This window comes from Pseudanabaena sp. CCNP1317 (assembly GCF_034931345.1).
GTDB classification, from domain to species: Bacteria; Cyanobacteriota; Cyanobacteriia; order Pseudanabaenales; family Pseudanabaenaceae; genus Pseudanabaena; species Pseudanabaena galeata.
In genome coordinates, this window is record NZ_JAYGIF010000105.1 from 1 (window position 1) to 51,649 (window position 51,649).

The window sequence follows — 51,649 nt, forward strand, 5'->3', positions numbered from 1 at the left end:
ATGTATGCCTAAATCGAGTTGATAACCTCACTCTTGATGTTAGGGCATGGACTTGTAAGCATTGTGGTACTCTCCATGACCGTGATGTAAATGCAGCGATAAACATTAGAAATGAAGCCTTGCGGATTATCTCGTTAGGAACTAGCGAGTCTGCCTGTGGAGGAGATGTAAGTCGATCTGGTAAAACTTCGGTTTTGTTGGACGCTATCCCCGTTGAATCAGGAAGCCAGCGCTGTACCGCCTAAGCGGTCAGCGTCTGGTAGTTCACGTCCTCTACCCCCCTTCCCAGTTAAAAACTTGGGTTTTATAGTTGTCGCCATTCTTGTTAGGACATAAAACCAAAATAGTGTGAGGCGGCGCGAAGCGCCGCCTCACACTATTTTGGTTTTAATTTGTACTGATACAGGTAACTATAGCTATGCGACAAAGGCTTGTTCAATATAAGACTGTAAGCAAAAATCCTCTGAGGCTGTACGGCGGACTAAAGCCACATCAAACCGACAGCAAAGGGTTGCTAACTGGGGATGTTCACCTAAAAATATAGATGCAGCTCTAATGAGTTTGGCTTGCTTTTTTGGGGTAATCGCCAGACTGCCATCACCATCCCAATTCCGATCGCTGCGGGTTTTGACTTCAATAAATAGCAACCATTGGCGATCGCAAGCTATTAAATCCAACTCTCCCCAACGACATCGCCACTGAGTTTCTAAAATTTCCCATCCATGCGATTGTAAGAGTTGGGCTACTAGTATCTCCCCGCGATCGCCTACTTTTTTTGCCATAAGGATTATGCGATTTAATAAACTAGTCGATTTTTTGTGGCGCGGCGAAGCCGCGTCACAAAAAATCAGTTCCTTATCTTAAGACTCAGTTATCATAAAGATTATGAAAATCACAGTTTTTACATTACGCAATTTTACTTTTAAATCCTTCTTTAAAGCCATAAATACACTGCTGCTGTGCTTGACTCTAATATTAGCTAGCACTCAGCCTGCTTTAGCAGACGTATATGTGAAAGCTTTTCTCGAAGGAGCCGACTTTTCGGGGCGATCGCTGCAAGGCTATCAGTTTAACGAGTCCGATCTGCGGAACACATCGTTTGTTAATGCTGACGCGCAAGGAGTCAGTTTTTTTGCCGCCAATATGAAAGAGTCAAATCTGACAGGAGCAAATCTCAGCTATAGCACGCTTGATAATGCACGTCTTGACAAGGCAAACTTAACTAATGCCGTAATTCAAGGTTCATTTGCTTACGGTACTTCTTTTAATAATGTAATCATTGATGGTGCAGACTTTACGGATGTAGATTTACGTCCACCAATTCGTAAAAAACTCTGCCTATCAGCGAAGGGACAAAACCCTGTAACTGGGAGAATGACTCGCGAAACTCTTGAGTGCGACTAAATCCAACTGTTATGAGCTTTATGTCTTAACTTTACAGGGAATTGCCATATTTGTATTAAGTTGCCCTATTTTAGGGAGTATGATTCTCTGTGTGCGTAGCACAGGATTTTTGGGAACTATTTTAAACAAATAGTTTGACTGATACAAATACTTGATATCTGTGCTAACAATACTTGTCCTGAGGATCGCTCTGCCTATTAGTGTATGCAGCTAAATGAAACTTCCAATGACCTATCAAGTGGCAGATTACTCCAAAGAAGCTTATTGCCACAAAGCTTGCCTGCTTACCCTGGGCTAGATATTGCTGCGGAAGTATGGACAGCCGTAGATCTTGGTGGCGATTATTATCAGTTTTTAGAGCAATCAGGCACATTAGCCGTAGCGATCGCCGACTCCTCAGGCAAATCGGTTGCTGGAGCGATCCATGCCGCTTTATTTAAAGGACAATTGGATGCCTATGGACAGCAGGGCAGGCTCCAAAATCCTTCTTCTATGTTGAATTCTTTAAACCAATTACTTTGCAAAAGCGGCACTGATGATGCGATCGCCTTTTGTTATGGTGCGCTCGATCTAGTTAACTATGAGCTGCATTTGGGTAATGCTGGCATTCCTGGTCCATTAATTTATCGGGCTGAGACTAATACCTGTGAAGAGGTTGTCAATCCTGCGATCGCTCTGGGGCGTTTTGATAGTGCCACCTACAGAGCTACTTCGCGATCGCTGCATGAAGGGGATATCGCCATCTTTTTTAGTGATGGACTATTTGAAGCAACTAGTCCATCGGGCGAAGAATTTGGCAGATCTAACGGCGATGATATTTCTCCGCTACGCAAAACTGTAATTGAACTAGCTCAATTTCAGCTTCAGAGATTTTACAAGGCTTAAAAATTGCCCTTGATCAATTTTCAGGACTAGACGTTCCCGATGACGATGTTTCGATCGTGGTGATTAAACTTAAAAACAAGGTTAAATTTTCTGAACTGCGTAACTGTCCGTATCTTGAAGCTTTACAAGCATGGCAACGCTCTGAAGAAACCGATGAATCTTGTTTATTGCGAGGAACACGTCTTGCTGAATCCCTAGCTTGGGCCGAAGGACAACCAGAGTTACCGAGAATTGATCTCAGCTTTTTGGAGGCTTCACAAAGAGTTAATGAGCGCGAACAAATGATGGCAGCGCGAGCTGCCGATGCTGATCGCCTCGAGAAACTGAGCGAAGAACTCGAAAAAAGCCTAGATTCCGAACGTCGTCAGCGTGTAATCGCTGAGATGGGCGAAATCAACGAAAAAATAGTTGCTTACACCATTTCTTCAGAAGCACTATTTCTTTCTAATAATCATATTGAAGCCATGATTGCGGGTGTAATTGGCGGAGTCCAGCTAAAACGCCTTACAACTCAAGTTGACGAAAGCACCCTTGAGAATCTACGCGCCAATACCCAAATCCGAGCGATTACGGCTCTAGAACAAGTCGTCTATGGTACGCATGAATACAATCGTCTTGAAGGACATGGATTTTGGGTTAATAAAGTTTGCTATTCTCGCGATGGACATTATATTGCCTCAGCAAGTAGCGATCGCACCATCAAAATTTGGGACGCATCAGGAGTTTTACTCCAAACCTTAACCAGCCATACAAATTGGGTAACTAGCGTCGCTTTTAGTCCCAATGGCAACCTATTGGTGTCAGGTAGCCGCGACAATATGGTCAAGATCTGGAAACGCGATGAATCTACAGGTAAATTTGCTGCTCAACCGATCGCTACCCTCAGAGGTCATGAAGGGCCTGTTTTGGATGTATGTTTCAGTCATGATGGTGAGATGATTGCCTCAGCAAGCGAAGATACCACCGTTAAACTTTGGAAAAATGATGGCACTGTAATTCGGACTTTGCGCGGCGGTCATGATCGTTGGGTAACCTGTGTAGCTTTTCATCCCAATAGTAAATCCCTAGTTTCAGGTAGTGCCGATCGCAATCTGATCATCTGGAATACTCTGGGTGTACCCATCAGACATTTACGAGGGCATGACAGTTTTGTAGAAAGTGTTGCCTATGCACCTAATGGTTTGGCAATTGTTTCGGGAAGCCGCGATCGCACCGTTAAAATGTGGGGCTCAGATGGAATATTACTGAAAACTTTTTATGGACATTCTGACAAAGTATGGAGCGTCGCCTTTAGTCACGACAATCACACGGTCGCCTCAAGTGGATTTGACCGCACAATTCGTGTTTGGGACATAGAACAGGGTTTGCAATATACCTTTCAAGGACATGGTGACGTTGTGCATAGTATTGCCTTTAGTCCCGATGGCAAAACTCTCGCCTCGGCAAGTCGAGATACCACCGTCAAACTATGGGCAATCCGTGGGACTCCTTTAAGAACTTTGATGGGACATACCGACGAAGTGTTCTCGGTTGCCGTCAGTCCTAACTCTAAATTTTTGGCATCTACTTGTAAGGATAAAACAGTCAATCTCTGGAATGCCAATGGTACTCTTGAGGCAGTCTTAGAAGGTCATAACGATAAGGTTAACTGCGTCACCTTCAGTCCCGATAGTTCTACCATATTGACCGCCGCCGCCGACGCTAGTATCAAAATCTGGAAAACTGATGGGACCTTAATTGATACCATTAGCGCCCATCGTGCGGAAATTTATAAGGTTGTTTATCGTTGTGATGGTCAGGTTTTTGCTTCTTGTAGTGCAGATGGTACGGTAAGAGTTTGGAGTGCGGATGGTAAATGGTTGCAAACGCTCACAGGACATACTGCGGAAGTTTACAGTATCGATTTTGCTCCTGATGGCAGTATGCTCGCCTCCGCAAGTAAAGACAAACTCATTAATCTCTGGAGTTGGGATGGCACTCTGCTAGGGACTTTAGATGGACATAGTGCTGAAGTTTATACAGTTTGTTTTAACCCCAACGGCAAGATGATTGCTAGTGGCAGTATGGATCAAAGTGTAAAACTTTGGAGTATTGAAGGGCAATTAATTAAAACCTTAAATGGACATAGTGCTGAAGTCACTAGTGTCTGTTTTAGTCCCGATGGCAAGTCGATTGTTTCAGCAAGTGAAGACTCCACCATTCAGTTTTGGAGTGGTGATGGTACGCTTTTACGCACCTTTAATGGACATCAAGGCCCCGTGCGAAGTGTCTGCTTTAGCCCCAATGGCAAAATTTTGGTGTCATCGGGGGAAGATCGCAAAATCATTATGTGGAATCTCGACCTCGAAAACCTCCTAATGCGTGGCTGCCAATGGTTACAGGAATATTTAAGGACAAATATTAATGTTTCCGAAGAAGATAAGCGTACCTGCTTAGGTGGTTGTGGCTGGCTCTACAAACATCTCAAATCTACCCCCCCCTCCTGATGTTTGCCATTCCCTTAGCTTGGTTACAACTTACTTATCAAAAAGGACGACTAGCGATCGCGATCGCAGGAATCATGTTTGCGGTAATTTTGATCGCCATGCAGTTAGGTTTTCAAGAAGCCCTATTTAAAAGTGCAGTTCTGTTACACCTTAACCTGCGTAGTGATTTAGTCCTGATTCATCCCAGCTCGAACAATCTACTGAATCTCAGGCAATTTTCACGTCGCCGCTTACATCAAGCGGCTGGATTTACAGGGGTCAAATCGGTTTACCCAGTATATATTGGTCTCGCTGAGTGGAATGCAACTGAGCTTGGCGTAAAGGAAGACATTTTAGCGATTGGCGTTTCCCCCCAAGCCAATCCATTCCTATTTCCCAATATCAAACCAGATTTAGATAAAACTTTATTACCTGATGTTGTGCTGTTTGATCGCGGCTCAAGGGAAGACTTTTATGGTTCAGTGGCTGCTGAATATGAAACTGCGATCGCCCAAGGCAAAATTCTCACCAAAGAGGTAGCTAACCGCACCATTAAGATCGGCGGAATATTTACGATGGGAGTATCTTTTGCAGCTAACGGCACAGTGATTACAAGCGAACAAAACTTTTTAAGAATTTTCCCCGATCGCCCCGTTGGAAATATTAGCTTAGGCTTAGTGCAGTTAGAAGAAAATGCAAATGCGATCGCCGTTCGTGAAGCCATGCAATCGCAATTAGATCAAGATGTAAAAATATTGACTAGACAAGAATTTATTGATTTAGAGTTAAATTACTGGTCTGAAGCAACCCCAATTGGCTTTATCTTTGGCTTAGGAGTGACCATGGGCTTTATTGTTGGTGTCGTTATTGTCTACCAAGTTTTATATAAAGATGTGTCAGATCATCTAGCTGAATATGCCACCCTTAAGGCGATGGGATACAGCAACTTTTATTTATTTAGTCTAATTTTGCAAGAATCCTTGCTCTTATCACTCTGTGGATTTGTGCCAGCCCTATTAATTTGTGCAATTCTTTACAACCTAACTCAAAGTGCTACAGGCTTGTTAATGGAGCTAAATAGCGATCGCATTTTGCAGCTACTGTTCCTAACAATTACGATGTGCGTGATTTCAGGGACATTATCGCTTCGCAAAGTCCAAACGGCTGATCCAGCGGAAATATTTGATTAACCAATAAAAAAGCCTCGCTTTGCGAGGCTTTTTTATTGGAAAACTAAGAACTATTTCAAGATCTTGGTTACAACACCTGATCCAACAGTACGTCCGCCTTCACGAATAGCGAAGCGCATTTCGTTTTCGATCGCAATGGGGTTGATCAACTCAACGGTCATCTTAATGCGATCGCCGGGCATAACCATTTCAGCATCGCTACCATCATCAGCAGTAAAGGTAACAATGGTTCCAGTTACGTCGGTTGTACGCACATAGAACTGGGGACGATAGCCAGGGAAGAAAGGAGTCTTACGACCACCTTCTTTCTCGGTCAAAATGTAAACCTGACCTTCAAATTGAGTGTGAGGATTGATCGACTTAGGCTTAGCCAAAACCATACCACGCTCAATATCAGCCTTCTGAATACCACGCAACAATAGACCTGCGTTGTCACCAGCTAGACCTTCATCTAGGCTCTTCTTGAACATTTCAATACCAGTAACGGTAGTGGTACGGGTATCGGTAATACCAACAAGTTCAACGATATCGCCAACCTTAACAGTACCACGCTCAATCCGACCAGTTGCCACCGTACCGCGACCAGTGATCGAGAATACATCTTCAACAGCCATCAAGAAAGGCTTATCAACTGCACGCTCAGGAGTAGGAATGTAGGAGTCAACAGAGTCCATCAAAGTCCAAATTTTATCAACCCAAGGATTGGTTCCACGAGCAGTTTTAGGATCTTTGGTCATTTGCTCAACAGCTTTCAGAGCGGAACCACGAGTGATGGGAATATTGTCGCCGTCAAAATCGTAGGAAGAAAGCAATTCACGAACTTCTAGTTCAACGAGTTCAACTAGCTCTTCTTCACCTTCCATTTGGTCTTCTTTGTTCAAGAAAACAACAAGGTTAGGTACACCAACCTGACGTGCAAGCAAAATGTGTTCGCGGGTCTGAGGCTCAGGACCATCAGCAGCAGATACAAGCAAAATTGCGCCGTCCATCTGAGCCGCACCCGTGATCATGTTCTTAACATAGTCAGCATGTCCTGGGCAGTCAACGTGAGCATAGTGACGCTCTACGGTTTGATATTCAACGTGAGCGGTGTTGATCGTAATGCCGCGAGCTTTTTCTTCAGGGGCAGCATCAATTTGATCATATGCTTTGGCTGTTGCTTGACCTGCGGCTGCCAAGGACATGGTGATTGCAGCAGTTAAAGTGGTTTTACCGTGATCAACGTGACCGATAGTACCGATGTTAACGTGGGGCTTAGTTCTCTCAAATTTAGCGCGTGCCATTTTTTCGTAATTATCCTTAACTTTAGTAATTGTTGCTCTAGTTTATAGAGCATTTTTGGTAATTGCTACTCTAGTTTATAGAGTATTTGTCGAGTATTTTGAAGGACTACTCTTTACCCTTGCTTTTAGCAATGATGGCTTCAGCCACATTTTTTGGTACTTCTTCATAATGGCTAAATTCCATTGAGAAGCTTGCCCTGCCTTGAGTTGAAGAGCGAAGGTCAGTAGAATAACCAAACATCTCAGACAAGGGAACCCTTGCCTCAACTCTCTTGCCAGATGGAGTATCGTCCATACCCGCAATATTGCCACGACGACGACTGAGGTCACCGATGACATCACCCATGTAGTCTTCAGGGGTTTCCACCTCAACCTTCATCATCGGTTCAAGCAAAACAGGCTGAGCCTTCATAACAGCTTCCTTGATTGCCATTGAACCAGCAATTTTAAAAGCCATTTCTGAAGAGTCCACATCATGGAACGAACCATGTACGAGGGTAGCTCTGAGGTCAATCACAGGGTAGCCTGCCAGAATTCCCGATTCACAGGCTTCTTTCATACCTTGCTCTGAAGGCTTGATGAATTCCTTAGGAATCACACCGCCAACAATTTTTGATACAAATTCAAATCCTGTGCCTGGTTCGGTAGGTTCCAAATTGATCACAACGTGACCATATTGTCCCTTACCACCACTCTGACGGGCAAATTTACCTTCAATATCGGTAACGGTTCTGCGAATAGTTTCGCGATAAGCGACTTGAGGAGCACCCACGTTCGCTTCAACATTAAACTCGCGCTTCATCCGATCAACGAGAATTTCAAGGTGAAGCTCACCCATACCAGAGATAATTGTTTGATTGGTCTCTGGATCGGTCATCACGCGGAAGGTCGGATCTTCTTCAGACAAAGATTGTAGAGCCTTGGATAGTTTTTCCATGTCCTGTTTCGTTTTTGGCTCAACAGCAACGGAAATAACAGGCTCAGGAATAAATAGTGTCTCTAGAACAATCGGTGAACTGTCATCGCAAAGAGTGTCGCCTGTAAAGGTGTCTTTAAGTCCTAGTACAGCTCCGAGGTCACCTGCTCTGAGTTCATCAACCTCTTGGCGATCGTCAGCTTTCAAGATAATCAGGCGCGAAATACGTTCCTTCTTGTTCTTGCTAGAGTTGAGCGCGTAGGAACCTTTTTTCAAGATGCCAGAATAAACTCGCACAAAGGTGAGACGACCATAGGGATCAGCCATGATCTTGAACGCCAATGCCGACATTGGTGCATCATCTTTTGCTTCACGAGTAGCCTCCTCACCATTAGGTAGCAAACCTTGAACTGGTTTAACATCACTAGGCGCAGGAAGGTAATCGATAACGGCATCTAGTAAAAGCTGTACGCCTTTATTCTTGAAAGCCGAACCACAAGTCATTGGGACAATCTTGCCGCTAAGAGTGCCTTTACGCAAGCCTGATCTAACTTCATCTTCAGTGAGTTCCTCACCTTCAAGATATTTCTCCATCAAATCATCGTCAGAATCGGCAACTGATTCAAGGAGCTTACCGTGCCAATCGTTAGCTAGATCAACTAAGTCAGCAGGAATATCTATTTCTTCGATATCTTTGCCGATTTCATCTTTATAAATGTAGGCTTTCATTTTGATGAGATCGATAATTCCTACTAGCTCTGCTTCACTACCAATAGGCAGTTGGATGGGAACAGCATTGGAACCAAAACGCGCACGAATTTGTTCTCGTACTCGCAAAAAATTCGCCCCCATGCGATCCATTTTGTTGACGAATACGAGGCGAGGTACTTTATAGCGGTCTGCTTGTCTCCATACAGTTTCGGATTGAGGCTGTACGCCACCGACGGCACAGAAAACTGCAACTACGCCATCAAGTACACGCATGGAGCGTTCTACTTCAATGGTGAAGTCCACGTGTCCAGGAGTGTCGATGATGTTAATGCGATGATCTTTCCAATTGGTGCTGATAGCGGCGGCAGTAATGGTGATGCCGCGTTCGCGTTCTTGAGCCATCCAATCAGTTACGGCGGTTCCATCATGGACTTCACCTATTTTGTGAACAACGCCAGAATAAAACAGAATTCGCTCTGTAGTTGTGGTTTTACCAGCGTCAATGTGCGCCGCAATACCTATATTGCGTACCTTATCTAAGGCAATAGAGCGTTCCACAATAGTTTCCTCGTGTTTATCAGGAATTGAGAATTTATATTAAGAATAGTATAGCGAGGCAAGCTAAGGTCTAACAACGTTAGTAACGGTAGTGAGCAAATGCTTTGTTTGCTTCTGCCATCTTGTGGGTTTCTTCACGCTTACGGATGGTTTGACCAGTTTCGTTGGCGGCATCCATCAATTCATTAGCTAGTTTCGTAATCATGCTACGTCCAGCGCGACCACGAGAATATTGAACTAACCAGCGTAGGGCAAGGGCAACACCACGATCAGTGCGGACTTCCATTGGTACTTGGTAAGTAGCACCACCAACACGACGAGCTTTAACTTCTACAAGTGGGGTGGCATTGCGAATTGCACGGTCAAACACTTCTAATGGTGGATTGCCTGTACGTTCGCCGATGGTGTCAAGAGCTTTGTAAACAATGTGAGAGGCTACAGAATGCTTACCGCGTGACATTACACGGCGGATAAGCATACTAATAAGACGGCTGTTGTAAACCGAATCAGGGGGAGTTATGCGCTTTGAAGCTTTCGTTCTACGGGACATTGCGGTACTAAATTCACCTTATAAAATGAATTGCTAATTTTACTAAATGGCTACTAAGTAACCTTTTTATAGATGATTCTTACTTTTTCTTCTTGCCTGTGCTTGCGGCTGGAGCTTGACCAGGCTTGGGTCGCTTAGCACCATATTTAGAGCGTCCTTGCTTACGATCCTTAACACCTGAAGTATCGAGAGTGCCACGGATAATGTGATAACGCACACCTGGTAAATCTTTTACACGACCGCCTCTAATCATCACAACGGAGTGTTCTTGGAGGTTATGCCCAATCCCAGGGATGTATGCGGTGACTTCAAATCCAGAAGTCAAGCGTACCCGTGCCACTTTTCTAAGTGCAGAGTTGGGCTTTTTGGGTGTTGTAGTGTAGACGCGCGTACATACTCCCCTGCGTTGAGGACAACTTTTTAGGGCAGGAGATTTTGTTTTGGTGTTTATGGTTTGGCGCTCACTGCGGATGAGCTGTTGGATCGTGGGCATAAGTGATGATTTGGTATATCTGCGGCTGTGTATTCTAATCAACAGCACATAATTATAACAAAGTAGATCTCACAAAGTCAATTGTCAAAACAATTGTCATAGCGTGATGAGCTTTGTTACGGTTATGTCGGCTGTGGCGATCGCTGTCTTTATCGAGAAATCATTAGGGACAGCATATAAACAAAAAGTGATGTAAGTCCTAGCGATAATTTACAATTCGGGCAAAGCCTGCTGGATCAAGACTTGCTCCACCAACTAGCACACCATCGATTTCAGGTTGCGCCATGATTTCGTCAATATTATCAGCTTTGACAGAACCACCATACTGAATTGTGACGTTAGGATTTGCTAGCTTACCACGAATTAGTCCAATCACACGATTTGCTTCGCTAGAGGCACAGGTGTCTCCAGTACCGATCGCCCAAATTGGCTCGTAAGCGATGATCAAATTATTTTGATCAACATCAACGAGATCGGCTGCTAGTTGTGAAAATATCCAAGACTCGGTTTCGTTTGCGTCGCGTTGTTGCTTGCTTTCGCCAACACAGAGAATGGGAGTTAATCCGTTAGCCTGTGCAGCTTTTAGTCGCTTGTTCACAGTTTCATCGGTTTCACCAAAAAATTGACGACGCTCACTATGTCCGATGATCACATACTTGATGCCAAGCTCGACTAGCATCGGTGCAGAAATTTCACCAGTAAATGCGCCATTTTCTGCCCAATGGACATTTTGAGCGCCAATACTCAGGTTTGCTTGACCGATCGCTGGCACGATGGTTTGTAGAATCGCCAGATTTGTATAGGGGACGCAAATAAGGATTTGCTGATCGGCGATCGCCGCTTGGGGGGCGGTGGCTTTGAGGTGGGCAGGAAATTCCGAGAAAAATGTTTTGGCTTCAGACTGGTTTTTATACATTTTCCAGTTGCCAGCGATAACGATTTTACGCAATGCTCGTTTACCCCTGAGTTAGGATTGTGAAAATAATGAATTGTTGTTTATTTTACCGAAAAAGGGATCATTAACAGCAAAGGATAAGTACGAAGCGATCACCCTTGTTTTTTATGTCCAAAAACTGAATGAGTCTAGCAGAAGGCTGCTAGACTCATGTCTTTAAGTAATTCAATTAAGGTTTCTACTAGTGGTTTACTGAAACGTGTGGGTATTGATTAACTATACGCCGTAGCCCTTATCTTTTCAACTACATAAGTTTGTCTCATTTCGTTTTCATGCTAGGTCAAAACCTAAATAAACATTGAATAGAAATTTAAGAGACCCCAATAACAATACAGGCTATCGAAGCTATCAAAACTACACCGATCTTTAGGATAAGCACTGCCCCGTAAAGATCGAAAGAATCGTGGGGAGCAACAAAGCGTCAATCCGATTTTGACTTTTAACTCTTTCTTTTAGCTCCTCCTTTACATTGAAAATTTGTTTTCAACATTTAAACTAGGTTTGCGTTTGGATTGAGTTGCTCTGCCTCTTGTGCCATGTATATACATTAACGCAGGTGGTGTTATAAAACACCATTTGTTTACATAAATTCACAAGTTTCTTGGCTCTTTAAAATCTCAAAGTCAGGAAAATTACTAAGAGCCATACAGTAAAATAAAAAGCCGATTTTTGTGGTGTGGCTTCGCCACACCACAAAAATCGGCTTTTTATTAAATCACAGAACCCTAGTCATAGTTCTGACTTTGAGGTTGGCATTTGTTAAGCTATGTATACTAAGCAACTTACTTAAATACAGCCAAGACTTTCACTATGCTGCAACAAGCTTCCCGTTATACAACGACTTGGGTGGATACGGTTAATAAGGTCAAGGCTGAGGCATGGAATATTCTCGCAAAACCTTTGGCAACTCCTTTCTTTGAATGGGAATGGCTCTCGAATTTAGAGTCTTCAGGTTGTGCGATCGCCCAGCAGGGTTGGCTGCCTAGTCATTTATTAGTCTGGCAGGGAGATGAATTAGTGGCGGCTGCGCCTTTGTATTTGAAGGGGCATAGTCAAGGTGAGTTTGTGTTTGACCATCAATGGGCGGATTTGTCCTATCGGCTAGGGATTGAGTATTATCCGAAATTATTAGGGATGGCTCCCTTTACGCCTGCGGTGGGTTATCGCTTTTTGGTACATCCTGATTTGAGCGATAATCCCAACGAATTATCAAAAATCTATGATTTGATGCTTGCGGAGATTGATCGCCTTTGTGACAAACATCAAATGTCGGGCTGTAATTTCTTATATGTCGATCCCAGTTGGAAGCATGAGCTAGAGTCACGAGGCTTTACAACTTGGATGCACCATAGTTACGTTTGGGAAAATCAAGAGTTTACGGATTTTGATGATTACCTCAAAAATTTCAATGCGAATCAGCGCCGCAATATTAAGCGGGAGCGCAAATCCGTCGAAAGCACAGGAATTACGATGCGGGTTTATACGGGTGAAGAGATTCCGCATTATTTTTATGGCTATATGTATGAGCTATATAACGATCATTGCAATAAGTTCTGGGGTGGCAGCAAGTATTTGAATCGCAAGTTTTTTGAAAATCTCGCCCATAGCTTTCGCGATCGCCTTGTGTTTGTGGCAGGTGAGATCGAAGATTATCCCAAACCTGTCGGGATGTCTTTCTGCATTCGTAAGGATGATCAATTATTTGGGCGTTATTGGGGATGCGTGCAGGAAATTGATTGTTTGCACTTTAATGCTTGTTATTACAAACCGATCGAATGGGCGATCGCTCAAGGAATTAAACGCTTTGACCCCGGGGCTGGTGGTCAGCATAAAAAGCGGCGCGGATTTCCTGCGACACCAAATTACAGTTTGCATCGCTTTTATCGCGATCGGCTCAAGCAAATTCTGGTTCCCTATATCAGTGAGGTGAATACTTACGAGGCTAGGCAAATTCAAGCGATTAATAACGAATTGCCCTTTGATTTTGCTCCCCCCGATTTGCATGTATAGCAATGTAGGTGTACACCACAACACAATTAGTGGAGTGAAGCGCCGCTAATTACAGCAATTACCGATCAACCGAACCTCAAGAAAAAATGAAAGCGTTGTTTAGCAACGCTTTCATTTTTTTCTTGGTTTGGGTTTGAGCGCAAAGCGCTGTAATTAGCTAGGCATAAGTAAACTTAAAACTTAGAAAGCTGTCCCGACAGCTACGCTGTCGGGACAGCTTTCTAGGTTTTAAGTATGGTGAGCTACTTATAAAGTTATGAACAGCATGATACGTTTTCGATGAATGCTTTTTCTGATTTGACTTTTGCTTAGCAGGAAGTGTTTTGATCTATTAGATCTATTAAAGTTTTCCCATATTTGCTTTCATAATAAATCTCTCAAGGGTAACAATCTCTACGCGATCGCCATAGGGAATATACTGCTGCAAGTCCCCTGAAATGTAGAATTCGCGCAAAGTCCAACCTTCACCACCCAGCACTAAATAAGCCTTTTGATAATTGGGATTTTGCTCCATTGCATCCATCAAGCAAATTACTTCAAAGGGAACTTTCTGTTCGGCAGTACCACCTACCTGTTGCCATTTGAGAGAAATCAAAACATTGCGATCGCCTCGATTGGCGACTACATCAATTTTATGTTTGCCTCCGCCTGGGCGGCTACCGATATATTGCTGAGACTGATAGAGATAGCCACCATAAATTAGAGAATGCAATACCATTTGTTCTAAAACCGCACCAGTTTCCGTATTCCGAAGACTCATGATAGTTCTATCCCTTTATAAGCAAGCATTTCCTTCGCAGGAAGGCGATCGCCGTTACAGCTAATTCTCCTTGGTGCATCAAGGATCTTATATTTAAATCCTAAATCTTTGTAGAGAGAGAGAATTCGATCAGTGGCTTGATTGGAAGCGATCGCAGGGCAGTTTTGATTTGCCAACCATTGGGCTAAACGTTCTTGTTCTGACCATTCAAAGCCATTTTTAGAATATTGGCGAAATTCAACATCGTAGGGAGGATCGGCATAGATGAGGTCTTTGGAAGCAATCTTGATCTTCTCAAAGTCTAGGTTTGTAAACTTCCACTGTGAAAGCGTTGGTTTATATGCAGAGAAATCTTTATTGTAATTAATATGTTTGTATTTTCCAAAAGGAACGTTAAACCCACCTTTTTGATTGAACCGACAAAGCCCGTTATAGCCCGTGCGATTGAGATAATAAAATAATTGTGCAGCTTTTGGTGTGTCCGCTTCACCAACTTGGATTAAGCGATTAAATTCTACTCTCTGAGCGTAGTAAAACTCGCGGATGTTTTCAGTCTCAATTTCCAGTTTTAAGCCTTTTTGCAAACATTTATAGAAATTGATGACATGAGGATTAATGTCATTTAACAAAGCTCTTTGAGGTTGTAATCCTAAAGCGATCGCCAATCCCCCACAAAATGGTTCTACCATACGGCGATCGCTGTGCTTTTGCCAAGTATGCTGCAAATGTTGCACTAGCCAACGCTTACCGCCAGCCCATTTCAAAGGTGGAGTAAGGCGTTCTGGCTTTGCCGTAGCTCCAGTAATATTAGCCACTTGTTTTGCCAAGGGAGTCATGAGCAGAGAGGAACAATGAGACGGTGGCATGGCGACAAGGGAAATTAATGCTTACTCAATCTAGTACTATAGCGGTTTTCAAATGAGTACATACTCATTTGAAAACAAAAAAATCAACTCCAATAAAGGTTTTGAGTTTTCATTTTGCCTGCGGCAAAATGAAAATCGCTATACTAAGCAGCAACTAGCAAGCCTGCACTAGATTGTTTGGGCAATACATCAACAACATCGAGCTTGGCACAGTAGGCAATATCCTCAGCGCAGTCAAGCTTGAGCAACCGTTTGCCATGACTAGCTTGATAAAATAATTCCTCAACCTCACCCTTCCAAGCTTTATAGAGAGTCGCTGCGGCTACCGCCTCATCATTACCAAAATCAGCCTCATCTTCGAGATTAGCCGCGATCGCACCCGCACAGGTCGTATCTTCAAGCGAATAACTACCTTCCCAACCAGAACCCACAATCCACACAGTTTCAGGTTTAGTTTCGCGTAAATACTTTAATACCGAGCCAAGGTTAATCATCGCGCAAGCCAGAACACTCTTCGCATTTTGGACTTTTTGCAGCGATCGCGTGCCATTAGTCGTACTCATAAAAATCCGTTTGCCCTTCACCACATCTGGCGTAAAGTCAAAGGGCGAATTCCCCAAATCACAACCCTCTACAGTCTTCCCACCACGCTCACCGACCCTGATCCTTAACTCTGGCGGATGCGCTTCACTGACACGCATCAACTCATCAAGATCGGAGAATACTTGCACTCCCTCGGCTCCTGCCGCTAGTGCTGTAGCGATCGTAGTAGTGGCTCGCAAAATGTCAACAGCGATCGCGCAATCTGGATTTCCTTCAGCAGGCACTAACTCAGGCGTGTGATAGACAAATATTTTCATTTACAAATCTGATGATTGAGGCTTCTTATATAAATTAAACTCTATGATTGCCTGTTTTGCAAGACTTATGAAATCAGGGGCTGAAGCTCCTTGTTTATCCTCGCAGTACAATAAAAGTGTGGTCTTGAAAGCTAGAGGACAGCCCCATGATTGCCACCACTGAACGCCGCTACAGTCTTGATGAATATCGCGCGATCGCTGAAGCATCCACCGAAAAATGTGAATACCACGATGGAGAAATTATTACGATGACTGGCGGAACACTTAACCACAGTTTGGTTATGGGAAATATTTTCTTCTTTCTCAAGTTATTGCTACGTGATACATCTTTTGTAACAGTTAACAGTGAAATGCGAATTTGGATTCCCAATTATCGTTGTGGAGTGTATGCAGATGCCATGATTTTTGATGGTAGACCTCAACTAAATGGCGATCGCAAAGATGAAGCTTTAAATCCACTTTTAATTGTGGAAGTGCTTTCTCCATCAACTGAGGAATACGATCGCACAGATAAGTTTCGGATGTATCGTTCTATTCCTAGCTTTTGTGAATATCTCTTAATTCGTCAAAACAAAGTATTTGTAGAACGCTATAGTAAACAATCACAGGGTTGGTCATACAGTGATTTTGATGGTTTAGACCAGTCGATTTTGTTAGAGTCGGTAAATATTGAATTAGCGATCGCCGAAATCTATCGTGATATTGATTTTTAAATTTTTTTAGCTGTCATGAGAAGTTTGTACTTTTTACTCCCTTCCCAATCAAGGATTAGTGGTGCGGCACTTCGTGCTGTACCACTAATCCTTGATTGGGAAGGGGGTAAGCCTCTGGCATATTTGTAAGTACCTGTGCAGAATAAATTACCCAAACCTATAAAGTTGCGCCCCTGCGGGGCGCAACTTTATAGGTTTGGGTTTGCAATTAATTATGCTCACCTACTTAGCTATAGCCAACTGTATCAGACCAAATCAAAACCCAAATAGTGTGAGGCGGCGCTTCGCGCCGCCTCACACTATTTGGGTTTTATGTCCTACCAAGAATGGCAACAGCTATATAATATTTTCAGCAAATCCATGAAAGATTAGAATATTTTATGAACTGTATTTTGAGATGTAATAAATCATAGAAAAAGTTAGGAAATAAAAGCTTTAAGGTGATATGTGACTAATTTGCTGACTTTAGCTGTATTTTCAAATTAGACGTAAAGACTTATCAAAATATTTAGAGTATTAACTTTTTCTGTAGAATTAACTAGAAAGGCTACAGCTTTAGAAGTTTTTTTAATGATCGCGATGGTTGCATTAGTAATCGTCATTACCAATTAAAAGTTTTTGAGCATATCTTGAATATAAAATTTTTGAGGAAAGCAAAGCATGAGTACAAGTAACGAAACGAAGGCTGAAACCACTAAGCCAGAAAGCCCCAAGCCTGAAGAAAAATCCTCTCGCCCTACCAAAGCTAAAACTGAAGCCGAAACAACTGCAAAAACAGGTACAGTGGATATCTCAGCTTTGGCGGTGAAAGAAGACTCTAAACCCGTCGCAGCATCAATCGCACAAAAAGGTTCATTAACTGTGACTGAAACCCTTAAGCATTATGGCGATCGCCCCATCATTGATGGTGGTTTTCGTGCAGTTGAATATTTCAACAGTTCGGGCGAACGTCCGATCGAAGCTAGCAAGTTAGCAATTAGCAGCACCTACACCACAATGGGCGGTGAACGTCCGATTGTGAGTGGTGGTGTCCATGTAACTGGCACATTTATGTCTTCGGGCGAACGTCCGATCGTTGAAGATGGATTTGTGATTGTCGATAAGTTTTATATCGCAGGTGAGCGTCCTGTTGGTTCTTCAGGACTGGTGATTGACGAAACTTACTCTCAAATGGGTGAGACCAGACCTGTTGCTTCTAATGAGATCGACAATGCAGGGTTAATGGGCTTCATTGACTAACTGGTCGAGACTTTACAGCGCTTTGCGCTCAAACCCAAATCAAGAATTCTTGTAAAAGTGCTTCTCCGCAGCACTTTTACAAGAATTCTTTTAGCTCGTTTGATCGGAAGTTGCTGTAAAAAGCAGCACCCCATGGGTGCTGCTTTTTACAGTCTTTTGGGTTGGTTAAGGGTGTAAATTCAAAGTGGTGCGATTTTTGCGATTTTTAAGATTCTGATGGATACAAAACTAACTACGTTAAAAGATAAGTTGTTTTCGGGTAAAGAGGCAAACCAATTACCTGCGATCGCCGAATTAGCTAGCCTTGGAGAAGAAGGTTTACAAATATTAGATGAATTTATTCAAGCCCGCAAAGCGGCGAATACGGAAGTGACATGGATCGATGGCAGAATCCATCAAACCCTATTACAAAGCGATTTACCTAAAGCCCTCGAACTAGCCCAAATTCATTATCCTCATGGTGTCGTCACCTTAAAGTCAGAAAAAGCGATCGACTATCAACCAATTCAAATATTGCTAGCAAAACAAGACTTTGAAGAAGCCGATCGCGTTACTAGCAAAAAATTATGTGAGGCGGCGGGTGCGGCGGCTCTGGCGAGAGGTTGGCTATATTTCACCGATGCTAAGTCGATTCCCATTAGTGATTTACAAACGATTAATCAACTTTGGCTAGTTTATTCCGAAGGTAAGTTTGGCTTCTCGGTACAGCGTAAAATCTGGCTTAGCCTAGGCAAGGGCTGGGAAAAGTTTTGGTTAAAGATTGGTTGGAAGAAAGATGGATCTTTTACCCGTTATCCCAATGAGTTTATTTGGAGTCTGGATGCTCCAAGGGGACATTTGCCACTTTCTAACCAATTACGCGGCAATAAAACGATGCAAGCAATCTTTTCACATCCTGCTTGGTAATATAAAAGTCTTGATTTTGCCTTGAGGCAAAATCAAGACTCAAAACCTCTATGAACTACCTCTATTTGCATGGCTTTGCCTCTAGTCCTCAGTCCACCAAAGCCCGATACATGCAACAAAAGTTTGCTGAACTGGGACTAACTTTGCATGTTCCTGACCTCAATCTCACAGACTTTTCGACAGTGACGCTCTCGGAGCAACTAGACTACCTTGATCGCACCTATCTCCACAACAACGAGCCGATCGTCGTACTTGGTTCCAGCCTCGGTGGATTTTTAGCCTTGCAGCTTGCGGCGAAAAGCCTATTAGTTCAGAAGTTAATCCTACTTGCCCCAGCTTTTGGCTTTAGTCATCGCATAGCCAAAGCTTTGGGAGAAGAAAATGTTACTAAATGGCAACAGGAGGGAGTTCGTGAGTTTTACCATTACGGGCTGAAGCGTAATGTAAATTTACAATTTCAATTCTTTGTTGATGCTCAGAAATATTCAGAAGAAAACTTGACGCGATCGCTACCTATACTTATCTTTCACGGTATCGATGATGATGTTGTACCAGCATCTCTGAGTAAGGAGTTTGCCAAAAGGCGATCGCAAGTTACTTTAAAATTACTAAACGACGATCACGCCCTTGGGAAAGACTTAGACAGCATTTGGCAAGATACCAAACAATTTTTGGAACTTAGCTAAACTTTAAATACTCACTCCAAAGGGTAGTTACGTTTGATACAAAATATCCGCTAGGATCTTAAAATCAGCAGTAGCATTTAAAAAAGGGTTTTTAAACCGTTGAAAAATATTATCAAAACATTGCGATCTGACTTCGCTATCATTTTTGAGCGCGATCCTGCTGCGCGTAACTGGCTAGAAGTGCTGTTATGCTACCCCGGCCTCCATGCCATTTGGTTATATCGTTTTGCCCATTGGCTAAATTCACTAAAGATCCCCGTTCTACCTCGGATGATCTCGCAAATGGCAAGATTTTTTACAGGTATCGAGATTCACCCAGGTGCAAAAATTGGCATGGGTGCTTTTATTGATCATGGTATGGGCGTGGTGATTGGCGAGACTGCGATCATAGGGGAATATGTCTTGATTTATCAAGGTGTCACCCTCGGCGGTACTGGTAAGCAATCAGGCAAGCGTCATCCTACCCTCGGTAATAATGTGGTTATTGGCGCTGGGGCAAAGGTTTTAGGCAATATTGAAATTGGTAGCAATTCACGAATTGGTGCTGGCTCGGTAGTTTTGAAATGCGTTCCTCCCGATTGCACCGTTGTGGGTATTCCTGGACGCATTGTGCATCGTCATGGTGTAAAAGTTTCGGCTCTCGATCACTTTCAAGTTCCCGATCCTGAAGGTGATGTCATCCGATCGCTGATTAATCGGGTAGAGCAGTTGGAAAGAAATGCAGAAGCGCATACTTTACATCCCGTTAACAACTATTTGATTGATTCAGAATTGCTCAAGAATGTTCGCCCTCGTCATCTTACGCCTTCCGATCGTGTTGATAATTTTGAACATCCTCAAGAATATGAAGGGTTTTCTGAAGGTGGTGGTATTTAATCAAAAAGACTCGCATCGCGAGTCTTTTTTTGTTGGATTTTTTGGCAAGCCGCTATGATACATTCAAAAAAGCAGTACAACGGTTTAGTTGAGATGCTCTCAAGTTTTTATCTTTAAATATCACTTTTGAGAAGTCTGCTCTAACGCAATGTTAGACAGTCTCAGAATTATTGCTCATCTTTGCTTTTGCTTGCAAGTAATTCATAGAACTCATTCAGTTTTCTTCTCAAAAGTTCTTTCGGGATAAGTTTGATTTCGTATTCAGCAACAACGGTAGGACTGATGGATCGGCTGAGAGCATATTCCACAACTTCATCATCTTTGTCTCGGCAGAGCAGAACACCGATACTGGGGTTTTCGTGAGTTTTTTTGATGTCACGATCAAGGGCTTCGAGATAGAATTCAAGTTGTCCAAGGTATTCAGGTCGGAATTTATCAATCTTGAGTTCAAAGACAACGAGGCTCTGGAGTTCGCGGTGGTAAAAGAGCAAATCAATGAAGAAGTCACTATTGCCAACTTGGATGCGATATTCTTCTCCAAGAAAAGTGAAGTCTCGACCAATTTCTAGGATAAACCCTTTAAGGTAAGAGACAAGTGCCTTTTTTAGATCGTTTTCGGAGTGGTTGGAAGGCAGGTTGAGAAAATCAAGGACGTAACTATCTCGAAAGATTCCAGCGAGTGGTTTAGGGTGATTCGTTTGTAAAAGTTTGGTATCGGCGAGACGGGTACGCTCGAAGATACCACTATTGATTTGGCGATCAAGTTCACGGGTGCTGTAACGTTCGGTAGCAGCGAGTTCAAGATAGAAAAGCCGCTCGGCTTCAGTCTTGCAACGTGAGATGAGGATAGAATGATGAGTCCAGCTTAATTGTGTCAGCAGTGATGACACAATTTCAGGATTTGGATAGGTTTCATAAAATTGGCGCATTCTGTAAAGGTTGCGCTTTTCAAATCCTTTCAGTTCAGGTTCTTGACTTTGGATAAAGGCACCAAGCTGCTCGATTGTTTTTTGCCCCCATTCGCTTGTAGCTAGGCGATCGCTGATGTACTTACCAATGCTCCAGTATAGTTTGATCAGTTCTTGGTTGGCGGTAGCAATGACCTTTTGCTGGGCTGTTTTGATGAGGGTAAGGACTTCAATAAATTGAGGCTGCAAGGATTCCGTCATTGAGTGCTTTCACTGGGGATTTTAATAGTATCGTAAAGGGCATCTCAAATTGAAACAAAATAAGGCGTGTTACATTTCATTAATACACACTACAAGATAGGTGATCGCACTGTTATGACTTCTGTTGCAACAATTGAACTGCTCTTCTAGAATCTCTACCTACAAACACTTTCCACATTTGCATTGGTAATGGAGAAAGCATCAAACTCTCTACCTTCAAACTCACCTGTTACAGTTACTTTTTCCCCAACTGTGATGTGGCGAGTTGTATTATCTCCGCAGATATCATAGGAATCGACTGTGATGGAACGACCGCTACTATTCAACTGAAATCCATCCTCCCAAACTTGATGGACTCTACCAGAAAAGGTAGTACTTTGCGCTTGGGCAATTGCACACCCAATAGTAAGGGTTCCAAAAAGGAAGAAGGTAAAACCTACAACAGTTGACTTCATAATTTACCGTCTCGATCTTTAAAATGATTAACAATATCTAATATATCTATTTTAAGTGAGATGGAAAACAAAGGTTTCTTATCATTTGCATTTATAAAACTAGATATTACCACGCCACAAATTTCAACTACTTCCTGATTAACAGCTTCAGATAGATTTGGCTTTTGCTTGGACTCAAGATAAATATGCACCGCTAATATTGGGACATATAAACTTCTCTCTTGAATTCGATGTGTTTTTTACAGATCGGACTCAGCATTTGAGATTAGCCCAAAGTATTTTAACTAAAGGAAAAGTGGCGCGTTACGTTCCATTAACGCATCCTACTGGACTGATTCATCTAAATTGATGCAATAGAAAACTTGGCAAAGAAAGTGTTGTCAAGTTTTTGATAGCTCGCCTATTGCACTATTTTTAGATAAAACAGTCCACTACAAGATCGGCAATCGCTAAATCTGATAAGCAAAGGACAGTGAAGAAAAGCTGGTCAATCATTGCCATCCTCAAGTGCTAGATAAGATACCAATGCTTGCGGGTGAAGGCTGCCATGATCATATACTGAGAGATCTGTCATTTTACTTAGAACAAGCGATTCGTCTGTGGGAAACAAATGCCAAATATTCAAACTTGGGATATCTTCCTCAAAGTACTCATCAGCGATGATCCAGAAAGACCATGAGACTGGATTGTAGCCAGCCGCTAACTCATACCCACTGCCACCACAGACGCACAGATTCCATGATTTAAAGGAGGCATTAGAGTCTCCTTCTTCAGCGACCTCTCCTTTCCCATAGCTTGCTAAGTGCATCAATACCCTCCCTAAATCACCTTTAAAGTCAGGCTTCTTACCTGCAAAGGAAAACCGTCCACATAGCTCATTCCATGGCTCGGTGGCAAATAGAAAGTTATATAGCATCATTTGACCGAAGAACTTGCCTGTCCATAATTCATTGGAATCAATTAGCTTAAGTTCCCAGAGGTGAAAATCATTGTTCTCATCGAATTCGACTACATCTAATATTGTATCGGGCATACCAAAAGTCTTGCCCTTGGAGTAGTTACCGATATCGTATCTAAGTTGAAGATGAGGGACAAATACTCGGTTGGGATACTTCTCAGCCATTAGATCGAGAAAAGCGCGTTGATACTCGTTTTCAGTCATAGAGATCAAATCCGACTAACTATGTATTAGACGGAAAAATTTTGTCTAATCTGACTATAGGGGATATAGGCTGAAAGTCAAATTTCTTGCTAATCGCCCTATATGGGATGTTATGCAGAAAAATTTTGCCTAATCACCTTAACGGTGTATTAGCCCAACGATATCATATATTATTTAGGCTAGTTACTTCATAATTTCATTATGCAAACTGAGCCGCCACCTCGGAAATTGCTTGATAGAGATAGGCGATCGCAAATCTCGCAATATTGTCAGTCTTTTTATTGGCATTTTTGGACAAGCCGCTATAATGCATTCAAAAAAGCATCTAAAAAATATTCATGCATTATCAAAAGCGATCGCATCGCCCAAGCTGGCGGCACTTCTGGAAAAGGCTAATCAATCAGAACGTCTGGCAACGGGCAATCGCTTTGTTACTAGCAGGTTTATGTTTATTTGCCCTAGCCGCCTGTGAGCCAATCCCCGAACCCAATCAAGTCAGTGTCGGCAGTGTCAATCGTCTCAAAAATGTACTTAGTCGAGGCAAATTGGTTTGTGGCGTTAGTGGCGAGTTACCAGGATTTAGCTTTGTCAATAAAGAGGGCAAATATTCAGGGCTAGATGTCGATATTTGTCGAGCGATCGCTGCTGCTTTATTTGATAATCCTGATGCAGTCCAATTTCGCAACCTTAATGCTAAGGAGCGATTTACGGCTTTACAATCAGGCGAAATCGATGTACTAAGCCGCAATACCACATGGACATTAAGCCGCGATACGGCTTCTCGCCTCGCTTTTATGCCCGTAGTTTTCTATGACGGTCAGGGGGTGATGGTACGCAAAGATAGCAATATTAAGGCGATCGCCGATCTCAAGGATGCGGATATTTGCGCCCAAACAGGTACAACCACAGAGCAGAATCTCGCTGACCAAATGCGTAAGCGGAACCTTGCCTATAAGCCTGTCGTTTATGAAGACGTGAATGCTACTTTTGCGGCTTATCAGTCAGGACGTTGTGCAGCAATTACAGCAGATCGCTCGGCTCTGGTGGTGCGTCGGACTCGACTCGCTGATCCTGAGAATCATGTGGTTTTGGATTTTGTGATTTCTAAGGAGCCGCTAGCGCCTGCGGTCGGAGATGGAGACTCGAAGTGGTCAGATATTGTCAAATGGATTATTTTTGCAGCGATCGAGGCGGAAGATTTGGATATTTCTTCAGTAAATCTTGCTGATCAATTACAGAGTAAAAACGCCGAAATTCGGAGGTTCTTAGGGGTTGATGGTAGCTTAGGAAAAGATACGGGAATTGCCAATGACTTCACGGCGCGAGTGATTAAGCATGTTGGTAATTATGCCGAAATTTACGATCGCAACCTTGGCAAAGATAGCCCATTCAAACTACCACGTGGACAAAATGAACTTTGGAAAAATGGAGGCTTAATGTACGCTCCGCCATTTCGCTAGGAGGTATAGCCCCTCTCCCTGCGGGAGAGGGGTTGGGGTGAGGGCGATTTTACCAGCCAAACACTGAAGCGATCGCAGGTGGAGTAAGAGGACTAATCTCTTCTACAACCTCAGCATTACTAGCTTCTCCAATCAATTCCTCAGTACAGAAAGTCGCAGTACTAAATCCACCAAATCTCTGCACAGTACTCGCTCGCATCCGCACATTTGGAGCAGGAAACCAAAATCGCTCATAGGAACTCATGGAAGGATATTCGGTAATCAAGACAAGTGCATCTTCGTCATCGATTTCGTAACAACCGATTACAGGCATAACTTCCGCATAGCCACGTTCTCGCAAAAGCTTACCTTTGCGCCCTGTCTCATCATCTGGCACAAGAGCAAACACAGTTTCGCCTGAGTGGTTTTCATCATCTTCCTTATCCCATGCCATCGTTCCATCCCATTTGACATAGGCTCCACCGATCGCTGTGGCTGGATCAAATTCATGCATTTGGCAGATTTCAATTACCTTCGGATCGTCAGCATTGAGTGGATTAACATAAATTTCTGAGCCACCTTTTTCAGCACGACGAAAGGCGAGGTGATGCGTGGTGCGTTGCGATTTCCATTTGCCTGCACTTTTTTGAAAAAATTCTAAAGCGTTCATAGTAGTGATAAAAAAAAATTAAAAAAATCTTTTGGCTTGGATCTGTGTATATGCTTTCTATGCCTAAGTTTACAATCGAAAACACGGCAAATATTAACCTTATTAAATAACTTTCCGACCCATGCCGATCGCCTTTGAACGCTTAGGCGTTTTCACGACTGTGATTCCAGTTATAGAAAAAACAGCCTCATTGATATGATCAGCCATGCCAGGAATCAGGAACTGTATGTTCTTAGTGAAGTTTTTAGTCCACATTTTCAGCAGTTTATCTTTAGCCTCTTCATTCACATGGATATTTTTATCTTGATCAATCATTATCATAGCTACCTCTTCATCCCTTACGGTGAGTACAATAGCAAGGCTTTCCTGATCCGCATTTAACCCTTCATACCACTCATCAATATGCTCTACTAGCTTGTCTTGATAAAGTGCCAGAGACATAGGTTCGTTTTTCAGTAAGGCTTTTCGCAATGCTCTTGATATTTCTCTGGTTCCCATCGATATTATTGAGCCTATCAGTAATTATTACATTCCATACTAGTCGCAGCGCTTCTTACCGTCAAACTCAAAAGGGAATGGCGATCGCGATAATTTGCGAGTAATTGTCCGTAAATCTAAACGTAAGTACCTATGCAAAATAAATTCCCAAAGCCTGTAAAGTTGCACCCCTGCGGGGTGCAACTTTACAGGCTTTGCTTTGTAATTAATTTTTAGCTACTTACACCCCTCCCACCCAAGAAATAAACATCAAAAACCAAGAATTAGCGTTGCGGCGCTTCGCGCCGCAACGCTAATTCTTCACTGGGAAGGGAGTAGTTCACAAATATTTAAAATCTCGACACAGATCTTGTCGTGATAATAAGTTATATCAATTTACAAAAGTGTGATGACACTTTTGTAAATTATAGCTGTCGCCATTCTTGTTAGGACATAAAACCCAAATAGTGTGAGGCGGCGCGAAGCGCCACCTCACACTATTTGGGTTTTGAGTTTGTCCTGATACAGGTGGCTATAGCTATAAAAACCAAACCCAGTCAGGGTTTTAAAAACACAAAATGGTTACGCCATTTTGTGTTTTGGCATCAAAGCAGAATCGCAGGGTAGAGATTGAGGTTAATCGATGTAAAGCATCGCCAAGCCTCAACTCTCGATCAATATTGAGAAACTATTACAAGATTTATGACAAAGCCTAAGCGTATTGGTATTTTGACAAGTGGTGGTGACTGTGGCGGACTGAATGCCGTAATTCGAGCTGTCGTGCGCCGCGCCCGTGATTATGACATAGAGATTTATGGCATTAAAGGCGCAACTCAAGGATTGATGAATCGTCCAGTGGAAGCAGAGCTACTGGATATGAAAAAAGTTTCAGGTATTCTGCGCTATGGCGGCACGATTTTAGGAACTGTCAATAAGGGCAATCCCTTTGCCTACCCGATGCCCGATGGCTCAATTCTCGATCGCTCCGAAGAAGTAATTGATGGCTACCACAAACTCGGTTTAGATGGACTAATTGGCATTGGCGGAGATGGGAGCTTAGCAATCCTACGTCGTCTTGCTCAACAGGGGCAGATGAATCTTGTAGCCGTGCCAAAAACCATTGATAATGACTTGGGCGCAACCGAAAACTCAATTGGATTTAATACGGCGGTAAGTGTCGCTGTGGAGGCTCTTGATCGCTTGACCTATACTGCCATCAGTCACAGCCGCGTGATGATTTTAGAAGTAATGGGACGGGATGCGGGACATATCGCTGTCAGTGCAGGGATTGCAGGTGGAGCGCATATTGTCTTGATCCCAGAGATTCCCTATAACCTTGATGAAGTATGCGATCGCCTGATGAATCGCGCCCTACGTGGCTTTCATTTCAGTACGATGGTCGTCGCTGAAGCGGTAAAAACCCCAACAGGTGAGCCTGTAAAATATACGAATAGCCTCGGTCAGATCCTCTATGGTGGCATCGGTCAATATCTGGGCGATCAGATTAGTACACGCACAGGAATGGAAAGCCGCGTCAGTGTCTTGGGGCATGTGCAGCGCGGTAGTACACCGTCACCACTTGATCGCATCCTCGGCGCAGCGTTTGGTGTTGCAGCCGTAGATTTAGTCGCGCAGGACAAGTACGATCGCATGGTGGCTTGGGTAAATCGCGAAGTAATCGATGTACCAATTGCCGACGCGATCGCGCAATATAGTGCGGTTGATATTCATGGGACATTAATTCGCACGGCGATCGGTTTAGGGACTTACGTGGGAGAACTAGGCTAGAATGAGCGGCGCTAAGCGCCGCTCATTCTATAATTGTTTTGGAAGCATTTGTCCAGTAAAACTTCAGCCTATGTCTAGCCGCCTCAAAGCCCTGTTTTATTACATTACGGCGCGGTTGCTACTCGCACCGATCATGTTGTGGGCGATCGCCACAGTCGTATTTCTGTTGATGCGAGCCACCCCTGGAGATCCCATTGATGCGATTTTAGGTCCCCGCGCCCCTGAAGAAGTAAAGGTGGCTCTGCGGGAACAGGTGGGACTAACAGGTTCTCTCTTTTCACAATATTGGCAATATATGCAAGATTTGTCCCGTTTTAATCTGGGCAAATCGATTAGTACCCGTGAGCAAACCGTTGGGCAAATTATTAAAAACTTTTTCCCTGCTACTGCTGAATTAGCGCTGTATGCGCTGATTGTAGCTTTAGTAGTTGGATTAACCGTAGGCATTGTGGCAGCTTTGCGTCCAAATACAAAATGGGACGTAGGCGGTCGCTTATTTGGGATTATTACCTATTCATTGCCACTGTTTTGGGTGGGAATGATCTTGCAATTGGTGTTTTCGGTGCAGTTGGGATGGTTGCCAATTGGAACGCGCTTTCCGACCAGTGTTGAGCCGCCTGTTCGGATATTGGGACTATATACGATTGATGCCTTGATTAAGGGTGATTGGCAAAATTTTTGGACAAGTATTCAATATTTGATTTTGCCTGCGACGAGTTTAGGAATTGTGATTAGTGGTATTTTTGAGCGGATTGTGCGGGTAAATTTGCGGCAAACTTTGCAGTCGGACTATGTGGAAGCAGCCAGAGCCAGAGGGCTTAATCCCAGAGCAATTTTGTTTAACCATGCACTCAAAAATGCGATGATCCCCGTAATTACGATTTTAGGTTTGACGCTGGCTTCGATGTTGGGTGGTGCGGTGTTGACTGAAGTTACTTTCTCTTGGCCGGGGCTTGCCAATCGCTTATTTGAGGCAATCTCAGGACGGGATTATCCAGTGGTGCAGGGAATTGTCGTATTTTTTGCAATCATCGTCACGATCGCGAGTATTCTCGTAGACATTATCAATGCTTGGATTGATCCGAGGATTCGTTATTAAAAAGCATCATAAACAGCGCCAAGAGCCGTTTATGATGCTCCCAAAACCTTAGTTTTTTGTTGCTAGTGGTATGAAAATAAAACCTGTTTTTGTTGGGATTGCGGTAGTTGGAATTTTGCTGCTGGTGCTGAGCTTGAGTGCCGTGGGCAAAGTTTTAAGCGCAATTCCCCGTGAGGTTTTGGCGGGAGTCAAGACTCAGCCACTAGCTGTGAAGTTTTTGCCGCAGCGATCGCCTTTATTTTTATCGTTTTTGGTGAATCCAGAAAAATTGGGATTATTTACCCAGTTAGCTGCACCACCAAGCGATCGCGGTGATGTGCGTCATGAATTGGCTAACCTCAAACAGCAATTGCGACAAAATTGGTTATTAGATTACGAGAACGATATCCAGCCTTGGCTCGATCAAGAAATTACCTTAGCTGTCACTGATGTTGATCTTGATGCTCAACCCGCTAATGGTTTGCAAACAGGCTACTTATTAGCGTTTGCGGCGAAAGATGCTGACCTCGCCAAAACAAGTATTGATGCTTTTTGGCAAAGGTTGGCAGTGAATGGCTCCGACTTGGGCTTTGAGCAATATCAGGGTATCTCGATCTTAAGTACAAGCTTTGTGAATGATAAACCTGCGATCGCGGGGACAACATTGGATCAGTTTGTGTTGTTTGCCAATGATGCGCGGGTATTACGCAAAGCGATCGATGCAATCCAAAAGCCTGAATTGGCTCTAGCAAGTCTACCTAACTATCGCGATCGCCTCGCCCAGTTGAGTACAGGTAAAAATACTGGCAAGGTCAGCGTCGCTTATGTAAACCTTGCGGAGTTCGGTGAAGAGTTACCCAAAGAAAGCTTGTTAATGGGCTTAGGTTTCGATAAGAATGGCATCAGAGTAAAAACAGCCTTGACCTTAGCCACTAGCGACCAGAGCGAAACTGCGATCGCTCCCTCGACAACAAAGCTCAAGACCTCAAAAAAATCCTCAGGGAATATTGCTAATGCAATTCCTTCAGGAAGTTCCGTAGTCATTGGGAATAATCTCGCACAAACTTGGCAAGGGCTGCAAGATACAATGCTCCCCGAATGGAAACAAGCACTAATCAAAAGCATTGCCCCAATTCCTATGGATGGTAATGCTTTTGCATGGGCGCAACAGGACTATGCGATCGCCTTATTTCCCAAATCAAGCAGCGCTCCTGATTGGTTAGTAGTTGCGAAAGTGGAAGATGCTAATGGAGCGAAGGAAGCGCTCAGTTCTCTTGATGACATGGCAAGAAACAAGCTGACTGTCGGAGAAATCTCTCTGAAGTCACAACCTGTGACCATTTGGACGAAGCTCTCAGCTAGTGATAACTTCGCGGTGTCAGGGAACGTCGCGGCAGCCCATACTCAAACCAAAGATTATGTGTATCTATCTAATTCACTACCAATTTTAGAATCAGCGTTAACACTCAAAAATAATGACTCGATCGCTGCAACCAAGAGTTTTAAAACTATTTTGGCGAAGTTACCTAGCGATCGCTTCACCTACGCATATTTTGACAACAATATTGATCTGTCTTGGTTACAAACAAGCCTGTTGAATCTCAAGGTTGTGAGTGAAACTTCTGAAAACATAGGCAATTCACCCATTGCACAAATTTTTCAACATGTTAAAGTAGCTGGATTTGCTAGCAATAGTAGTGATGCAGTTACGCAAAATGGTGAACTTTTCTTAATCCTAAAGTGATTAAGGCTTTGCCGCAAAATATGGAACCAATTCTTAATGGGGCGGCGATGCCGCTCCATTAAGAATCTAGTTTTTTATTAAATTACAGCACCCTTAGGGGTAAGCACAGTACAATCAAGTCCTTATTAAATCTCAGAATCCTAAACTTGCATTTGCTAGTCTTTAATCAATGCCTGTCAAATCCTTTTTATCCTATGAGCATTTTCGTAGCATCCCTCTGCAATTGATGATGATATTGCCGTTTGTGGTTCAAGCCCTGATGATTGTCGGACTGATTAATAATCTGTCTGATGGTGACTGGGGAATCTGGATGTATGGATGGGTTTTGGTGCTATCGATTGGGTTTGGTCTGATCATGGCATATTGGGTAAATCAGTCCTATGAAGCAGTCGAAATCGCTCTTAAAGAATCACAAGAAAAATATAAAGTTCTTTTTCAAACACTACCAATTGGAGTTTCGATAACCGATAAGGAAGCTCGCATTCTCGAAAGCAATGCTATCTCTGAAAGGTGGTTAGGAATCCCAAGTCCCTCAGAAATCGAATGTCTTCAGCAACGCAAAATTAATCCTAATGTGCTTCGTGCCGATGGCTCACCCATGCCTGTCGAAGAATATCCCTGTGTTAGGGCTTTGAAAAGCAATCAATCTGTTTATGATGTGGAAATAGGTATTGTCTGCGCTGATGGAATTTTACGATGGTTTAATGTCAGTGCAAGTCCCATCCCTTTAGAGCGGTATGGGGTGGTGTTAGTTCATATCAATATTAGCGATCGCAAGTTTGCTGAACAAGCGATGCGCCGCAGTGAATTGAAATTACAAGCTTTTTTAGATAACGCTCCGACATTGATTGCTATTAAGGATTTAGAAGGTAAATATCTCTCGGTTAATCAGGAACTTGCATATTTTATGCAAGTTCCTGAAGCAGAAATTCTAGGCAAATATGACTATAACTTCTTTTCTGCTGAAGATGTCAAAAATATCCGTCGCCATGAACTACAGGCGATTTTTGAAGGTTTAGCAATTGATTTTGAGCAAAGTTTACAACTTCCTAATGGAATGAGGACTTTTTTTGTCACTAAATTTCCAATAATGGATAATCATGATAAGCCCTGTGCGATCGCCTCAATTTCCATAGATATCAGCGATCGCAAACTTACTGAGGCTGCACTCAAGGAGAGCGAAGCCAGATTTCAAAAAATTGCAACTATTTCTCCTGAAGCTATTTACATTTTGGTGCGTCATCATGATGGTAGTACACTTTTTGAATATGCCAGTCCCGCTAGTGAAGCATTGCTAGGTGTAAGTATTGATTATTTAAGACATAATCCAGATCTTCGCTATGTGATATTCCATCCCGATGATTTGGCTGGCTATGAGCAAGCGATGGAAAAAAGCATCAAAACGATGCAATTGTTCCAGCATGAGTGGCGGATTGTCTCACAAGGACAAATAAAATGGATTAAATCTCAAGCTATGCCTGAGCGCCGAGCAAATGGTGATGTGGCTTGGTATGGCTTTGCCATTGACGTTAGCGATCGCAAACAAGCAGAACTTGATCTCGCTCAAGTAGAAAAAGACCTCAAAGCAGCTAATCAGGAACTTCAAAGATTAGTGAATCTGGATGGACTGACACAAATAGCTAATCGCCGTTGTTTTGATGAGCGGATTATCTATGAATGGCAAAGACTCCATCGAGAGAAACAGCCCTTGTCTTTACTAATGTTTGATGTTGATTATTTCAAACGATATAACGATCACTATGGACATCAATTGGGAGACGAATGTTTGCTCAGAATTGCCCAAGCTGTAGATCAGGTAGTTTACCGACCTGCCGATCTGGTGGCGCGGTACGGTGGAGAAGAGTTTATTGTGATTTTGCCGAATACTAATCTCGAAGGGTCGATCGCTGTTGCTAAAAACCTGCATGAAGCGATCGCTGATTTACAAATTCCGCACCAAGATTCAGATGTGAGTGATATAGTCACAATCAGTATGGGTATAACTTCTGACATTCCTAATCTAGAGCGATCGCCATATGTCTTGATCAATCAAGCCGATCAAGCCCTCTATTATGCAAAACAGCAAGGACGTAATCAATTGGTGATATTCACTGATTAGTAACTGATGTTACGTGGATAGAATTCCTACGATCATCTAAGTCTAGGGCTTGCCCTGTGGCACAGCCCCTAAAAATTTAAATTATTGGGGTAGGGGCAATCCCCCCGTGGTTGCCCTGTCTTGCTAGCAGCAAAAGATTCATCATCTGAGTTCCACGTAACATCAGTTAGTAAATATCTTCAAAATAATGCGAAAATATGACAGATCTGCAATTAGCTCCAATGATTATTGACCGCAAAAAGGTTTCTTTTCGTAGCATTCCTCTGCAATGGCTGATGTTATTTGCCTTTGCGGTACAAGTTTTTGGGGCTGTGGGACTAGTTGCTTATTTATCTGGACAAGAATCGATTCATAAGCTAGCGAATAGACTTAACACAGAAATAAGTACCAGTGTTACAGAGAAGACGAAAACTTATCTGCAAACCATTGACCAAGTTAATAAGAACAATATTAGTGCCTTACGTCGAAATATATGGAACTTTGATGACTTCTCTAGCCAAGAGCGACAGGCTTGGGAACAGATGCAACTTAATTCCTTGTCACCAATTACGATCATTGGATTTGGAACTCCTTCGGGAGGACATCGGGCGGTAGAACTGCTTACAGATGGCACATTTAGCATTCGGGCTGCTCCCAATGGTGGCGGTAAATACAGAACCTTCACCACAAATCCAGACGGCTCACCAGCGCAAGTAACCGAAACATCCGTTATGTTTGATTCGCGTCAGCGTCCTTGGTATCAAGTAGCTGTGCAATCAAAACAAGCAACTTGGACTCCTGTATATCCCCATATTTACACAGGAGAACTATTAGTCGCCCTTGCAGAACCAATCTACGATCTCAACAATGGAAATTTATTGGGTGTCACCTATGGGATTCGATCCCTTGAAGCCATTAGTAAATTTTTACGAAGCATTGATATTAAGGCTGGTTCAGTTTCTATCATGGAGCGTGATGAGACTCTGGTGGCAACTTCATCAATGGTTCAAAAACCATACCAACTTTCTCAAAATGAAACTGAACAGAAGTTACTGAAAGCAAGTGATAGCCAAAATCCTCAGATCCATAATTCAGTCAAATATTTGCGTGATCGCTTTGGGAGTTTAGCGAATATTCGTCAATTAGAGCAATTTGAATTTGATATTAACGGCGATCGCCAAATTGCTCAAGTATTACCCATATTTGATCGCAATGGTTTGGATTGGTTCATTGTAGTGGTTATACCTGAGTCGGAATTGATCGCCGATATTCAAGCGAACCAAGTTTGGACTATTCTGCTATGTGGAATCACACTAATTGTCGCGACAGGGATTAGCGTAATCACAAATCGATGGATTGCCAAGCCGATTTTACGATTGAGTCGGGCTAGCAAGGCGATCGCCAATGGCGAGTGGCAGGAAACCTTACCAGAAAATCATGCGATCGCCGAGATTAGCACCTTAGCTACGTCTTTTAATCAAATGACAAAACAGGTGCAGCAATCCTTTGATCGCGTGGAAATAGCCCTTAAAGAATCAGAGGAAAAGTACAAGGTTCTTTTTAAAACAGCACCAATCAGTATTTCCATTACCGATAAAAATGGTTATATCCTTGAGGGCAATGACATTGCGAAAGACTGGTTTGGAGAATCACAGCCATTGCAGCAAGAAGAATGTGAAGAGCGTAAGCCAAGTCCTAACGTAATCCGTCCTGATGGCTCAGTGATGCCAGTCGAAGAATATGCTTGTATTCAAGCTTTAAGAAATCAAGTTCCTATTTACGATGTAGAAACGGGAATTGTATGTGCTGATGAGGTTTTACGTTGGTTTAGCGTCAGTGCTGCGCCGATCGCTTCAGAGCTTTATGGAGTGGTGTTGATCCATATTGATATTAGCGATCGCAAGCTTTCTGAGTTAGCTGTAAATGCAGAGATGTTGCGCCGTAAAGCTCTATTTGATGCATCCCTAGATGGGATTGTGATGCTGGATCAAGAGTGTAATGTTATAGAAGCTAATGCTAGTTTTGCGAGAATGCTAGGCTATTCTTTAGAAGAAATAGTTAATCTAAATGTTAAAGATTTTGATGCTCATTGGACAATAGAAGAACTTGATCAGAAAATCGAAACTAACAATCTCTGTCTCGATACCTTTGTAACCCGTCATCTTCGCAAAGATGGATCGATCTATGATGTGGAAATTAGTACAAATTCAGTGGATTGGTATGGTCAATCTGTTAATTTTTGTATTTGTCGCGATATTAGCGATCGCAAGCAAGCTGAAATTGTCTTGCAGCAAACTCTTAATGAATTAAACTATCACATTGAAAATTCACCACTAGCAACTATCCGATGGGATCAAGAATTTCGAGTCGTCTATTGGTCAAAACAAGCCGAGGATATATTTGGTTGGAGTGCCGCCGAAGTTTTGGGTAAAACTATGCAGGATTGGCAATTCATTCATGAAGATGATTTAGAGAGCGTCATGCTGAAAGCCGCGAAACTAGTGAGTGGAATCAGCGTCACCTGTCAGAATCGCAACTATCACAAAGATGGCTCTATCATCTATTGTGAATGGTATAACACGGCACTAGCTGATGAGTCTGGGAATTTGATATCGATTCTGTCCCTTGCCCATAACATTAGCGATCGCCAGCACCTTGAAAAAGAACTAATTCATAGCCGAAATCTGCGAGAAGCAATCTTTAATGAATCTAGTGATGCACTATTTTTAGTTGATAGTGAGACTCGGCTTACCATCGATTGCAATCAGCAAGCAGTGAAACTATTTGAAGTAGATTGCAAAGACGATCTGATTAATATTGAAGGTCATATTCTCCAAAAACGGCTATTTACTCCACAAGAAAGTGCCCAAATTATCCAAGAAGTAAATCAAAAAGGATTCTGGAGCTTAGAAGTTGAATATATCACTCGTAAGGGACGCGAATTTTGGGGAGATCTTTCTGCCAAACAAATTACCTTTGAAGATCAGCGTTTTCACCTAGTGCGCGTAGTGGATATCACCAACCGCAAACACACCGAAATCGCCTTAGCTGAAGCAAAAACTGCCGCAGAGGAAGCTACTAGAGCAAAGAGTTCATTTTTGGCAAGCATGAGTCATGAAATTCGCACACCGATGAATGGGGTGATTGGCATGACGCAACTTCTGGAAATGACCGAGATGACAACCGAGCAAGAGGAATTTGTCAAAATAATCAAAGATAGTGGTGAAGCTCTCCTGACAATTATCAATGACATTCTCGATTTCTCAAAGATCGAATCAGGAATGTTGGAAATAGAAGCTAAAGATTTTGTCCTAGAAGAAGTGATCAAAGGCGTTTGCAATTTATTGAAAAATCAAGCGATCGCCAGACAAGTCGATCTCCAATATGCGATCGCCACTGATATCCCTCAGCGTCTAATCGGCGATCATGCCCGTTTACGTCAAATCCTTCTCAATCTAGTCGGAAATGCCGTTAAATTCACTCAAAATGGTCAGGTTATGATCTCAGTTAGTGGGAAAGTTCGCCCCCCCAGCCCCTCTTCCAGAGAGCCAGCGCAACAAGAGATGGGAAGAGATAGGGAAGACTATGAGCTAAGTTTTGCGATCGCTGATACAGGTATTGGCATTCAAAGCGATCGCCTTGATCGCTTATTTCAACCCTTCACCCAAGCCGATCCTTCGATTAGTCGCAACTATGGAGGTACTGGATTAGGCTTAGCCATCAGTAAACGTCTCGCCGAACTAATGGGTGGCACAATTTGGGTAGAGAGCCTTGGTCAAATTGGGGGCAGTCCACCTCTCGTTTGGAAGTCACAGCCGCGCTCACCTCAAGGGGCAACTTTCTACTTTAATGTCACTTTATCAATTTACAAAACAGTCAACAACACCCAAGCAGTTTCGGCGCAACTGTTTGAGATTGACAACAAAATGGCAGAAAGACATCCCTTACGAATTCTGGTAGTAGATGACAATCTCGTTAACCAAAAGATTGCAAAATTAATGTTTGCCAGACTGGGCTATCACTCAATGGAGATCGCTAACAATGGATTAGAAGCAGTGCAAGCAGTGAAAAATCATGACTATGATTTAGTCTTGATGGATGTTCAAATGCCTATTATGGATGGATTAACAGCTACAAAGGCGATTCGCACAGAGCTAAGAAGTAATGTGCGGATTATCGCGATGACGGCTGATGCTATGCCCGAAGATCGCCAAGCTTGTTTTGATGCAGGTATGGATGATTACATCAGTAAACCCGTTAATATCCAAGCAATTATGAATCTAGTTTCCTCTATATGCTAAAAGCTTTAATTAGCTAGGTATAGAAAGCTTTTAGCATATAGCAACTCAAGAGATAGCTAGCAAGAAGATGAGTGGCGGCGCTTCGCGCCGCCACTCATCTTCTTGGTTTTATGTCCTAAGCAAAACTTACATTGCTATAGTTTAAAGAAAAATTTGTGGTAGCGCAGTGAAATCGTCCCACCAAAAAACGGCGGAAACTTTACACAAGGCTGTTTTGCGATACAATAATGATTTTAAAACTGTCTTAATGAGCATCTCCCCCAAGCGATCGCTATTCTCCAAAGTTCCACTTAGCTTGGTGCTAATTGTTCCATTTGTAACATTAGTTGTGGGGACTGTTACATTAGTTAGCTATTTGTCTTATCAGAGTGGACAGCAAGCGATCGCAAATTTAGCTAATCAGCTACTGCGCCAAACCTCAGAACGGGTAAGCGATCGCCTCGATACCTATTTACAGCGATCGCAGCAGATTGTCGCAGCTAATCAATTAGCAGTGAAACAAGGAACCCTAAATCTTGATGACAAAGAACAACTACGACAACAACTTTGGCAACAAATTCTTTTAAATCCATCACTGCCAGCAAGTAGTTTTTGGAGCGAAGAAGGTACAGTGGTTGGCTATTTGCGAGTTGATTCCCAAGAGGTACAACAACTTGCTGAAAAAGCCACAGGTAAACCTATTCCTCGTGGCTCCATTTTCTTTAACGAAGTCACCCCTAATCAGCGACGATATTATACTGTTGACCCGCAAGGTAAGCCATTTCAACTATTTTTACAATCTAACGATGACTTTCGCAATATTACTTGGTACAAGCAAGCAAGAGCGATCGGGAAACAAGCATGGACACCCATATCTTTAGCAAGAGTTATCCCCACCCTGCAAACAGTTGCGGTTGCTCCAGTCATTGATACCACTGGCAAATTTTATGGTTTTTTTACTGCTAACTATCTCTTGTCAGATATCAGCCTATTTCTCTCTCAGTTAAAATTTACACCCACTGGACAAATATTTATCATCGAGAGATCGGGCGAGCTTGTGGCAACATCTGTAGCTGAGGAAGCTTCGGGATTAAAAAAGATTGATGGACAGGTTATGCGACTCACGGCGATCGGCAGTCAAGATAAATTGACAAGGGAAGTTTCTAAACAACTACTTCAGCAACTTGATAGTTTCGATCAACTCAAGGAATCCAGACAGTTTGATCTAAATATTGAAGGATATCGTCAATTTGTGCAGATTACTCCTTATCGGGACAAATATGGATTGAACTGGCAGTTAGTGACCGTGATTCCAGAATCTGACTTCATCACCGAAATTCAGGAAAATGCTTATCGTACAGGACTTTTATGCATTTCTGCTCTAATAGTTTCTGTGGGAATAGGGATTTGGACATCTCGACGTATTGGGCGATCGCTGTCTTATCTTACTAAAGCCACCAAATCTTTTTCTGAACATCGTCTTGAGCAACCAATCCCCAATACAACTATTACTGAAGTGCAAGCTTTAAAAGAAGCTTTACATCAAATGATGGTTGATCTCCGAGATGCCGATCAAATGCGCTTGAATTATCAGCAAGATTTGGAGCGACAGGTTGCAGAAAAAACAGATGCTCTGATTGAAGCCCAACGCATCGCCCGCGTGGGGAGTTGGGAGTTGGATGTCAAGACTGGGCTAATCACTTGGTCGGCTGAAATATACCGTATTCTTGGAGTTGATCCCACAGCAGACTCACCTAGATATCCAAATGTTATTGACCGTATTATTCCAGAAGACCGATTTAGACTTTGTACAGCCATAGATGATGCAATCACCAACGGCACGCCCTACAGTATTGAATATGGCAACTTTCTCCCCGATCGCTCCATCTGTTATCTTCTTAGCCGTGGAGAGCCAGTATTTGATGAACAGGGAAAAGTAATTAAACTCCGTGGTACGGCTCAAGATATTAGCGATCGCAAACAAGCCGAAATTGCCCTAAAACAAACACTAAAAGAACTAAATTATCATATTGAAAACTCTCCTTTGGCAACTATTCGATGGAATCACGAATTTCGGGTGGAATATTGGTCAAGTCAAGCAGAATTAATATTTGGGTGGAAATCGGCAGAAGTTCTGGGCAAAAAAATTACTGATTGGAAATTTATCCATGAAGATGATCAAGAAATAGTTAATCAAGATATCCTCATATTGATGAGCGGGATAGGTGTTACCTGTGCAAATCGCAATTATCACAAAGATGGCACAATTCTTTACTGCGAATGGCACAATTCGGCGCTATCTGATGATTCAGGAAATTTGATATCAATGTTGTCGCTAGCTCAAGATGTAACCGATCGCAAACAAGCAGAATTTGCTTTAGCCGAAGCTAAGGAGATCGCAGAAACAGCAACTAAAGCTAAAAGTGCATTTTTAGCAAATATGAGTCATGAAATCCGTACACCTATGAATGGTGTGATCGGTATGACGCAGCTTCTAGAGACTACTGACCTTACAGAAGAACAAGCAGATTTTGTGAAAACCATTAAAGACAGTGGTGAAACTCTGTTAACCGTGATCAACGACATTCTAGACTTCTCTAAAATCGAATCAGGAAGATTAGAAATCGAAGAATGGGAATTTGTATTAGAAGATGTGGTGAGTGGAGTTTGTAAGTTACTAGAAACCCAAGCGAAGAATAAAAATATTAGGCTCCAATATGCGATCGCCCCTGTAGTTCCAGACATTGTGATCAGCGATTATTCTCGTTTGCGTCAAATCTTGCTAAACCTTGTTGGCAATGCGGTGAAATTTACCCATCAGGGGCAGGTCTCAATTTTAGTCAGTGGTACCCCCCTAGGTTTCCAGACCTCGTTCCCAGAAGCAAAGAAGGACAAATCTCTTGATTCCCCAGAGTCAAAGGAATTAGGTTTGAAGGATCGGTATCAGCTAAAGTTTACGATCGCAGATACAGGTATTGGCATCAAAGGCGATCGCCTTAATCACCTATTTCAACCCTTCACTCAAGCTGATGCTTCCGTTAGTCGGAAATTTGGTGGAACTGGCTTAGGACTGGCGATCAGCAAACGCCTCGTCGATTTGATGCATGGCACTATTTGGGTGGAAAGCTGTGGTCAAGTTGGTGGTTATCCTCCCGCAGGCTGGCAACCTTTACTAGAGCCTCAAGGATCAACATTTCACTTTGAGATCGTAGTCTCAACTAGTGAAAAAATTAAACAACCCCTAGATTCTTCTATCAAGAAAGTAGCGATCGATAAACAGATTGCCGAGAAATTACCGTTAAAAATTCTTTTAGTAGAAGACAATCAAGTTAATCAAATGGTTGTTTGTTCACTGCTCAAAAAACTTGGTTATGAAGTCGCTGATATTGCTAATAATGGATTAGAAGCAGTCCAAGCTGTTAAAGATCATAACTATGATTTGGTATTAATGGATTTGCAAATGCCAGAAATGGATGGATTAACAGCCACAAAGATTATTCGTACTGAATTAATGAGTCAAGTCAGGATTGTCGCTATGACTGCTGATGTGCTACCTGATGATCGTCAAGCCTGTGTTGATGTAGGCATGAATGATTACGTCAGCAAACCGATTAACATCGAAGAAATTATGCGTGTAATTTCGAGCCAAAAAAACTATCTCCCTACGAATCATCCTAATTCACAAAAGTATGACGATACTTTTACCAATTGGGATAAGTGACAGAAAGAACCTATTTAATGTGCGATCGACAAAAGCGAAAAATGGTAAGAATCGCTAAGCGATTCTTACCATTTTTCGCCATTTACGTCGTGCAAAGCACGACGCAAATGGCTATATTGAAATCACGTTTTTTAAGCTAGAAGCTAGTCTCTAAACTGTGGTTGGGATTTTCGATTTTACTGGTGCAAAGCTAGGCACAACAATCGATTTATCCTGCTTGGTGAGGCGATCGTATAGTTCCTTAGTATTAGGGTAGTTAGCCGCAGGGAATGTCTCGAAGCGGTTATAAGGTACAACATCTTCGCCAAATGCATCGAGGAATTCACGGCTGTTAACCATTTCCGTAACCATTGCCTTGATGCCACTAGTTGCCAAAATTACATTATATTTGCGGATTTCAGCTTGATCGAGGGGCGCACGTCCTAAGAAGTGCTTTGTACCCAACTCGATCACCTTGGTGTTGGGGAATGGTGCGTAGAATTCCTTGATATAGAGTTCGGATGTACCGATCGCCAAGATGAATTCCTTGACCGTGGTTTCTTTGTTGAGCAACTTGGAAGTAAATTGGCTGAACTGTGCGTCAGCAACATAGGCATCCATGTCACGCTCGAACACTTGACGGTAAGCAGCACGAACCAAAGCGCCTGTTTCTACAGGATCGGTGGTGGTGAGCTTGAAGATCTTGCGTTGTTCGCGTTTCTTGTCAACACCTTGGTTGATGCGATCGCGAATCGATACAGAAGAACGCTCTTCGGTGACTTGACCAAGTTCGATGAACTTAGCTGTTGGCTCAACCACGACCTTAGTGCCTTTCTCTTCACCCAAGGTGCTGTTACGATTGTTGCGAAGTGATACACCTGCGGGGGTCAGATAGCGCTCGTAAGGAACCGTATCTTCACCGAAGGCTTGCTCATATTCCTTGGTATCAAGGATTGCATCTACAACAGCGTAGAAACCTTTCTTTGATGCGAGATCAAAGTAAGCATTCATCTCAGGACGACCGTAGGTAGGACGACCCAAGAGGCGGCGATGGGTAAATTCGATCGCCTTACAGACATAAAGCTTAGTCCAGTAGCGATCGCGGAAGATCGGTGACTTCGCCAACATTCTGACAAACTCACGCACGGAAATGTCACCATTTTCTAGCTTGATTTCTGCGAGGGTGAGGCGCTGACCAGAGTAAGGAATAAAGCCAATGATTTGTAGATAAAGAGCACGAATCACTGCTTGGGTAGAGCTTTCCGAGTTGGTGATGCTCAAGCCCTTTACCGACGATTTTCTAGCACCTTTACCGATCTTGACGTTATCGCGGAGAGTTTGATCGAGCTTGAATACCTTGGGACTCATCGGATCGATTGAGCCAGTTGCCGATGGGTTGCCAAGTTGGTTGGTGATACCAGCACCATTGCGGATCAAGATGCGACGGGTATCTTTGCCAAAAGGAGCAGGGGAGGCGCTGGGGTTGCGGGTTTCTTTGGGGAAAATCGCGCCAAACGTAATTTCCAGAGGATCGTTACCAGCACCGTAAACATGCTGATCAGGCAATGGATTCTGATAAGCCGCAAACAAGGTGATGAACTGAGGAACCTTGCGGAAAGGTGCAGAGTAGTTGAACAGGTCAAACTGTGCGCCCCAGTTACGGGCTGTTTGAGCTTCTTGTCCGTATCCACGTTGATAAGGTACGGTTTCTTCGCCGAAGTAGTCGCTGTACTCTCTGGAGTTAACTAGCGCATTGACTAGGGCGGGTAGACCACCTTTGGAAACGATCGCAAAGTAAGCAGCAACTTCTTCACGACTTTCAGGTGAGCGTCCAAGGAAATGCTTGAATGCTAGTTCTACAGCGCGGGAGTTGATGAAAGGTAGGAAAAACTGATCGCGGTATAGCGGCGATAAACCTAAGCGACGCACAAATTCACGTACCGAGATTTCGCCATTCTTTACCTTAGAATCAAGATCCGAAATACCTTGGCTATAAGCACGAGCAATATCACGCTCGAAAACTTGACGATAGGCAGCTTTGACAACTGCATTCTTTTCAGCGCCAGTCATCGCTGCCTTCATCACAAACTTCTGACGACGCTCTGCGGTGTTGAAGTAGATCTGAGGTAGAGAGAGACCTTGTAGGTCAGGAGAGTTGCGCTGACGGACTTTAGGTGATGGGGTCGCGGCTTTGAATTCAGCGATCGCCACATCCATATACTGCTTAATAATTTCAATCGCAGTAGGATCGTTAACGAAATAACTTGCTGCTGCTTGCTTCATAGTTTGTAAAGCAACGATCGTGGCATCGGTCGAGCAAGCTGCTTCGATGATTTCACGCAAGCCACGCACGTTTTGAGCAAGGATATTGGGGTCACCAGCAACGATCGCATAGGTGGCATAACGCAAGAACCATGACAAGTCACGCAGGGACTTCTTCATGCGGTCTGCGCCATATCGGGAAATATTAATTGGGCGGAAATTAGGTGGAGGCGTATCTACAACTCCAATAAGCCCTGTATTACTGAAGAAATTTTTGATGGTTCCTAAAAAGCCACCTTCGCTTGCTTCAGTATAAGTGGTTGTCCCAAGTTCCATGCCGACCTTGACATCAACCACGCGACCAGCGCGATCAACTTCAAGCACTTCTGAGCCTTTGGGCTTTTCCAAAAATGCCATGGCTGATCCACCCGTAAAAATACGGCTAGCCGCCTTGGAAACGATATTGTCTGAGTTTTTGGTCAAAATCGCAGCAATTTCGATGCGCTTTAGTCCAGATTGAAAGTATGTGGACAGATCATCTAGTTCGCTACGAGTCGCGAAGCGATCTTGTTGCTCTATCTGGGAAATTGTGGAAGTTATAGCGGTCTGATATAGACGAGGGCGGGCATTTACTGCACCACTTGACGCTGTTACGCTCATGTGTCTGCCTTGTGATCTTTAAAGGGTATGTAAAAAGTCGAAATAATAACTACCCAGTATAGGGTTTTCCAACTAAATATCTAACTCTATCTCATCAGAAAATGCTGCATTTACAGGTATTTCAACCAAAAACTAACGATAAGTTTTGTAAAGCAAGCACCTTGGTGATGCTGTGTATTCATATATAGGTGTATGTAGGACATAAGCGCGATCGCCCTGCATACACCTATATTTTAGATTTTGTTAAGCTGGATCTAAATTTTAGTCGCCAAATTAGTTGTCGGGCAACCAAATCAACAAGACAGGTAAAACGAAATTTCAAGCATTGCATCATCGATTGAACAAACCAGACCAATATCTGAAAATCGGGGCTTGCTATTAAGTAGATGGGCATAATTAATTACAAACCCAAACCCGTAAAGTTGCGCCCCTGCGGGGCGCAACTTTACGGGTTTGGGTAATTTATTCTGCACAGGTACATATCACCAATCCTAGCGATCGCCGTTTACCGATCTATGCACTTCTCGGTGTACCTGAAGTCTGGAGTTACAGCACTTTGCACTCTAAGTAAACTAAAAATCTAGAAAGCTGTCTCGCCCGCTACGCGGGCGAGACAGCTTTCTAGATTTTAATTATGGCGAGCTACTTAGATATTTTAAATCGCGCCAAGCCTGTTCTACAAATTCCAAAAACTCTGCTTGAAATCTCTCCGTTGAGAAGCGCATCGCATTTTCGTGACAGGTTGTAGGTGATATGCGATCGCTATTTCGCTCAAATTCAAGCACTGCCGCACGGATACTCACCACCGTCTGCTCCGCAAAAAATACACCCGTGGGGCGATCGCAGTCTAAGCCACATATTGACTCACATACACCACCACGTCCATAGGCAATCACTGGTGTACCGCAGGCTTGTGCCTCTACAGGTGTAATCCCAAAATCCTCCTCAGCCGCAAACACAAAGGCTCTCGCCTTTTGCATATATTCGCGCAAAGCCTCTGGTTCTAGATGACCAAGAAATTTGATGTTACTGCTTGCCTTCGCCCGAATCTTTGCCATTTGTTCTCCATCACCAATGACGATCAAGGAGCGATCGCCCATCTGCGAAAAAGCTTCCACAATCAGATCAATGCGCTTATAGGGAACTAATCGGGAAGCGGTGAGATAGAATTCCTGCTTTTGTTCATAAAGTGTGTAATTTCGCAAATCTACGGGTGGATAGATCACTGTCGCCGATCGCCGATAAACCTTCTGAATCCGACGGGCAATAAATTCGGAATTTGCGACAAATAGATCGACTCCGTTGGCTGTGCGCGTATCCCAAATTCTGATTTGATGCAAGATCCATCTCGCAATCCAGCTTTTAATTCCCCGTTCTAAGTTTGATTCTTTAAGATATTGGTGTTGCAAGTCCCAAGCATAACGAATCGGGGAATGCACATAGGAAATATGTAATTGGTGGGGCGAAGTTAGTACTCCTTTGGCGACGGCATGGGAACTAGAAATAATTAGGTCGTATGCCGATAGATCAAGCTGCTCGATCGCTAAGGGCATAAGTGGCAAATATTGGCGAAACTTAGTTTTGGCGAAGGGTAATTTTTGAATAAAAGTTGTCTTAACTGGTTTATTTTGAATAAAGCCCCGTTGCGAATCATTGAGAAAATCTACGACTGCAAACAGATCAGCATGGGGAAATAAATTTAAAATCTGTTCAACCACGCGCTCCGATCCTGCGTAGGTCACAAACCATTCATGAACGATCGCAACCTTGAGATTTTCTAAGTTTGGCATAATCAATTTCTAAGGTAGGGTGGGCAAAGCCCACCTTATTAATTTTTGGTGTGGGTGTTCAGCATTGCGGCGCGAAGCGCCGCAATGCTAATTCTTCTCTGGGAAGGGAGTAACCTACTCAGTGTTAATAATTATGGTTAAAATAGCAACGTTGAACGGGTCTACTTTATGAAGTTTCACAGATTATCTTCAGCATTGGCATCTGTTGGTCTAGCGATCGCTAGTATCACAGGGTTTTCCGTTGTGACATTTTCTTCGCAAAGGCCTGAGGCGGCGATCGCTCAAGAAGCTGCACCGACTGTAACGACATCATCAAGCGCCAACAAGATCGCCCTAGCCAAACATTTACGAAAAATTGGCGCAAAGCTCTATACCGCCTACTGGTGTCCCCATTGCCACAATCAAAAACAACGATTTGGTAAGGAAGCTGTAAAACACTTAGAAGTGATTGAATGCGATCGGCGCGGTGTCAAGCCTCAAACCCAACTTTGCCGAGACAAAAAAATTCGAGCTTATCCCACATGGGAAATTAACGGCAAGCTGTACCCTGGAAATCACTCCCTAGAAAGCATTGCCAACTTTTCTCAATATCGTGGCAATTTATAGGTTGTTGGCAACAAGCGATCTTGCAAGATATGGCTTTACATGCATTAATTGAGTCCTATGCATTAAATTGCTGAATTTGCAACTAGTAGTTGCGGGTAACTTGATAGTGTAGTTACCATCCTACTAAAAAATAGCAATTTTCTGCATAAACATTGTATATAGGTTAAGAAGGTATTTGATAAGCCATTAATTTTGATAATTAATAGTTTATTGATCTTCCCTTTATTTTGATTACCGCGAACCTTGCAGGCTAATATGTCTACCCTTGTTATTGTCGAATCGCCCACTAAAGCCCGCACCATTCGCAACTTTTTGCCTGCTGGATATCGAGTAGAGGCATCTATGGGTCATGTGCGCGATTTGCCACAATCAGCTAGTGATATTCCTGCCGACCTAAAGGGTACGGAATGGGCTAAGCTCGGCGTGAATGTTGATGCCGACTTTGAGCCACTCTACATCGTGCCAGACGACAAGAAAAAGATTGTCCGCGAACTCAAGTCAGCGTTAAAAGGTGTCAAGGAATTGATCCTAGCGACTGACGAAGACCGTGAAGGGGAAAGTATTTCTTGGCATTTATTGCAAATCTTGCAACCCAAAGTACCAATTAAGCGCATGGTTTTCCATGAGATCACCTCTGAGGCAATTAAGGGCGCATTAAAAAATTGTCGCCAGATTGACGATCGCCTTGTCCATGCCCAAGAAACGCGCCGCATTCTCGATCGCCTTGTGGGTTACACCCTCTCACCTTTGCTATGGAAAAAAATCGCATGGGGCTTGTCGGCTGGGCGCGTGCAGTCCGTAGCTGTGCGGTTAATCGTCAATCGTGAACGTGAACGCCGCGCTTTTAAATCTGGTAGCTATTGGGATTTGAAGGCAAATCTCTATGCTCCGAAACAGGAATTTCCTGTGCAGCTAGTCTCGGTCGGCGGCACAAATGTGGCTACGGGTAAAGACTTTGACGAATCGACGGGCAAAATTGCCAGAGGTCGCAAGGTTTTATTGTTGGATGAAGCGGCGGCGATCGCATTGCAACAGCGTTTAAATGGCAAAGTCTGGTCAGTGAGCAATCTGGATGAACGCCCCACCACCCGCAAGCCTTCACCACCTTTCACCACCTCGACCTTACAACAAGAAGCCAACCGTAAATTGCGACTATCAGCACGGGACGCGATGCGCGTAGCTCAAGCCCTGTATGAGCAAGGCTTTATTACTTACATGCGTACTGACTCGGTGCATCTCTCACAACAGGCGATCGCCGCAGCGCGTACCTGTGTGACCACGATGTACGGCAGTAACTTCCTCAGCAAAGAGCCGCGCCAGTATGTGACTAAATCTAAAGGCGCACAGGAAGCCCACGAAGCCATCCGTCCCGCAGGTGAAACTTTTCGCACACCGCAAGAAACAGGGTTGTCAGGACGGGAATTAGCGCTCTATGACCTAATTTGGAAGCGCACCGTTGCCTCACAAATGGCGGATGCTCAGCTAACCATGCTCAGTGTGCAGCTAACCGTTGAAGACGCAATTTTCCGAGCTTCAGGCAAACGTATTGATTTTGCAGGATTTTTCCGCGCCTACGTCGAAGGCTCCGACGATCCCGATGCCGCCCTTGAAGAAAAAGAGGTAATGTTGCCTCCGCTAAAAATTGGCGATCATCCTGTTTGCCGTGAGTTAAATACGGTCGGACATGAAACTCAACCTCCCGCCCGCTATACCGAAGCTGCCCTCGTAAAAATGCTCGAAAGTGAAGGCATCGGTCGTCCTAGTACCTATGCCAGCATTATCGGTACAATCTGCGATCGCGGCTATGTGCAGCTTGTGAATAATGCGTTGATTCCCACCTTCACGGCTTTTGCTGTTACCAGTTTATTAGAGGAGCATTTCCCCAACTTAGTCGATCCTAGTTTCACTTCTAAAATGGAACAAACCCTCGATGATATTTCTACAGGCAGCGTGGAATGGCTACCCTATCTCAAGAAATTTTATTCGGGTGAACAAGGCTTAAGCGGACAGGTAAAGTCTCGCGATAGTCTCATTGATGGCGAAGCGGCGCGAACAGTACGTCTTGAAGGCTTAGATGATGATGTCAAAGTCAAAATCGGTAAGTTTGGTGCTTACATTCAAGTTGGAGAAGGCGATCGCACTGTTAATTCTTCCATTCCTCAGAACCTCACTCCTTCCGATTTAGTGCCTGAAAAGATTGAACTCTTACTTAAACAGAAACTGGAAGGTCCCGATCAAGTCGGCATTCATCCAGACCTGAATGAGCCAATCTTTATGATGATGGGGCAGTATGGTCCCTATGTGCAGCTAGGTCAAGCGACAGAAGCTGTTCCCAAACCTAAACGCGCTTCATTGCCAAAGGGAATGCAACCAGAAAATGTCACCGTTGATATTGCTGTCAAGTTATTGGCTTTGCCACGTACATTAGGCGCTCATCCTGATACTGGTAATCGTGTGTTTGTGAATACGGGACGATTTGGACCCTATGTTTGTCATACCAAAGGTAATGGCGACAAGGATGACAACCGATCGCTAAAATCGACTGATGATCCCTACAGCATCACCTTTGAACGCGCCTTAGAACTACTAGCGCAACCCAAAACTCTGCGAGGAGCGGCGGCAGCAAAAGTATTGAAATCCCTTGGCAAACATCCCAGTGATGATGAAGCGATCGAAATTCTCGATGGTAAGTATGGTGCATACGTGAAGCATGGCAAGGTCAATGTATCTCTAACTAAGGAGCAGACTGTGGAAGGGCTGACCTTAGAAGAGGCCTTATCGATGCTAGCAAGTAAGTCTGGCAAAAGCACTAGTAAGCGCACTAAGTCCGCGTCTAGCGAAACTAAGAAGACTACTACAAAAAAGACTACTACCAAGTCCACCGCAACTAAAGCTACAACGACTAAGACCGCCGCTAAAACTACTAAAAAAGCCACAACCACCAAAAAGGCTGCTGCAACTAAATAACTGATGTTACGTGGAACGCAGATGATGAATCTCTTGCTACTAGCGTCATAGGGCAAGCACGGGGGCATTGCCCCTACCTGAATAATTCATGTCCTGTAGGGGCTGCGCCCCCGTGCCAGCCCTCAATATTGAGGATCGCAAGAATTCCTTCCACGTAACATCAGTAAATAAAAGAAAAGCGGCGCGATGCGCCGCTTTTCTTTGGCCAGAGTGATGGCGGCGCGAAGCGCCGCCATCACTCTTTTTTTTATACGAGTCTGACTAACTTCGCACTCAAGTCCCACATGCGTTCAGCTCTAGCATCATCACGGGCTTGGGGAGAGACAGTCTGCACAAAAGATTTACCATCCTTTTTCTGACGATTACCCCAACTCCAGTAGGCTCCCGATTGCTTGTATTCAGGATCAGCGATGACAGCAGCAACTCTCTCTCCTGATAGCTCCTGAGTAACATATCCCTTAGTGATGTTCTTTTGGAATAGTGGGAATAGCTTCTGAAAGAGAGGGTAGTGATTACGGAAGAGAGGCGTGTCAGCGACACAACCAGGGTAGAGGGAAGTAAAGGTAATCCCTGTGGATTCATGGTAGCGGCGGTGCAATTCGCGCATGGTCAAGATATTACAAACCTTGCTCTCTTTGTAGGCACGAACTGGTTCAAACTTTTTGCCATTTGCCATCGAGATCGGTGGTTTGAAGCCCTTCTCAAAACCTTCAAGATTACCAAGATCAGGTTGCGGAGGAATCTTGCCACCCAGTTCGTCGGGGTTGTGGGTAACGGTTCCCAAAATGACCATACGGCGATCGGGATGGGTGGACTTTTTCATATCCTCTAGCAGGAGATTGCAGAGGAGGAAGTGGCTGAGGTGATTGGTGGTCATCGTCAACTCAAAGCCTTCAGGCGATCGCAGGGGTTCTTTGAGTAAAGGCATATAGATAGCAGCATTGCACAACAGAGCATCAAGGGGCATTCCTGTTGCTCGGAATTTAGCCACAAATTCGCGCACACTGACCAAGGAACCCAGATCTACTTGGATGATCGTGTAACTATCTTTAGGAATACCGACAGATTCGGCGGCTTTTTCGGTTTTGGGGATATTGCGGCAAGCCATAACGATATGCCAGCCTTTATCTGCCATTGCTTTGGCTGACCATAAACCAACGCCTGAAGATGCACCTGTAATAATGACTGTAGGTTTGTGAAATTGTGACATTTTTAAGAATTAATCTATAGACTTTGACTAGAATTTTACAGCGATTTGGGATTAAGCGACAAATGGGAGTCAAAGCTTTACGCTGAGAGTATTTGTAGAATATTAATGGCGATCGCTTAGCGTAGCTCATACCTCTAAGATGGTGTTATATCTATAGCTACCTATATCAAGTGTGAGGCGGCGCTTCGCACCGCCTCACACTATTTGGGTTTTATGTCCTAACAAGAAAGGCGACAGCTATAAGTAGCTATGCATAGCAAGCAAAGGCAATTTGCAAATTCACAAAAAAAGTCGGAGATCTACGCATCTACAGGTTTCTTTTGATGTTTAAGCAAAAAAATCTTACAATCCATTACCGATCGCAAAAAATGCTGACCAATAATTAGGATGATTGTATTGTGGCGATTTGATCAAGGCAATTTGCGATCGACGTAATGCTTCCGTAACCGTGACATCCCCTTTTTGAAGTTCACCATAAAAAGCACTCATGAGTGCTTGTGTGCCTGCATCATCAACTTTCCAAAGAGAGGCGATCGCATTTTTTGCACCTGCTTTCTGAACTTGATAACCAAAGCCTAAGATTTCCACCCCATCGCCCAGCTTACCAACTCCAGTCTGACAAGCACTCAGCACAATCAAATCGATATTTGGGATTTGCCAATCGGTGATTTCATTGAGACGGATTTTGTCGCCGTTGCCAAAAATGATGAAGGAGTTATCTGGTACACCAATGTTAAATTCGGCATGGGTGGCGAGATGCAGAATATTATGGTTTTTAAATTTTGATTCGATCGCTTGGCGGCTGAATTGATCTTCGATAAGTGTGACTGAGTTATTAAAAGAGTTGGCGATCGCTTGAACTTCCTTAAGGGTTGCGGGTAAAGCTGTTTGTCCATGCTTTTGCTCTCCTGCTTTACCGCCAAATGCTCCTGCTAGGATATTGGGTTGTATATTTTGATTTGGGGTAAAGTCGAAGAGGCTATAGGCAATCAGATTACTAATGCGATATTTCTCAGCTAACCATTGTTTGTCGTCATAGAGTGCGGCAATGGGAATATAGCGCAAGATGCCATCGGGTGCATAGAGGATTGTGGTAGCTTTGGCTTGGATGAGTTCGGCTTCGATGGGTTTGATCAGCAATTGGTAGAGTTGTGTGGCAGGTTCTTTGACATCTTCAGAGCCAGCATCAAGGAGTCCAGCCCTAAAATCAGTTACTAGGGTTTCTAGTTCTTTTTGAGAGATTTTGACGGTGCGACTGATGGGGATGGTGTTGGGTGAGAAGAGGATGATTTCTATGCGATCGCTTAAAATCAGAGGATAAAGTAAGGCAGTTCCTTGAGGGATTTTTTGGAGATAGTCGGGTACTTTGTTGATTTCTGATTTGGGAAGTTGTTGGATCTGCTTAGCAAGTTGGCTGTTAATTTCAGAACTATTCTCAAAGCTAACCGCTAATAGCTTATCGCTAATCGCTTTCTCTGGTGATAAAAGTCTCACTCCTTGAGCCGATCTGTCACTGCCTTTGATGTTTTTGAGATAGTCTTCGAGTTCTTGAACTTTGAGCAGGTCAAGGACTTGCAGGGCTTCGATGATCCGACCTTGTTGGAGCAGAATATCTGCGAGGTTACGATAGGTCTTTTCAATGGGTGCGACCTCAATACAATACAATTATTAGACAGCAGCAGGAAACCCATACTGATTGAGATTGTCCCAGAATTGCTCCCAACGAGTAGAAGTTAAAACTAAAGCTCTTAAACTCAAAATTATGCTC

38 protein-coding genes are annotated in these 51,649 nt (G+C 43.4%); 20 read left to right on the forward strand and 18 right to left on the reverse strand.

The window, feature by feature from the left end; genetic code table 11:
• On the forward strand, positions 1-245 hold a 245-nt coding region (locus VB775_RS19055; RefSeq protein WP_323216908.1), incomplete at its 5' end, for a zinc ribbon domain-containing protein.
• A gap of 171 nt (positions 246-416) precedes the next feature.
• On the opposite strand, the gene VB775_RS19060 is transcribed toward VB775_RS19055, so the two are convergent.
• On the reverse strand, positions 417-782 hold the full coding sequence (locus VB775_RS19060; RefSeq protein WP_281005778.1) for a YraN family protein: 366 nt from the start codon (positions 780-782) through the stop codon (positions 417-419).
• Positions 783-885: 103 nt separating this feature from the next.
• Here VB775_RS19060 and VB775_RS19065 point away from each other — a divergent pair, with 103 nt between their 5' ends.
• From VB775_RS19065 to devC, 4 genes are all read left to right on the forward strand, one after another.
• Positions 886-1,404 carry a pentapeptide repeat-containing protein gene (locus tag VB775_RS19065; protein WP_281005779.1) on the forward strand — a complete coding sequence of 173 codons (519 nt, stop codon included), beginning with the start codon at positions 886-888 and terminating at the stop codon, positions 1,402-1,404.
• 204 nt (positions 1,405-1,608) lie between these two features.
• Positions 1,609-2,289 (forward strand): PP2C family protein-serine/threonine phosphatase, encoded by a 681-nt coding sequence (locus VB775_RS19070; protein WP_281005780.1) that lies wholly within the window; start codon positions 1,609-1,611, stop codon positions 2,287-2,289.
• Positions 2,290-2,348: 59 nt separating this feature from the next.
• Entirely contained in the window at positions 2,349-4,775 is a 2,427-nt protein-coding gene (locus VB775_RS19075) for a WD40 repeat domain-containing protein (protein ID WP_323216909.1), read from the forward strand.
• Entirely contained in the window at positions 4,775-5,944 is a 1,170-nt protein-coding gene (gene devC, locus VB775_RS19080) for an ABC transporter permease DevC (RefSeq protein ID WP_281005782.1), read from the forward strand. Before VB775_RS19075 ends, devC begins: the two co-directional genes overlap by 1 nt.
• 50 nt (positions 5,945-5,994) lie before the next feature.
• Here devC and tuf read toward each other — a convergent pair whose 3' ends face one another.
• The 5 genes from tuf to tpiA all read right to left on the reverse strand — a co-directional run bounded on the left by tuf (position 5,995) and on the right by tpiA (position 11,404).
• The gene (tuf, locus tag VB775_RS19085; RefSeq protein ID WP_281005783.1) at positions 5,995-7,227 is read right to left on the reverse strand and encodes an elongation factor Tu; all 1,233 of its coding nucleotides are present in this window, start codon (positions 7,225-7,227) and stop codon (positions 5,995-5,997) included.
• Positions 7,228-7,333: 106 nt separating this feature from the next.
• Positions 7,334-9,412: an elongation factor G gene (gene fusA, locus VB775_RS19090; protein ID WP_281005784.1), complete on the reverse strand. Its 2,079-nt coding sequence runs from the start codon at positions 9,410-9,412 to the stop codon at positions 7,334-7,336.
• 79 nt (positions 9,413-9,491) lie between these two features.
• Complete coding sequence (gene rpsG, locus VB775_RS19095; RefSeq protein WP_281005785.1) at positions 9,492-9,962, reverse strand: 30S ribosomal protein S7; 471 nt, start codon at positions 9,960-9,962, stop codon at positions 9,492-9,494.
• A gap of 79 nt (positions 9,963-10,041) precedes the next feature.
• Positions 10,042-10,455, reverse strand: a complete 414-nt coding sequence (rpsL, locus tag VB775_RS19100) for a 30S ribosomal protein S12 (RefSeq protein WP_126384375.1) — start codon at positions 10,453-10,455, stop codon at positions 10,042-10,044.
• Positions 10,456-10,654: 199 nt separating this feature from the next.
• Positions 10,655-11,404, reverse strand: coding sequence for a triose-phosphate isomerase (gene tpiA, locus VB775_RS19105; RefSeq protein ID WP_281005786.1), 750 nt, complete (start codon positions 11,402-11,404; stop codon positions 10,655-10,657).
• Positions 11,405-12,220: 816 nt separating this feature from the next.
• Here tpiA and VB775_RS19110 point away from each other — a divergent pair.
• Complete coding sequence (locus VB775_RS19110; protein ID WP_281005787.1) at positions 12,221-13,420, forward strand: GNAT family N-acetyltransferase; 1,200 nt, start codon at positions 12,221-12,223, stop codon at positions 13,418-13,420.
• A gap of 340 nt (positions 13,421-13,760) precedes the next feature.
• On the opposite strand, the gene VB775_RS19115 is transcribed toward VB775_RS19110, so the two are convergent.
• The 3 genes from VB775_RS19115 to VB775_RS19125 all read right to left on the reverse strand — a co-directional run bounded on the left by VB775_RS19115 (position 13,761) and on the right by VB775_RS19125 (position 15,906).
• Positions 13,761-14,180 (reverse strand): PD-(D/E)XK nuclease superfamily protein, encoded by a 420-nt coding sequence (locus VB775_RS19115; protein WP_281005788.1) that lies wholly within the window; start codon positions 14,178-14,180, stop codon positions 13,761-13,763.
• Positions 14,177-15,046 (reverse strand): DNA adenine methylase, encoded by an 870-nt coding sequence (locus VB775_RS19120; RefSeq protein ID WP_281005789.1) that lies wholly within the window; start codon positions 15,044-15,046, stop codon positions 14,177-14,179. The genes VB775_RS19115 and VB775_RS19120 overlap by 4 nt, the downstream gene beginning before the upstream one ends.
• Before the next feature lie 143 nt (positions 15,047-15,189).
• Positions 15,190-15,906 carry a 2-phosphosulfolactate phosphatase family protein gene (locus tag VB775_RS19125; protein ID WP_281005790.1) on the reverse strand — a complete coding sequence of 239 codons (717 nt, stop codon included), beginning with the start codon at positions 15,904-15,906 and terminating at the stop codon, positions 15,190-15,192.
• A gap of 146 nt (positions 15,907-16,052) precedes the next feature.
• On the opposite strand from VB775_RS19125, the gene VB775_RS19130 reads away from it, so the two are divergent.
• The 5 genes from VB775_RS19130 to cysE all read left to right on the forward strand — a co-directional run bounded on the left by VB775_RS19130 (position 16,053) and on the right by cysE (position 20,326).
• Entirely contained in the window at positions 16,053-16,619 is a 567-nt protein-coding gene (locus VB775_RS19130) for a Uma2 family endonuclease (RefSeq protein ID WP_281005791.1), read from the forward strand.
• 660 nt (positions 16,620-17,279) lie between these two features.
• A complete protein-coding gene (locus VB775_RS19135; protein ID WP_281005792.1) occupies positions 17,280-17,858 on the forward strand; it encodes a hypothetical protein in 579 nt (192 codons plus the stop codon).
• A 216-nt stretch (positions 17,859-18,074) separates the two neighbouring features.
• Positions 18,075-18,764 (forward strand): GUN4 domain-containing protein, encoded by a 690-nt coding sequence (locus tag VB775_RS19140; protein WP_281005793.1) that lies wholly within the window; start codon positions 18,075-18,077, stop codon positions 18,762-18,764.
• 50 nt (positions 18,765-18,814) lie between these two features.
• Entirely contained in the window at positions 18,815-19,450 is a 636-nt protein-coding gene (locus tag VB775_RS19145) for a YqiA/YcfP family alpha/beta fold hydrolase (RefSeq protein ID WP_281005794.1), read from the forward strand.
• Between the two features lie 108 nt (positions 19,451-19,558).
• Positions 19,559-20,326: a serine O-acetyltransferase gene (gene cysE, locus VB775_RS19150; protein WP_281009415.1), complete on the forward strand. Its 768-nt coding sequence runs from the start codon at positions 19,559-19,561 to the stop codon at positions 20,324-20,326.
• A gap of 167 nt (positions 20,327-20,493) precedes the next feature.
• Here cysE and VB775_RS19155 read toward each other — a convergent pair whose 3' ends face one another.
• The 3 genes from VB775_RS19155 to VB775_RS19165 all read right to left on the reverse strand — a co-directional run bounded on the left by VB775_RS19155 (position 20,494) and on the right by VB775_RS19165 (position 23,112).
• Complete coding sequence (locus VB775_RS19155; RefSeq protein ID WP_281005795.1) at positions 20,494-21,495, reverse strand: PDDEXK nuclease domain-containing protein; 1,002 nt, start codon at positions 21,493-21,495, stop codon at positions 20,494-20,496.
• 155 nt (positions 21,496-21,650) lie between these two features.
• The gene (locus VB775_RS19160) at positions 21,651-21,950 is read right to left on the reverse strand and encodes a hypothetical protein (RefSeq protein ID WP_281005796.1); all 300 of its coding nucleotides are present in this window, start codon (positions 21,948-21,950) and stop codon (positions 21,651-21,653) included.
• A 487-nt stretch (positions 21,951-22,437) separates the two neighbouring features.
• The gene (locus VB775_RS19165) at positions 22,438-23,112 is read right to left on the reverse strand and encodes a hypothetical protein (RefSeq protein WP_281005797.1); all 675 of its coding nucleotides are present in this window, start codon (positions 23,110-23,112) and stop codon (positions 22,438-22,440) included.
• A gap of 338 nt (positions 23,113-23,450) precedes the next feature.
• Here VB775_RS19165 and VB775_RS19170 point away from each other — a divergent pair, with 338 nt between their 5' ends.
• On the forward strand, positions 23,451-24,572 hold the full coding sequence (locus VB775_RS19170) for an amino acid ABC transporter substrate-binding protein (RefSeq protein WP_281005798.1): 1,122 nt from the start codon (positions 23,451-23,453) through the stop codon (positions 24,570-24,572).
• Between the two features lie 49 nt (positions 24,573-24,621).
• Here the strand turns inward: VB775_RS19170 and VB775_RS19175 are convergent, their stop codons facing one another.
• Together VB775_RS19175 and VB775_RS19180 are read right to left on the reverse strand one after the other, a co-directional pair.
• Positions 24,622-25,221: a phycobiliprotein lyase gene (locus VB775_RS19175; RefSeq protein ID WP_281005799.1), complete on the reverse strand. Its 600-nt coding sequence runs from the start codon at positions 25,219-25,221 to the stop codon at positions 24,622-24,624.
• 102 nt (positions 25,222-25,323) lie between these two features.
• Complete coding sequence (locus VB775_RS19180; protein ID WP_323216911.1) at positions 25,324-25,719, reverse strand: hypothetical protein; 396 nt, start codon at positions 25,717-25,719, stop codon at positions 25,324-25,326.
• A gap of 681 nt (positions 25,720-26,400) precedes the next feature.
• Here VB775_RS19180 and VB775_RS19185 point away from each other — a divergent pair.
• The 6 genes from VB775_RS19185 (at position 26,401) to VB775_RS19210 (ending at position 40,407) form a co-directional block, all read left to right on the forward strand.
• Complete coding sequence (locus tag VB775_RS19185; protein ID WP_281005801.1) at positions 26,401-27,486, forward strand: ATP-dependent 6-phosphofructokinase; 1,086 nt, start codon at positions 26,401-26,403, stop codon at positions 27,484-27,486.
• Positions 27,487-27,556: 70 nt separating this feature from the next.
• Positions 27,557-28,585, forward strand: a complete 1,029-nt coding sequence (locus VB775_RS19190) for an ABC transporter permease (protein ID WP_281005802.1) — start codon at positions 27,557-27,559, stop codon at positions 28,583-28,585.
• Between the two features lie 70 nt (positions 28,586-28,655).
• Positions 28,656-30,308: a DUF3352 domain-containing protein gene (locus tag VB775_RS19195; RefSeq protein WP_281005803.1), complete on the forward strand. Its 1,653-nt coding sequence runs from the start codon at positions 28,656-28,658 to the stop codon at positions 30,306-30,308.
• A 169-nt stretch (positions 30,309-30,477) separates the two neighbouring features.
• A complete protein-coding gene (locus VB775_RS19200) occupies positions 30,478-32,427 on the forward strand; it encodes a diguanylate cyclase domain-containing protein (RefSeq protein ID WP_281005804.1) in 1,950 nt (649 codons plus the stop codon).
• Between the two features lie 197 nt (positions 32,428-32,624).
• Complete coding sequence (locus VB775_RS19205; RefSeq protein ID WP_281005805.1) at positions 32,625-36,707, forward strand: PAS domain S-box protein; 4,083 nt, start codon at positions 32,625-32,627, stop codon at positions 36,705-36,707.
• Between the two features lie 166 nt (positions 36,708-36,873).
• Positions 36,874-40,407: a PAS domain-containing protein gene (locus VB775_RS19210; protein WP_281005806.1), complete on the forward strand. Its 3,534-nt coding sequence runs from the start codon at positions 36,874-36,876 to the stop codon at positions 40,405-40,407.
• Between the two features lie 150 nt (positions 40,408-40,557).
• Here VB775_RS19210 and VB775_RS19215 read toward each other — a convergent pair whose 3' ends face one another.
• Together VB775_RS19215 and VB775_RS19220 are read right to left on the reverse strand one after the other, a co-directional pair.
• A complete protein-coding gene (locus VB775_RS19215) occupies positions 40,558-43,308 on the reverse strand; it encodes a phycobilisome rod-core linker polypeptide (RefSeq protein WP_281005807.1) in 2,751 nt (916 codons plus the stop codon).
• Between the two features lie 632 nt (positions 43,309-43,940).
• Complete coding sequence (locus VB775_RS19220; RefSeq protein WP_281005808.1) at positions 43,941-45,098, reverse strand: glycosyltransferase family 4 protein; 1,158 nt, start codon at positions 45,096-45,098, stop codon at positions 43,941-43,943.
• Between the two features lie 168 nt (positions 45,099-45,266).
• On the opposite strand from VB775_RS19220, the gene VB775_RS19225 reads away from it, so the two are divergent.
• On the forward strand, positions 45,267-45,704 hold the full coding sequence (locus VB775_RS19225) for a protein disulfide isomerase family protein (protein WP_281005809.1): 438 nt from the start codon (positions 45,267-45,269) through the stop codon (positions 45,702-45,704).
• 255 nt (positions 45,705-45,959) lie between these two features.
• Positions 45,960-48,671: a type I DNA topoisomerase gene (topA, locus tag VB775_RS19230; RefSeq protein WP_281005810.1), complete on the forward strand. Its 2,712-nt coding sequence runs from the start codon at positions 45,960-45,962 to the stop codon at positions 48,669-48,671.
• 247 nt (positions 48,672-48,918) lie between these two features.
• On the opposite strand, the gene VB775_RS19235 is transcribed toward topA, so the two are convergent.
• Positions 48,919-49,881, reverse strand: a complete 963-nt coding sequence (locus VB775_RS19235) for a protochlorophyllide reductase (RefSeq protein ID WP_281005811.1) — start codon at positions 49,879-49,881, stop codon at positions 48,919-48,921.
• A gap of 342 nt (positions 49,882-50,223) precedes the next feature.
• The gene (locus VB775_RS19240; RefSeq protein ID WP_281005812.1) at positions 50,224-51,546 is read right to left on the reverse strand and encodes a CHAT domain-containing protein; all 1,323 of its coding nucleotides are present in this window, start codon (positions 51,544-51,546) and stop codon (positions 50,224-50,226) included.
• Positions 51,547-51,649 lie beyond the last annotated feature (103 nt).

Bases quoted from the DNA above. Each gene is read 5' to 3' on its own strand.
- VB775_RS19060 (WP_281005778.1), bottom strand. From the start codon at position 782: ATGGCAAAAAAAGTAGGCGATCGCGGGGAGATACTAGTAGCCCAACTC.
- VB775_RS19065 (WP_281005779.1), top strand. From the start codon at position 886: ATGAAAATCACAGTTTTTACATTACGCAATTTTACTTTTAAATCCTTC.
- VB775_RS19070 (WP_281005780.1), top strand. From the start codon at position 1,609: ATGCAGCTAAATGAAACTTCCAATGACCTATCAAGTGGCAGATTACTC.
- devC (WP_281005782.1), top strand. From the start codon at position 4,775: ATGTTTGCCATTCCCTTAGCTTGGTTACAACTTACTTATCAAAAAGGA.
- tuf (WP_281005783.1), bottom strand. From the start codon at position 7,227: ATGGCACGCGCTAAATTTGAGAGAACTAAGCCCCACGTTAACATCGGT.
- rpsG (WP_281005785.1), bottom strand. From the start codon at position 9,962: ATGTCCCGTAGAACGAAAGCTTCAAAGCGCATAACTCCCCCTGATTCG.
- rpsL (WP_126384375.1), bottom strand. From the start codon at position 10,455: ATGCCCACGATCCAACAGCTCATCCGCAGTGAGCGCCAAACCATAAAC.
- VB775_RS19110 (WP_281005787.1), top strand. From the start codon at position 12,221: ATGCTGCAACAAGCTTCCCGTTATACAACGACTTGGGTGGATACGGTT.
- VB775_RS19115 (WP_281005788.1), bottom strand. From the start codon at position 14,180: ATGAGTCTTCGGAATACGGAAACTGGTGCGGTTTTAGAACAAATGGTA.
- VB775_RS19120 (WP_281005789.1), bottom strand. From the start codon at position 15,046: ATGCCACCGTCTCATTGTTCCTCTCTGCTCATGACTCCCTTGGCAAAA.
- VB775_RS19125 (WP_281005790.1), bottom strand. From the start codon at position 15,906: ATGAAAATATTTGTCTATCACACGCCTGAGTTAGTGCCTGCTGAAGGA.
- VB775_RS19130 (WP_281005791.1), top strand. From the start codon at position 16,053: ATGATTGCCACCACTGAACGCCGCTACAGTCTTGATGAATATCGCGCG.
- VB775_RS19135 (WP_281005792.1), top strand. From the start codon at position 17,280: ATGAGTACAAGTAACGAAACGAAGGCTGAAACCACTAAGCCAGAAAGC.
- VB775_RS19140 (WP_281005793.1), top strand. From the start codon at position 18,075: ATGGATACAAAACTAACTACGTTAAAAGATAAGTTGTTTTCGGGTAAA.
- VB775_RS19145 (WP_281005794.1), top strand. From the start codon at position 18,815: ATGAACTACCTCTATTTGCATGGCTTTGCCTCTAGTCCTCAGTCCACC.
- VB775_RS19155 (WP_281005795.1), bottom strand. From the start codon at position 21,495: ATGACGGAATCCTTGCAGCCTCAATTTATTGAAGTCCTTACCCTCATC.
- VB775_RS19160 (WP_281005796.1), bottom strand. From the start codon at position 21,950: ATGAAGTCAACTGTTGTAGGTTTTACCTTCTTCCTTTTTGGAACCCTT.
- VB775_RS19165 (WP_281005797.1), bottom strand. From the start codon at position 23,112: ATGACTGAAAACGAGTATCAACGCGCTTTTCTCGATCTAATGGCTGAG.
- VB775_RS19170 (WP_281005798.1), top strand. From the start codon at position 23,451: ATGCATTATCAAAAGCGATCGCATCGCCCAAGCTGGCGGCACTTCTGG.
- VB775_RS19175 (WP_281005799.1), bottom strand. From the start codon at position 25,221: ATGAACGCTTTAGAATTTTTTCAAAAAAGTGCAGGCAAATGGAAATCG.
- VB775_RS19180 (WP_323216911.1), bottom strand. From the start codon at position 25,719: ATGGGAACCAGAGAAATATCAAGAGCATTGCGAAAAGCCTTACTGAAA.
- VB775_RS19185 (WP_281005801.1), top strand. From the start codon at position 26,401: ATGACAAAGCCTAAGCGTATTGGTATTTTGACAAGTGGTGGTGACTGT.
- VB775_RS19190 (WP_281005802.1), top strand. From the start codon at position 27,557: ATGTCTAGCCGCCTCAAAGCCCTGTTTTATTACATTACGGCGCGGTTG.
- VB775_RS19195 (WP_281005803.1), top strand. From the start codon at position 28,656: ATGAAAATAAAACCTGTTTTTGTTGGGATTGCGGTAGTTGGAATTTTG.
- VB775_RS19200 (WP_281005804.1), top strand. From the start codon at position 30,478: ATGCCTGTCAAATCCTTTTTATCCTATGAGCATTTTCGTAGCATCCCT.
- VB775_RS19205 (WP_281005805.1), top strand. From the start codon at position 32,625: ATGACAGATCTGCAATTAGCTCCAATGATTATTGACCGCAAAAAGGTT.
- VB775_RS19215 (WP_281005807.1), bottom strand. From the start codon at position 43,308: ATGAGCGTAACAGCGTCAAGTGGTGCAGTAAATGCCCGCCCTCGTCTA.
- VB775_RS19220 (WP_281005808.1), bottom strand. From the start codon at position 45,098: ATGCCAAACTTAGAAAATCTCAAGGTTGCGATCGTTCATGAATGGTTT.
- VB775_RS19225 (WP_281005809.1), top strand. From the start codon at position 45,267: ATGAAGTTTCACAGATTATCTTCAGCATTGGCATCTGTTGGTCTAGCG.
- topA (WP_281005810.1), top strand. From the start codon at position 45,960: ATGTCTACCCTTGTTATTGTCGAATCGCCCACTAAAGCCCGCACCATT.
- VB775_RS19235 (WP_281005811.1), bottom strand. From the start codon at position 49,881: ATGTCACAATTTCACAAACCTACAGTCATTATTACAGGTGCATCTTCA.